This is a genomic window from Achromobacter sp. T5-5, from assembly GCF_055397965.1.
This window is the reverse complement of sequence record NZ_AP027919.1, coordinates 906,382-963,276: the sequence shown is the minus strand read 5'-3', so window position 1 is coordinate 963,276 and position 56,895 is coordinate 906,382. Positions and strand designations below refer to the sequence as shown.

Annotated in this window: 49 protein-coding genes (2 of these 49 cut by a window edge); 30 read left to right on the top strand and 19 right to left on the bottom strand. The window is 68.2% G+C overall.

Going from position 1 to position 56,895, the window contains the following annotated elements; all coding sequences use genetic code 11:
• The 3 genes in view from ACZ50Q_RS04360 to apbC are tightly spaced (at most 3 nt apart) and all read right to left on the bottom strand, a layout consistent with a single transcriptional unit that may run on beyond the window.
• Positions 1-2,230, bottom strand: the 5' portion of a protein-coding gene (locus ACZ50Q_RS04360) for a translocation/assembly module TamB domain-containing protein (RefSeq protein ID WP_464080694.1). 1,415 nt of this gene lie to the left of the window's left edge; the window shows 2,230 of its 3,645 coding nt (coding positions 1-2,230); the start codon lies at positions 2,228-2,230; the stop codon falls past the left edge of the window.
• The gene (locus ACZ50Q_RS04355; protein ID WP_464080693.1) at positions 2,227-4,119 is read right to left on the bottom strand and encodes an autotransporter assembly complex protein TamA; all 1,893 of its coding nucleotides are present in this window, start codon (positions 4,117-4,119) and stop codon (positions 2,227-2,229) included. Before ACZ50Q_RS04355 ends, ACZ50Q_RS04360 begins: the two co-directional genes overlap by 4 nt.
• 3 nt (positions 4,120-4,122) lie before the next feature.
• The gene (apbC, locus tag ACZ50Q_RS04350) at positions 4,123-5,211 is read right to left on the bottom strand and encodes an iron-sulfur cluster carrier protein ApbC (RefSeq protein ID WP_464080692.1); all 1,089 of its coding nucleotides are present in this window, start codon (positions 5,209-5,211) and stop codon (positions 4,123-4,125) included.
• 101 nt (positions 5,212-5,312) lie between these two features.
• Between apbC and ACZ50Q_RS04345 the strand changes: the two genes are divergently transcribed.
• Positions 5,313-5,588, top strand: coding sequence for a hypothetical protein (locus ACZ50Q_RS04345; protein WP_076521804.1), 276 nt, complete (start codon positions 5,313-5,315; stop codon positions 5,586-5,588).
• A gap of 226 nt (positions 5,589-5,814) precedes the next feature.
• Positions 5,815-7,881 carry a methionine--tRNA ligase gene (gene metG / locus ACZ50Q_RS04340; protein ID WP_076516851.1) on the top strand — a complete coding sequence of 689 codons (2,067 nt, stop codon included), beginning with the start codon at positions 5,815-5,817 and terminating at the stop codon, positions 7,879-7,881.
• A gap of 92 nt (positions 7,882-7,973) precedes the next feature.
• Here the strand turns inward: metG and ACZ50Q_RS04335 are convergent, their stop codons facing one another.
• From ACZ50Q_RS04335 to ACZ50Q_RS04325, 3 genes are all read right to left on the bottom strand, one after another.
• Complete coding sequence (locus ACZ50Q_RS04335; protein ID WP_092581032.1) at positions 7,974-8,711, bottom strand: sulfurtransferase; 738 nt, start codon at positions 8,709-8,711, stop codon at positions 7,974-7,976.
• Positions 8,712-8,786: 75 nt separating this feature from the next.
• Positions 8,787-9,584 carry a DUF4377 domain-containing protein gene (locus ACZ50Q_RS04330; protein WP_464080691.1) on the bottom strand — a complete coding sequence of 266 codons (798 nt, stop codon included), beginning with the start codon at positions 9,582-9,584 and terminating at the stop codon, positions 8,787-8,789.
• Positions 9,585-9,618: 34 nt separating this feature from the next.
• Complete coding sequence (locus ACZ50Q_RS04325; protein WP_092581028.1) at positions 9,619-10,149, bottom strand: META domain-containing protein; 531 nt, start codon at positions 10,147-10,149, stop codon at positions 9,619-9,621.
• A gap of 304 nt (positions 10,150-10,453) precedes the next feature.
• Between ACZ50Q_RS04325 and ACZ50Q_RS04320 the strand changes: the two genes are divergently transcribed.
• Entirely contained in the window at positions 10,454-11,605 is a 1,152-nt protein-coding gene (locus ACZ50Q_RS04320; protein WP_464080690.1) for an acyltransferase family protein, read from the top strand.
• Here ACZ50Q_RS04320 and ACZ50Q_RS04315 read toward each other — a convergent pair.
• Positions 11,586-11,942: a helix-turn-helix domain-containing protein gene (locus ACZ50Q_RS04315; RefSeq protein ID WP_464080689.1), complete on the bottom strand. Its 357-nt coding sequence runs from the start codon at positions 11,940-11,942 to the stop codon at positions 11,586-11,588. The genes ACZ50Q_RS04320 and ACZ50Q_RS04315 overlap by 20 nt on opposite strands.
• A 623-nt stretch (positions 11,943-12,565) precedes the next feature.
• Between ACZ50Q_RS04315 and ACZ50Q_RS04310 the strand changes: the two genes are divergently transcribed.
• Positions 12,566-13,378: a response regulator transcription factor gene (locus tag ACZ50Q_RS04310; protein ID WP_464080688.1), complete on the top strand. Its 813-nt coding sequence runs from the start codon at positions 12,566-12,568 to the stop codon at positions 13,376-13,378.
• 393 nt (positions 13,379-13,771) lie between these two features.
• Positions 13,772-14,983 carry a voltage-gated potassium channel protein gene (gene kch, locus ACZ50Q_RS04305; protein WP_464080687.1) on the top strand — a complete coding sequence of 404 codons (1,212 nt, stop codon included), beginning with the start codon at positions 13,772-13,774 and terminating at the stop codon, positions 14,981-14,983.
• Here kch and ACZ50Q_RS04300 read toward each other — a convergent pair.
• Both ACZ50Q_RS04300 and ACZ50Q_RS04295 read right to left on the bottom strand, forming a co-directional pair.
• Positions 14,960-16,570, bottom strand: coding sequence for an EAL domain-containing protein (locus ACZ50Q_RS04300; protein ID WP_464080686.1), 1,611 nt, complete (start codon positions 16,568-16,570; stop codon positions 14,960-14,962). The two genes, kch and ACZ50Q_RS04300, sit on opposite strands and share 24 nt — an antisense overlap.
• Before the next feature lie 74 nt (positions 16,571-16,644).
• The gene (locus tag ACZ50Q_RS04295; RefSeq protein ID WP_464080685.1) at positions 16,645-17,286 is read right to left on the bottom strand and encodes a TetR/AcrR family transcriptional regulator; all 642 of its coding nucleotides are present in this window, start codon (positions 17,284-17,286) and stop codon (positions 16,645-16,647) included.
• 194 nt (positions 17,287-17,480) lie between these two features.
• Here ACZ50Q_RS04295 and ACZ50Q_RS04290 point away from each other — a divergent pair, with 194 nt between their 5' ends.
• The 11 genes from ACZ50Q_RS04290 to ACZ50Q_RS04240 all read left to right on the top strand — a co-directional run bounded on the left by ACZ50Q_RS04290 (position 17,481) and on the right by ACZ50Q_RS04240 (position 30,067).
• The gene (locus ACZ50Q_RS04290) at positions 17,481-19,028 is read left to right on the top strand and encodes an efflux transporter outer membrane subunit (protein WP_464080684.1); all 1,548 of its coding nucleotides are present in this window, start codon (positions 17,481-17,483) and stop codon (positions 19,026-19,028) included.
• A gap of 29 nt (positions 19,029-19,057) precedes the next feature.
• Positions 19,058-20,125, top strand: coding sequence for an HlyD family secretion protein (locus tag ACZ50Q_RS04285; RefSeq protein ID WP_464080683.1), 1,068 nt, complete (start codon positions 19,058-19,060; stop codon positions 20,123-20,125).
• Positions 20,125-22,866 (top strand): ribosome-associated ATPase/putative transporter RbbA, encoded by a 2,742-nt coding sequence (gene rbbA, locus ACZ50Q_RS04280; protein ID WP_464080682.1) that lies wholly within the window; start codon positions 20,125-20,127, stop codon positions 22,864-22,866. The genes ACZ50Q_RS04285 and rbbA overlap by 1 nt, the downstream gene beginning before the upstream one ends.
• 1 nt (position 22,867) lies before the next feature.
• Positions 22,868-23,992, top strand: a complete 1,125-nt coding sequence (locus ACZ50Q_RS04275; RefSeq protein ID WP_092581010.1) for an ABC transporter permease — start codon at positions 22,868-22,870, stop codon at positions 23,990-23,992.
• Between the two features lie 49 nt (positions 23,993-24,041).
• Positions 24,042-24,503 (top strand): hypothetical protein, encoded by a 462-nt coding sequence (locus ACZ50Q_RS04270; RefSeq protein WP_464080681.1) that lies wholly within the window; start codon positions 24,042-24,044, stop codon positions 24,501-24,503.
• Positions 24,493-25,239 carry an acetoacetyl-CoA reductase gene (gene phbB / locus ACZ50Q_RS04265; RefSeq protein ID WP_464080680.1) on the top strand — a complete coding sequence of 249 codons (747 nt, stop codon included), beginning with the start codon at positions 24,493-24,495 and terminating at the stop codon, positions 25,237-25,239. Before ACZ50Q_RS04270 ends, phbB begins: the two co-directional genes overlap by 11 nt.
• A gap of 290 nt (positions 25,240-25,529) precedes the next feature.
• Entirely contained in the window at positions 25,530-26,645 is a 1,116-nt protein-coding gene (locus ACZ50Q_RS04260; RefSeq protein ID WP_092581004.1) for an ABC transporter substrate-binding protein, read from the top strand.
• A gap of 102 nt (positions 26,646-26,747) precedes the next feature.
• On the top strand, positions 26,748-27,641 hold the full coding sequence (locus tag ACZ50Q_RS04255; protein WP_464080679.1) for a branched-chain amino acid ABC transporter permease: 894 nt from the start codon (positions 26,748-26,750) through the stop codon (positions 27,639-27,641).
• Complete coding sequence (locus ACZ50Q_RS04250; protein ID WP_464080678.1) at positions 27,634-28,521, top strand: branched-chain amino acid ABC transporter permease; 888 nt, start codon at positions 27,634-27,636, stop codon at positions 28,519-28,521. Before ACZ50Q_RS04255 ends, ACZ50Q_RS04250 begins: the two co-directional genes overlap by 8 nt.
• Positions 28,518-29,336, top strand: coding sequence for an ABC transporter ATP-binding protein (locus tag ACZ50Q_RS04245; RefSeq protein WP_464080677.1), 819 nt, complete (start codon positions 28,518-28,520; stop codon positions 29,334-29,336). The genes ACZ50Q_RS04250 and ACZ50Q_RS04245 overlap by 4 nt, the downstream gene beginning before the upstream one ends.
• An 11-nt stretch (positions 29,337-29,347) precedes the next feature.
• A complete protein-coding gene (locus ACZ50Q_RS04240; protein WP_464080676.1) occupies positions 29,348-30,067 on the top strand; it encodes an ABC transporter ATP-binding protein in 720 nt (239 codons plus the stop codon).
• 42 nt (positions 30,068-30,109) lie between these two features.
• Here ACZ50Q_RS04240 and ACZ50Q_RS04235 read toward each other — a convergent pair whose 3' ends face one another.
• Positions 30,110-30,784, bottom strand: coding sequence for a GntR family transcriptional regulator (locus ACZ50Q_RS04235; RefSeq protein ID WP_092580996.1), 675 nt, complete (start codon positions 30,782-30,784; stop codon positions 30,110-30,112).
• A gap of 430 nt (positions 30,785-31,214) precedes the next feature.
• Between ACZ50Q_RS04235 and ACZ50Q_RS04230 the strand changes: the two genes are divergently transcribed.
• Genes ACZ50Q_RS04230 through ACZ50Q_RS04215 form a run of 4 tightly spaced genes read left to right on the top strand, consistent with a single transcriptional unit; the run spans position 31,215 to position 35,240 of the window.
• Complete coding sequence (locus tag ACZ50Q_RS04230) at positions 31,215-32,651, top strand: cytochrome ubiquinol oxidase subunit I (protein ID WP_464080675.1); 1,437 nt, start codon at positions 31,215-31,217, stop codon at positions 32,649-32,651.
• 4 nt (positions 32,652-32,655) lie between these two features.
• Positions 32,656-33,663 (top strand): cytochrome d ubiquinol oxidase subunit II, encoded by a 1,008-nt coding sequence (gene cydB, locus ACZ50Q_RS04225; protein ID WP_464080674.1) that lies wholly within the window; start codon positions 32,656-32,658, stop codon positions 33,661-33,663.
• Entirely contained in the window at positions 33,663-33,800 is a 138-nt protein-coding gene (locus ACZ50Q_RS04220; protein WP_092580990.1) for a DUF2474 family protein, read from the top strand. The genes cydB and ACZ50Q_RS04220 overlap by 1 nt, the downstream gene beginning before the upstream one ends.
• A gap of 27 nt (positions 33,801-33,827) precedes the next feature.
• Complete coding sequence (locus ACZ50Q_RS04215) at positions 33,828-35,240, top strand: aminotransferase-like domain-containing protein (RefSeq protein ID WP_092580988.1); 1,413 nt, start codon at positions 33,828-33,830, stop codon at positions 35,238-35,240.
• Between the two features lie 15 nt (positions 35,241-35,255).
• Here ACZ50Q_RS04215 and ACZ50Q_RS04210 read toward each other — a convergent pair whose 3' ends face one another.
• The 6 genes from ACZ50Q_RS04210 to ACZ50Q_RS04185 form a co-directional block, all read right to left on the bottom strand.
• Positions 35,256-36,233, bottom strand: a complete 978-nt coding sequence (locus ACZ50Q_RS04210; RefSeq protein ID WP_464080673.1) for a Bug family tripartite tricarboxylate transporter substrate binding protein — start codon at positions 36,231-36,233, stop codon at positions 35,256-35,258.
• 74 nt (positions 36,234-36,307) lie between these two features.
• A complete protein-coding gene (tcuB, locus tag ACZ50Q_RS04205) occupies positions 36,308-37,537 on the bottom strand; it encodes a tricarballylate utilization 4Fe-4S protein TcuB (RefSeq protein ID WP_464080672.1) in 1,230 nt (409 codons plus the stop codon).
• Positions 37,524-38,939 (bottom strand): FAD-dependent tricarballylate dehydrogenase TcuA, encoded by a 1,416-nt coding sequence (tcuA, locus tag ACZ50Q_RS04200; RefSeq protein ID WP_464080671.1) that lies wholly within the window; start codon positions 38,937-38,939, stop codon positions 37,524-37,526. The genes tcuB and tcuA overlap by 14 nt, the downstream gene beginning before the upstream one ends.
• 77 nt (positions 38,940-39,016) lie before the next feature.
• The gene (locus tag ACZ50Q_RS04195; protein WP_076516883.1) at positions 39,017-39,952 is read right to left on the bottom strand and encodes a LysR family transcriptional regulator; all 936 of its coding nucleotides are present in this window, start codon (positions 39,950-39,952) and stop codon (positions 39,017-39,019) included.
• Between the two features lie 3 nt (positions 39,953-39,955).
• Positions 39,956-40,654: a glutathione binding-like protein gene (locus ACZ50Q_RS04190; RefSeq protein ID WP_092580981.1), complete on the bottom strand. Its 699-nt coding sequence runs from the start codon at positions 40,652-40,654 to the stop codon at positions 39,956-39,958.
• 42 nt (positions 40,655-40,696) lie between these two features.
• Positions 40,697-41,128: a hypothetical protein gene (locus ACZ50Q_RS04185; protein ID WP_464080670.1), complete on the bottom strand. Its 432-nt coding sequence runs from the start codon at positions 41,126-41,128 to the stop codon at positions 40,697-40,699.
• Between the two features lie 245 nt (positions 41,129-41,373).
• Here ACZ50Q_RS04185 and ACZ50Q_RS04180 point away from each other — a divergent pair, with 245 nt between their 5' ends.
• On the top strand, positions 41,374-42,816 hold the full coding sequence (locus ACZ50Q_RS04180; RefSeq protein ID WP_464080669.1) for a tetratricopeptide repeat protein: 1,443 nt from the start codon (positions 41,374-41,376) through the stop codon (positions 42,814-42,816).
• Between the two features lie 184 nt (positions 42,817-43,000).
• On the opposite strand, the gene ACZ50Q_RS04175 is transcribed toward ACZ50Q_RS04180, so the two are convergent.
• Together ACZ50Q_RS04175 and ACZ50Q_RS04170 are read right to left on the bottom strand one after the other, a co-directional pair.
• Entirely contained in the window at positions 43,001-43,921 is a 921-nt protein-coding gene (locus ACZ50Q_RS04175) for a CAAX protease (RefSeq protein ID WP_464080668.1), read from the bottom strand.
• A 402-nt stretch (positions 43,922-44,323) separates the two neighbouring features.
• Positions 44,324-45,070, bottom strand: coding sequence for a hypothetical protein (locus ACZ50Q_RS04170; protein ID WP_464080667.1), 747 nt, complete (start codon positions 45,068-45,070; stop codon positions 44,324-44,326).
• A 1,132-nt stretch (positions 45,071-46,202) separates the two neighbouring features.
• On the opposite strand from ACZ50Q_RS04170, the gene ACZ50Q_RS04165 reads away from it, so the two are divergent.
• The 9 genes from ACZ50Q_RS04165 (at position 46,203) to ACZ50Q_RS04125 (ending at position 56,498) form a co-directional block, all read left to right on the top strand.
• Positions 46,203-47,399: a hypothetical protein gene (locus ACZ50Q_RS04165; RefSeq protein WP_464080666.1), complete on the top strand. Its 1,197-nt coding sequence runs from the start codon at positions 46,203-46,205 to the stop codon at positions 47,397-47,399.
• A 19-nt stretch (positions 47,400-47,418) separates the two neighbouring features.
• The gene (locus tag ACZ50Q_RS04160; protein WP_464080665.1) at positions 47,419-48,396 is read left to right on the top strand and encodes a hypothetical protein; all 978 of its coding nucleotides are present in this window, start codon (positions 47,419-47,421) and stop codon (positions 48,394-48,396) included.
• 130 nt (positions 48,397-48,526) lie between these two features.
• Complete coding sequence (locus ACZ50Q_RS04155; RefSeq protein ID WP_464080664.1) at positions 48,527-48,691, top strand: hypothetical protein; 165 nt, start codon at positions 48,527-48,529, stop codon at positions 48,689-48,691.
• Between the two features lie 129 nt (positions 48,692-48,820).
• Entirely contained in the window at positions 48,821-50,041 is a 1,221-nt protein-coding gene (locus ACZ50Q_RS04150) for a CaiB/BaiF CoA transferase family protein (protein ID WP_464080663.1), read from the top strand.
• Between the two features lie 17 nt (positions 50,042-50,058).
• Positions 50,059-50,856 carry an enoyl-CoA hydratase/isomerase family protein gene (locus tag ACZ50Q_RS04145; RefSeq protein ID WP_369825600.1) on the top strand — a complete coding sequence of 266 codons (798 nt, stop codon included), beginning with the start codon at positions 50,059-50,061 and terminating at the stop codon, positions 50,854-50,856.
• A 12-nt stretch (positions 50,857-50,868) separates the two neighbouring features.
• On the top strand, positions 50,869-52,092 hold the full coding sequence (locus tag ACZ50Q_RS04140; RefSeq protein ID WP_464080662.1) for a CaiB/BaiF CoA transferase family protein: 1,224 nt from the start codon (positions 50,869-50,871) through the stop codon (positions 52,090-52,092).
• Positions 52,089-54,437, top strand: a complete 2,349-nt coding sequence (locus ACZ50Q_RS04135; RefSeq protein WP_464080661.1) for an acyl-CoA dehydrogenase — start codon at positions 52,089-52,091, stop codon at positions 54,435-54,437. The genes ACZ50Q_RS04140 and ACZ50Q_RS04135 overlap by 4 nt, the downstream gene beginning before the upstream one ends.
• Positions 54,438-54,494: 57 nt before the next feature.
• A complete protein-coding gene (locus tag ACZ50Q_RS04130) occupies positions 54,495-55,466 on the top strand; it encodes a Bug family tripartite tricarboxylate transporter substrate binding protein (RefSeq protein WP_464080660.1) in 972 nt (323 codons plus the stop codon).
• A 69-nt stretch (positions 55,467-55,535) separates the two neighbouring features.
• Positions 55,536-56,498: a LysR family transcriptional regulator gene (locus ACZ50Q_RS04125; protein WP_464080659.1), complete on the top strand. Its 963-nt coding sequence runs from the start codon at positions 55,536-55,538 to the stop codon at positions 56,496-56,498.
• Between the two features lie 33 nt (positions 56,499-56,531).
• On the opposite strand, the gene ACZ50Q_RS04120 is transcribed toward ACZ50Q_RS04125, so the two are convergent.
• Positions 56,532-56,895 carry the end of an amidohydrolase family protein gene (locus ACZ50Q_RS04120; protein WP_464080658.1) on the bottom strand. The gene runs 554 nt beyond the window's last position, so only the last 364 of its 918 coding nucleotides appear in the window; its start codon lies beyond the right edge, outside the window; the stop codon is at positions 56,532-56,534.

Here is a 56,895-nt window from a genome sequence, read left to right as displayed (position 1 = left end):
GCAGCACCGCCGTGCCGGTGCCGTTGATCGAACCCATCTTGTTCGTGGACAGGTCGAGCCGCGCATCCAGCCGGCTGGCGTTGGCCGAGGTGGGCGTGGCCGTCAGATCGAGCACCAGCGCCTTCACGCCCAGCGGGATGGGCGGATCGCCCGGAATCAGCAGATCGCCCGAACGGCGCGCGATGCGCGCCTTGCCCGCCAGCCGGCCGTCAAATTTCAGGTCCCACAGCAGGTCGAGCGCGATGCGGCGCTGGCCGTCGGGCACCATCGCATTCACGCGGCCGGCATTGCGGCCCAGCTTGGCCGCCGCTTCGGGGTCGAACGCCCCGATCACCTGGCGCGCCATGGCGGCGGTGATGACCAGGTTGTCCGACTGCCCGGCGGTTTCCCAACGCTTGCCGCCGCCGCGCGAGCCCTGATGCGCCACGGTCAGGCGCTCCTTGCCGGGCAGCGCCAGGCTTATCGCGGTCTGGCCGACCTGCCATTGCCACTGCGGCGCCACGGCCGAAGGAAGGAAAGACAGCGTGACCGGCCGGTCCAGCGACACCGAGAATCCGGCCGTATCGGCGGCCAGCCGGGAGAACGTGCCGCGCCAGCCCACCAGCGCCGCGTCGGGCTGGCCCGCCGCGCCCCTGCCCCAGCCGCCCGCGAAGGCGAGACTGGCCTGCGCGCGCGACCGCCCGACGATGCCCGGGCGGGGGTTGGGCGGGGTGTAACTGGCGGTGATCTCGCCGCGATGGGCCGCCATCGCGCCGTCGAGGCGGGCTTTGACGTCCGCCCCGCCAGGCAGGCCGGGCCAGAAGGCATCCAGTTGCGGCGCCTGGGCGTCCAGGGTGATCGCGCCGTCCGACGCGCCCAGTTCGCCCGTCGCCCGGACCCGGTTGCGGCCCAGCCGCAGGTCCACGTCCAGGCCATGGATACGCAGACCGGCCAGCGGCGCCACGGCCGGGTCCGGCGCCGCCGTGCCGGCGGGCGGGGCCGCGGCCACGTCCACCTGGGCCTTCAGGTCCCCGCTCAGGGGCTGCCGGTTCCAGCGGCTGCCCTCTTCAAAGCGCAGGTTGAAGGCGGCATGGCGCAGCGCGCTCAGGTTTTCGATCTCGGCCTGCACGTCGGCGCGCACGGTCAGCAGCGCGGGCGGCAGCGCGTCGCCCGCCCAGGGCGCCAGATCCAGCCGCTGGGCGTCGAGCGATCCGACGATGCGGTCACGGCCCGGCGCATCGCCTGCCTGCAGGTCGAACTGCGCGGCCAGCGTCGATTTGTCCGGCATCTGCGCGCGCGCCCGGGCGCTGCGCAGCACCAGCGCCGTGCGCGGCGCCAGGTCGGCGACCACGTCGAGCATCAGGTTGGAGCCCGTGCCGTCGACCTTGGCCTGGATGCCGTCGAGCGATCCCGCCGCGTCGGCCCGCAAAACCACCAGGCAGGCGGGCGCGGGCGGCCCCATCGGCGCGGCGGCGGCGGGGCCGGGTTTCTGGCCGGATGGCGGCTTGGCGCCCGCGGTGGCATCGCCCGGCCCCTTGGCCGGGCCGAACACGCCGCTCAGCCGGTCGGCCTGGCACAGCGGCGACTCGGGTCCCGCGCCGCGCGCCGTCACGTCCAGGCGCGCGGCAAAGGGCCAGGGGTCGGCCAGGGCCTGCAGGTCGGCCTGGCCGGTCACGTCGGCCTCTCCCACCTCGTGTCCGACGCGCAGGCTGGCGATGCGCAACTGGGCGCCCTGCCTGCCGGCGGCCAAGGTGGCGCTCAGGTCGTTCAGCGTCACCGGCAGCGGCTGGCCGTCCTGGATGAACTGGAAGTCGCCCAGCGCCAGCCGGTCCACGGCGATGGTCACCGGCAGTTCCGGCATGGTGAAGGGTTCGTCGCCATCTTCGGTGGGCGGCGCCTGCGGCGGCGAGGTCATGGTCACGCGGACCGATCCGGCCGACAGGTTGCGCACGTGCAGCAGGCGGTCTCCCAGCGCGCGCCAGCGCACCACCAGGTTCAGGTCGGCGATGTCGACATGCGCGCCGCCGGCCACCAGTTCCAGCCGGCCCACGGTCACACCGCGCAGGATGGAGCCGTTCACGTCCAGCGCCTGACCATCGAGCTGCTGCGCGGCGGTGGTCAGCAGCAGGCGCGTGCCGTTCTGCGACGCGACCAGCCAGAAAATGAATCCGGCCGCCAACGCCGCCAGCATGGCCAGGCCGGGCAACCACCAGACCAGCACCTGACGCAGGAATTTACGCAAGAACGTCAAAATGCGATCCCCAGCGAGAAATGCAGGCGCAGGTCGCGCTGGCGCTGACCGTAGGCCAGGTCCAGAAACAGCGGCCCGGCGGGCGTGCGCACGCGGGCGCCGACGCCATAGCCCACGTTCATCGACATGTCGCCGAAGGATTCGGCCGCATCGCCGGCGTCCACGAAGACGCCCATGCCCCAGCGTTCATCGAAGTAGTGGTCGTATTCGATGCTGCCCACGAGCAGCGTGGGCGCGCCCACGACGGCGTTGTCGCGATGCACGCCGATGCTCTGGTAACGGTAGCCGCGGATGGAACGCGCGCCGCCCGTCCGAAAGCCGAAGTCGTCGGGAACCTGCACATCGCCGTTGGACCACACGCGGCCCGCTTCGGCGCGGATCGTCAGCACGTCCAGCTTGCCGATCGGCCACCATTTCTGGCCACGCAGCCGCAGGCGCGTGTAGGGCTCGCCCGTGTCCAGCGTGACGCCAACGCCGCCGCCCACCGAAATCAGGTTGCCTTCGCGCGGATCGTATTTGTTGTCCACATCGCGCCGCAGCCATTCCGCCGTGGTGGTCACGGTGGGCAGCGTGTAGCTGTCGCCGCCATCGATCTTGACGTGGTCCTGCGCCAGCAGCACGCCGTAGCGCGTTTCGTATTCGACGCGGCTGTTGCCCGCCCCCTTGCGCTCCTGGGTGCGCGTGGCGCCCAGCGCGTAGCGGGTGACTTCCAGGCCCTGGATGTCGGAACGGTCCGCCAGAATCCCGAAGGAATCGCGGTAGCCGCGCTCGCTCGGGGGCAGCAGGATGTCCATGAAGGCGCGCTGGCGCAGCCGGTCCACGCCGAACCCGGTTTCCAGCGTGACGGGCTGGCCGAACACCACGTTCTGCCGGTACAGGGATTCCACCCGCACGCCGGCCTCGTCATCCACGCCGATGGACGCGGAAAAGCGCTTGGGCGGCGCTTCGACCACGCGCACCTGCACGGGCAAGGTGACCTCGCCGTCGGAATCGAACTGGGCCGGCGGCGGGGGCAGGCCGCCCGACACCGTGGGGTCGCCCGCCGGCGCGGCCGCGGCGGCGTCTTCGGCTCCCGGTCCGCGGGCGCGGTCCGAAATGGGATCGGTAGGCTGGGCGGTCTGGTCAGGCTCTTGCAGCGACACGAACGCGCCGCGGAAAAACGCCGTCGACTGCAGGTCCTGCTGCCACTGGTCCAGCCGGTTCTGGTCGAACGCCGCGCCCACGTTGTAGCGGACGTAACGGTCGATCAGCGTCTCCGGCACGCGTTTGAGGCCCTGCGTGTTCAATTCGCCCATGCGGACCTGCGGCCCGCTGTCGATGGCGACGTGCAGATGCGCCAGCGCGTTGTCGGCGTCGATGTCCGCGCGCGACGACGTCATGCGCGCCAGGAGGAAATCGCGCGTGGTGACGTCATCGAGCAGCGTGGCTTTGGCGCGGTTCCACTCGCTGTTGATGAACGGCTGCCCCTTCTTCAGCCGCCAGTCGTCGCGCAGCTTCTGTATGCGCTGCGCATATTCGGGGCGCGTGATGCGGCCGGAGAATTCCAGGCTGACGGAGTCGACGATCGTGCGCTTGCCCGGCACGATGGCGATGTCCCAGGTCTCCCCGCCGATGTCGGTCCCGGCCTCAAGCGTGACCTTGGGCGAAAAATAGCCTTGCGTGGCCAGCGCCGCCAGCGTCGCGTCGCGCGCGCGCCGACGCAGGCGGTTGATTTCACCGCCGTCCTGGTCTTCGGCCAGCCGCGCGATCGCATCGACCGCCTGCGTGATCGCCTGCAGCGCGGCCGGGGGCACGCCCCCGGGGTCGACGATGACTTCCGGGCGCTTGGCCAACGCCTCGCCCGCCATCATGCACAGTCCTGCCAATACGGCTCGGGCAGCCCACCGCATGTGTCAGGTCGGTTGCTGTACGACGATGGAGGGGAACTTTCCGGCCATGTCGCGCGGAAGCGCCGCAACGCCCGTGGCCAGCTTTCTTGCGATCGCGCGATACAGCGACGCGGCTTCGCTGCCCGCGTCCGACACGACCGTCGGCGTGCCGGCGTCGGTCTGTTCGCGGATCGCCAGCGTCAGGGGCAGGCTGCCGAGCCACGGCGTCTGGTATTGCTCGGCCATGCGCTGGCCGCCGCCTTCGCCGAAGATGTGTTCGGCGTGGCCGCACTGCGAGCAGATGTGGATGGCCATGTTCTCGACCACGCCCAGGATCGGCACGTCGACCTTCTGGAACATGCGCAGGCCCTTGCGCGCATCCAGCAGCGCGACGTCCTGCGGCGTGGTGACGATGACCGCGCCCACGACCGGCACCTTCTGCGCCAGCGTCAGGGCCACGTCGCCCGTGCCCGGCGGCATGTCGACGATCAGGTAATCCAGGTCGCGCCAGTTGGTCTGGCGCAGCAACTGTTCCAGCGCCTGCGTGACCATCGGGCCGCGCCAGATCGCCGGCGAATCGGCGTCGATCAGAAAGCCGATGGAGTTGGCCTGCAGGCCGTGGCCCGTCAGGGGCTCCATGCTTTTGTTGTCCAGGCTTTCGGGACGGCCCGAAATGCCCAGCATCGTCGGCACGCTGGGTCCGTAGATGTCGGCGTCCAGCAGGCCGACCTTTGCACCCTCGGCCGCCAGGGCCAGCGCAATATTCACGGCCGTGGTGCTTTTGCCCACGCCGCCCTTGCCGGACGCGACCGCAATAATGTTGCGCACATTGGGCAGCGGCTTCAGGCCCTTCTGCACGGCATGCGCGGCCACTTTCCAGGTGACGGTGACCTGCGCGTCCGGCGCGCCGGACTGCGCCAGCGCGCGCGCGGCGATGTCGCGGATCTGCTCGCGTACGGCGTCGGCGGGATAGCCCAGCTCCAGGGTCACCGCCACGCGCCCGCCAGCCATTTGAATGTCACGATCTTTTACAGAAACGCCTAAATCCAAACCAGTATTCGGGTCGTGCGCGGCGCGCAGTGCGGCGCGGATGTTTTCTATCGTTATACTCATGTCACTATGGTTCCGTAGGCAGCGCGGCGTCTGCGGGCCGCCATCCCCTAAAGGATAGCGGATACACGGGAACCTTTCGCTGCGTTTTGCATCCGACATTCATGACCAACACACTTATCCGCTTCTTTCGTGCCGTCCTATTCGCCGCCCTGGCCTTGATCGGCATGGCGATGGCGCTGGTGTTCATGCTTTCCACGGCAGTCGCCGTGGCGATCCTGTACGTGGTCGCCAAGGTGCGCGGCAAGCCCTTTGGCGTTCGCGCCTATTGGAGCCAGCGCCAGGGCGCCCGCCCTGGACCCTTCCAGTCCGCCACCGCGCCGTTCGCCACGCAACCGCGCGGCGACGTGATCGACGTCGAGGCCCGCGAAATCCGCTGACGGCGTTTTTCCACTGGCTTGCGCCCCGATCCGGCGCAAGCAGGCCGTTGCGTGTTGCGCCAAGCCGCACCCCGCGCACCGGCCCATTCCCCCCTCAACCCGCCTGATTCGCCTTGCCGCGAGGGGCGGGTTGTGTGCTTTCCGGGGCCGCGTCGCGGGCAGGTGCGCGCGCTTGCCCTAAAATGGCCGGCCAAATCCCTTTTCCCCTCAACCTCAGTCGACAACCATGTCTCGCACCCTTTTTGTCACCACTGCGCTGCCCTACGCCAACGGATCCTTCCACATCGGCCACATCATGGAATACATCCAGGCCGACATCTGGGTTCGTTCGATGCGAATGGCGGGCCACACGGTGCACTTCGTGGGTGCGGATGACGCGCACGGCGCGCCGATCATGCTGAAGGCCGAAAAGGAAGGCATCACGCCGCAGGCGCTGGTGGCGCGATATGCCGCCGAGCGTCCGCAGTACCTGAACGGTTTCCACATCCGCTTCGATCACTGGCACTCCACGGACTCGGCCGAGAACGTCGCGCTGTCGCACGACATCTACCGCGCGCTGAAAGCCCAGGACCTGATCGAAACGCGCTCCATCGAGCAGTTCTACGATCCGGTCAAGGGCATGTTCCTGGCCGACCGCTACATCAAGGGCGAATGCCCCAAGTGCCACGCCAAGGACCAGTACGGCGATTCCTGCGAGGTCTGCGGCGCGGTCTACGCGCCCACCGAGCTGATCAATCCGTACTCGGCGCTGACCGGCGCCACGCCCGTCCTGAAGTCCTCCGACCACTTCTTCTTCAAGCTGTCCGATCCGCGCTGCGTGGAATTCCTGCAGCAGTGGACCACCGGCGCGAACAAGCACGGCGGCAAGCACCTGCAGCCTGAAATGCTCGCCAAGACGCGCGAATGGCTGGGCGCCGAAGACGGCGAGGCCAAGCTGGGCGACTGGGACATTTCCCGCGACGCCCCCTATTTCGGCATCGAGATCCCGGACGCGCCGGGCAAGTACTTCTACGTGTGGCTGGACGCGCCGGTCGGCTACCTGGCCTCGCTCAAGTCGTACTGCGAGGTCAAGGGCATGGACTTCGACGCCCTGCTCGACCCCAATGGCGACACCGAACAGGTGCACTTCATCGGCAAGGACATCGTGTACTTCCACGCCCTGTTCTGGCCCGCCATGCTGAAGTTCGCCGGCCGCAAGACGCCGGACGCGGTCAATGTGCACGGCTTCATCACGGTCAGCGGCGAAAAGATGTCCAAGAGCCGCGGCACCGGCATTTCGCCGCTGCGCTATCTGGAACTCGGCATGAACGCCGAATGGATGCGCTACTACATCGCCGCCAAGCTGAACGCGCGCGTCGAAGACGTGGACTTCAATCCCGAGGACTTCATCGCGCGCGTGAACAGCGACCTGGTCGGCAAGTACGTCAACATCGCCAGCCGCGCCGCCAGCTTCATCACCAAGCACTTCGACGGCGTGCTGGGCTACTCGGGCGACACCGACGCGCTGTCCGCCGAATACGCCGAACAGGCCGAGTCCATCCGCGCCGCCTTCGAAGCCCGCGAATACAACCGCGCCATCCGCGAAATCATGGCCTACGCCGACCGCATCAACCAGGCGTTCGACACCGCGCAGCCCTGGGTGCTGGCCAAGGGCCTGGCCACCGCCGATGACGCGCAGAAGGCCGCGCTGCAGGACATCTGCTCGCGCTCGCTGGCTGGCTTCAAGGCCCTGTCGGTGATGCTGGCGCCGGTGCTGCCGGCGCTGGCCGAACGCGTGGCGCTGGAGCTCTTTGGCGCGCAGGCGCCCTTCACCTGGGCCGACGCCTCGGTGCTGCCGCAGCGCGTTGCGCCGTTCAAGCACCTGATGCAGCGCGTCGAGCCGCAGATGCTGGAAGACCTGTTCGAGCCGCCCGCCGCGCCCGTGGTGGTGCCCGGCGGCGAGCCGCTGGCCGAGACCATCTCCATCGACGACTTCGCGCGCGTCGACCTGCGCATCGCGCAGATCGTCAACTGCGAACACGTCGAGGGCTCCACCAAGCTGCTGCGCCTGACGCTGGACGTGGGCGAAGGCCGCCACCGCAACGTGTTCTCGGGCATCAAGTCGGCCTACCAGCCGGAAGACCTGATCGGCAAGCTGACCGTGATGGTGGCCAACCTGGCCCCGCGCAAGATGAAGTTTGGCGTGTCCGAAGGCATGGTGCTGGCCGCCAGCCACGCGGACGAAGCGGTCGACGCCGGCATCTACGTGCTGGAACCGTTCCCCGGCGCCAAGCCCGGCATGCGCGTGCGCTGATCGGCGCGGCAGACCAGAAAAGACCGAGCCCGCGTGAAGCGGGCTCTTTTCTTTGCGGCGCGGGATCGCCAGACCGCCGGATCGCCGGCCGCTCAGGCGTTGCTGGGCGCCAGCGCCGGGTCCAGCGAGACCCGTTCATCGAACACGAAGCACTTGCCCTCGTAGCCCGGACCGCCGGTTTCCTCGAAGTATTTGAGGATGCCGCCATCGAGCTGATAGACGTTGTCGATGCCGGCCTCGTTCATGTAGATGGCCGCCTTTTCGCAGCGGATGCCGCCCGTGCAGAAGCTGACCACCGTCTTGCCTTCGAGCTGCGCGCGGTTCGCCTGCACCGCGGCGGGGAATTGCGTGAAGCGCTCGATGCGCCAGTCGATGGCGTTCTTGAACGTGCCCTCGTCCACCTCGAAGGCGTTGCGCGTGTCCAGCATGACGACCGGACGTCCCGCGTCGTCCACGCCCTGCGCCAGCCAACGCGCCAGCGTATGCGCATCGACGCCGGGCGCACGCCCTGCGGCGGGCCGGATGGCGGGGTGATCCATGCGGATGATCTCGCGCTTGATCTTGACGAGCAGTTTTCGGAACGGCACGTCGTTGCTGTGGCTGAACTTGACCTCCAGGTCCGCGAAGCGCGCGTCGGCGCGCAGGCCCTGCAGAAAGGCGTCGATGCCGTCCGCCGCGCCCGCGAGGAACAGGTTGATGCCTTCTTCGGCCAGCAGGATGGTTCCCTTGAGCGCGGCGGCGCCGGCCTCGGCGAGCAGGCGGGCGCGCAACTCGGGCAAGGCATCCAGGGATACGAATTTGTAGGCGGCGATATTGACGACGGCAGTCATGGCAAAGCAGTGAGTACGGGCAGCAAAGCCCGTAATGATAATCGCAGGACGGATTGCCCCGCCCTGCGCCCGCGCTCAGCGGCCGACGACGTGCTGCTCGATGACGGCGTCCAGCACCCAGCGCAGCGACGACGCGCCCTGAGGCGGGTCCGGGTCGTTGACCTCGACCACGCGCAGGCGATATTGCACGCCGGGCTGGAAGTCGAAGCCCGTGATTTCACCGTGCCACGGCTGCCAGGGCTGGGCGGCGCTGTCCCGCACCCGATAGCACATGGCGCGGCCCGCGCCCGTGTCGCACGGCACGCGCTCGGCATCCACGTAGACGAGCTTGGTGGGCCCGCGCTGGCCGCCAGCGATCGGGTCGGCGCGCCGCCCGAAATCCAGCGTGTCGCCCGTGCTGAGCTTCCACGTCATGCGCTGCGGATTGTTGGCGTTGTCGAACGACGAGGCCGTGATGCGGGTGAGCGCCGCCAGGAAGTCCTGTTCGAGCGCCATGGCCTGCGGTGCGCAGGCCTTGCGCGTGGCGACGGGACTGGCACGCACGATCAGCAGTCCGTTGGCAAGGGTGTACGGCGCGCTGTACGAATTGCAGCCGGCAAAGCCCATCATCCGGGGCGTCCCCTGCTCGTGGATGAATTCCGCGGTGATGGGGCGCGTGGTCGACGACGGATGCGGCACGGGACGCAAGGCGCCGCCCGGCCGCGACCAGCGCGCCAGATCCCAGCGCGTCTGCACCAGGATGTCGGAGGCCGAGGTCGGCTGGAAACGGGGATCCTGCCCATCGGCCGCGCGCATCGGCGGCGAAGCGCAGGCGGCGAGGGCCGCACACAGCAGGCAGGACGCCAGGCGGCGCAGGAGGACGGAAACGCGCATGCAAGTCTTCCGGTACGTGGTGCGGCGCCGCAGCTCAGGGCGTCGGCGGATCCTGGCGGCGCTCGAATTCCAGCACATCGCCGCCGCGCAGATTGAACGTCAGATGCCGGGGCGCCCCCCCGCTATCCAGCGTGAAGGTATCGATGGCGCGCAGGCCCCGCAGATAATCGGCTTCGAGCTTGGCGCGGTCGGGCGGCACGCAGGCCATGCGCGTGGTGGCCGGCGCGTCGATGAAGAGCTTGTTGCGTTCCAGCTTGTACGTGCCGGTATAGCGGTTGCAGCCGGAAAAGCCGTTGACGTGGTATTGCTTGCCTTGCGCCAGGAACGTGAGCCGGATGGGTTCGCCGTTGTCGCCGTGCGGGATGTCGCGCAACGCGCCGCCGGCCTGCGTCCAACGGACCAGTTCCCAGCTTGTCTGCGCCAGCGAATCCGCGCTGCTGGCTGCACTGGCGGCCGCGGCGCCTTCGGGACGCGCGCCGCCGGTGGTGCCGGCGCAACCGGCCAGCGCCGCGGTCAACAGCCCCAGGCAGAGCAACCTGTTGGGCGTGGACAGGAGAGTAGGCATGGGCGGGACTCCAAAAGGTTCGTACCGCCGTACTGTAACCGGCCTGGGCCGCGCGGGCGATTTTTCTCCGCCCTACAGCCGTATCCAAAAGATGCACCGAAGGCCGCCGGTTCTAGCTCCGATGATCGGGCGTCTTGCATCGAATGCCGCATGGCGGGCGCTGGCGACGGCGCGCAGAATCAACGACAGTCGTGGTCTCCGGCCGAACAGAAATACAGGGAAAGAGGAGCGGAACAAGCGACCACCGCAAGCGCAGTGTCCGGCCCATCGGGCCTGAGAACAATATCGACCGGGGAGATGCGCGATGGGTTTCTTGAGAACGTTACTGGCGCTATCGGTGGTGCTGGACCACCTGGGTGGCGGCTATGCCGACCAGCTTGTCGGCGGCCGGCTGGCCGTGCAGCTTTTCTATGTGATTTCCGGCTTCCTGATTTCGTATGTGCTGACGGCGACGGACAATTACCAGGGCGCCACCGGCAAATTCTACGCGAACCGGTTCCTGCGGCTGTTTCCCATCTATCTGGCGGTGGCGGCCTTGACGCTGACGGCCCACATCGTGAGCGGCGGCTCATTCTTCCGTCTCTACGAATCGCTGCCCTTCAGCGCCGAAGTCTTCCTGTTCCTCTCCAACCTCTTCATCTTCGGCCAGGACTGGCTGATGTTCTTCGGCATCCGGGACTCCGCGCTGGCCTTCACGGGCAGCTTCGCCAACAGCGACGTCCCGCTCTACAAGGGCCTGCTCGTGCCGCAAGCCTGGACGCTGGGCGTGGAGATGAGCTTCTACCTGGTTGCGCCCTTCATCCTGCGCTCGCCGCGCCGGCTGCTGATGCTGCTGGCGGCCTCGCTGGCGCTGCGCGCCGTGCTGATCGCGACCGGCGTGGGCCGCTCCGATCCCTGGACCTACCGCTTTTTCCCCACCGAACTGGCGCTGTTCCTGATCGGCTCGCTGTCGCATCAGGTGGTGCTGCCGCGCATGAAGGCGTGGACGCAGCGCGTGAAGCGGCTGCCCGAGTTGGGCACGGGCATCCTCTTCATCTATGTCCTGGCGCATTTTTCGATCGGCATCCATCCCACCGTGCGCGATGGCCTGGCCGTCCTGCTGTTTGCCGCGCTGCTGCCGCTGGCCTTCCTGTTCCAGTCGCGGCACCGGCTGGACAAGGCGATCGGCGAATTGAGCTATCCGCTCTACATCTGCCACATGCTGGTGATCATGGCGTTCAGTTGGCTCATGCACGACGTCCAGGAACACCAGCCGATGCTATTCGCCGCGATGGCGATCACGGGCTGCATCGGCGTGTCCGCCGTGCTGAACTACCTGATTGCCGATCCCGTGGAACGCCTGCGCAGCCGGCTGCGCACCGACGCCAAGGGCGCGGGGACGTCTCCCGCGGCCGACGCCACACCGCGGCCCCCGGTCCCTGCCCAACCGATGGGGACTATTCGCCGCGTGCCTTGATGTAGGCGGACAGCACCAGTTCGATCTGCCGCCTTTCCTGCCGGCTGAGGCGGGAGTAGGCAGAGTACGAAACGGTTTCGAAGGGCCAGGCGGGCGGATCGGGAATCTCCCCGATGCCGTCCGCAATGCTGTCCGGCAGGACGTGGCCGGTCGGCGCGTCGAGCATCGGGCCTTCGCCGGTGCTGAGCCACAGGGCACTGACGCGCAGCGCACGCGTCAGCTTGATGAGCGCATCGCTGGAAGGCTGCAGGCGCTGCCCGCTTTCGTAGTTGCCGATGGCGCTTTGCGACAGGTTGCTCGCGACCGCCAAGTCTTTTTGAGTCCATCCCTGAAGCATTCTTGCGTTGCGCAGACGATGGCTAAACGTGTCCAATCGATCAACCCGAGACATTAATTTGCATGGTTTTATTTGATTAAAGCATTTCAATTCCACGGCCAAACATATGGATTAGACCCCATTTTCCGGGCTAATCCATAAATCGCCGCATGCCCCCCGCCGGCCGTGCAAGACATAGCCCGCGCGCCAGCCTTTCGCTCTGCCTCGAACCCCGCAAAGTCCATATCTATCAACCGCTTGCGAAGGATCCCCATCCCCGCCGCGGCTGCAGGACCGCTGGGCCCGCCACCCCACCGGTGTGCGAAAAAAAGCCGCGCAAGTTTATGAGCAAGTCTGCTGACAAAAGAGAAAATAATGTATCGGTAATACATAATAAATTGTTGATGCAAAACCCGAATCAAACGATGTTTCAATGGACTGACCCGGCTTTCCGGCGCAAGGACTGTTACCGACCGAAACCATAGAAACGTATCTTCACAAAAAAACACGCCCGTGTTTAAATGAAACACAGGCGTGACTCCATGAGGGAAAGCGCCCACAACGGCCGGCAACGGCATGGCTCTGCCAGGCGCCCGGCTTTCCCGGCGCCAGCGCCCTGCCGCGCCGCCTCATTGGAAGCATCAATGAACAACACGCTGGATGTCATTTTTCTTGGCAATGACAACGCCAGGCATGCCAGACTGGTCGAATCCCTATCCCACCTGGGATTCAACGTCCGCCGCTGCCACGATCTCGTGGATGTCTACGACAGGTACTCCCGCCAGCCCAGCCCCCTGGTGGTCCTGGAAGCTCCCCTCCCCGATGTGCACAACGCCGCCGTGCGGCTGCGCGCCATCGACCGCAGCCTGGGCATCGTCGCCATCGCCGAATTCGCCGACGCCGAAAGCCGTATCCGTACCCTGCTCTGCGGCGCCGACGCGTGCCTGTCGCCGGACGTTACGGGACTGGAACTGGCGGCGGTCCTGCAGGCCCTGGTGCGGCGCGCGGTAGGCCTGGACGGCCTGGATCCCGCGACGGACGTGCACGCCGAAGAGCCCGAGCAGGCGGGCTGGCGGCTGGCCAACAAGGGCTGGACCCTCATCAGCCCGAAGGGCAGGACGCTGGGACTGACGACGGGGGAACGCGATTTCCTGACGCGGCTGGTGAAGGCGCCCGACCGCAAGATCAGCCGCGATGCCTTCCTTGCCGACGGGGCGGACGAAGCCGACAGCGGCATCACGCGGCGCCGCTTCGTGGATGTGATGATCAGCCGGCTGCGCCGCAAGGCCGCGGCCAATCAGATGACGCTGCCGATACGCGCGGTCCATGGATGGGGCTACATGTTTGCCGCCGACATCACGCTGGATCTGGACTACCGGGTGACGGGCGACAGCGGTCGCGCGGATGGCCAGCAGGCCTGGCGCAGCGAAGAAGCGGACGCGAGCGCGTCCGTCTAGACGCCGGCCGGCGCAAGGCCGACAGGCGAAAAAAACGCGGCGCTGCCCCCGAAGGGTAAGACGCCGCGCTAAAACAACACGTGAGCCTGGAGTCATCGGCCGGCACCGATGCCTTCTACCTGGATCACGCGATTCCAACATTCGTGCCTCATACTACTCACGCACGGTCCGACCGTGGACCTGCGCCGGGTCTCTAGTCCCTGCGCAGGCTGCAACGTGATCAAAGCCTGGCAATGCGTCCACCCTGGCTGCTGGCGGGCGTTACTGCCATATCAGCGGCGTTCCTTCCGGATAGCCGCGTGATGAGGAAAGTTTAGGACCTTGGACGCGTTTCCAGTAATTCTTTGTTGATAGTCTTCCATACCATATTGATATAGGAAGAACGTGCCTTCGATGCCTCTGCCCAAACCCTCCCTGCGTCATCGCGTCGGCAAGATACTGGCGCTGTTCCCCCCCAACTGGTGCCTCGCCATCCTGGTGGCGCTGGACGGATATGCCTTCATGCATCCCGTGCTGCGGGAAGTCCGCGCGCGCGAATATTCATTCTGGCTCGCGCTGGACAACTGGCACGAGATCATGCGCGTGGTCGGCCTGCTGGAAATTCCACGGCTGGTGCTCGGCGTCGGCCTGCAGGTCATTGCGCTGGGGCTGATCCTGAAAGCGCGCATCGCGTGGGCGTTCTCGCTGGTGCTGCTGATCGGCGTGGGCACCTTCTCCATCCTGGGCGATGGCGGCCGCGCGGGCCTGGGCCTCTACACCCTGATTCTCGTGATCGCGCTGGTGGCCTACTGGCGGCGCTTCGATCGCGCCAGCGTGACCGCGGGCTCGCTGTTCGCGCTGGTGAGCGTGCTGTCGCTGATGATCTACGCGGTGTTCGGCACGCTGTACCTGGGCAATGAATTCAATCCCCCCATCCTGGACGCGGGCACCGCGCTTTACTTTTCGATCGTATCCATGTCCACCGTGGGCTATGGCGACATCACGCCCCACAGCGGCACGGCGCGCCTGTTCACCGCGTCGATTATCATCCTCGGCATTACCGTGTTCGCCACGTCCGTCAGCGCGATCGCCGGGCCGGTGATCGGCGGCAACCTGAAACGGCTCGTCAAAGGCAGGTTTTCCTCCGCCATGAGAAAGAACCACATCATCATCGCCGGCGCCACGCCCCTGGCGCTCAGCGTCTACCAGGGCCTGCGCCACCGCAACGAAGAAGTCACCGTCATCGTGCCGACCGGCATGGCGCACGACTACCCCGCGTCCACCGATCTGATCGAAGGCGATCCCTCCAGCGTCGAGGTGCTGCGCTTGGCCGGCGTGGGACGGGCGCGTTATGTGCTGGCGCTGCGCGACGACGATGCCGAGAACGCCTTCATCGTGCTGGCCGCCAAGGAAGCCACCGGACCGGACGGCGCCAAGACTGTCGCCCTGGTGAACACCAGCAAGCATCTGGAGAAGATCCGCCGCGTGCAGCCCGATCTGGTGTTTTCGGTGCAGTTGCTGGGCGCCGAACTGCTGATGCGCGCCATCAACGGCGAGCCCATGGACAGCCAGGCCATCACCGACCTGTTCTTCGCCAAATCCTCAGCCGACGCGAAGGCGACCTGATTCGCGCCGCGCCCCGCGGGGCAAGGGGTGGTCGGCATACCAGCGCACGAACTGCTCGGACGGCATGGGCCGCGCGAACAGATAGCCCTGGATGAACGTCACGTCGCGCCGCGCCAGGTAGTCGAACTGATAATCGGCTTCGACGCCTTCGGCCAGCACGGACAGGCCGAGCCTATGCGCCAGGGCGATGATGGCGTCCAGCACCGGCGCCTCTTGCCCGTCAGGCTCGATGGCCTGCACGAAGCCCTTGTCGATCTTCAGGTAGTCGACGGGAAATCGTTGCAGATAGGACAGCGAGCAGTGCCCCGTGCCGAAGTCGTCGATGGCCACGCGCACCCCGCGCGCGCGCAGGGCGTCGATGTTGCGCCGGGCCTGGCCGTCGTCGGCGATCAGGCTGCGTTCGGTGATTTCAAGCACCACGACGGGCTGGCGCGCCGCGATTCCCGCCGCGAAGCGCTCGACGTCGGACGCCAGGGCGGGACTGGACAAGTGCTCGGCGGCGATGTTGACGCCAATGTGAAAGCCGGGCGGCGTGGCCCAGCCGCGCATGTCGCGCTCGATCAGCGCGAACAGGTGGCGTGTCAGCGGGACGATCATGCCTTGCGCCTCGGCCGCGGCAATGAACAGGTCAGGCCGCACGTCGCCCTGCCCGGGCCGATGCCAGCGCATGAGCGCCTCGACGCCGCTGCACTGGCCCGACACATGGCTGTACACGGGCTGGTAATGCACCCGGAATTCGTCGGCCAGGATGGCGCGCCGCAACTTTTCCTTGATGGATTGGCGGTTGGTCTGCAGCCGGTGGGCGGCGACGGCCAGGCAGACGCCGATCAGCACCGCGAAGGGCAGGTAGGTCAGCATGAGCTGCTGCCAGGCCAGGACGACGGCCTCGGGCGGCGCCTTGACGCGGATGGTCACGGCGGCGCGCCCGTCGTAAAGCGTGGTCTCGCCATGCACCAGTTGGCCGTGCGCCGCGGAAGCCCCCTTGGAATCGCTGTGTATCGACGCGGCGCCCTCGCCCACGATCAGCTCGATCCGGTAATCGCGCAGCGTGGCGACGGCACCGAGCAGGTCCTGAAGATGACGCCCGTCTACCACGACCACGCCGCTGTGCCCGTCGACGCCCGGCCGTCCCAGCAGGATGGCGGGCCGTTCGGGCGCGAGGGGCGTGCCGGACACGGTCACGAGCCATTGGTCCGGCGGCGTGTCGACCGACCATCTGCGAAATTCCGACAACGGATAGTCGGTCTGGCCCACCGCCGACGAGCAGTAGACCCGGTCGCCGCGCACCAGAAAGAGCGACCGGAAGTAGGGATTGAGCATGCCCCAGCGCCGCAGGTCGGGCAGCGCCTGCTCGCATGGCAGGGCCGTCAGCGCGGCCACTCTGTCGAGCATTTCCCAGGCCTGTCCCAGGATGTGCTGGGCCTGGACCCGCACGATGCGCGCGGCCGACTCGGCTTCCTGGCGCTCGGCGTTGCGGGCGTGCCATCCGGTCCAGGCCACGCAGGCCAGCACCGGCAGCACCAGCGCCAGGGCCACAGGCAGATACCGCCACGACGATACGCGTTCCATCAAGACCGATGTCGGCAAAGGGTCTCCGCTTAGGGATCGCTGCGATTGGCGCGAGCGCACCGTTCGGATGGGACACCAAGCGCCGCGCGGCGTCAAGAACCGCGTGCGGCGCACGGGGATCTGGCGGCCGGGTCCAGCAGTTCGACCATCATGGCCACGTGCGCCTCGCGGCGGTCCTGCAGGCGGACGGGCTCGTCCGGGTCGGCCAGCGCGGCCAGGACGACGGTATGCACCACCGGCGCCAGCAGCAGCCACGGCTGGCGCAGCGCCACGCTGTCGCGGCACAGCCCCCGCTCGCGCGCCAGCGCCAGCAGGCGGCCCAGGTCGGCAAAATGCGTGGCGGCCGTTTCGTGGCGCCAGCGGGCCGCCAGGTGCGGCACCCTGCCGCTTTCGGCGAGCAAGAGGCGCAGCGTGCTGATCATGGCGGGATTGGCGAGGCGGTCGTGCAGATGATCGGCGATGCGTTCGGCCAGCGCCTGCACGGAATCCGCGTCGTTGACGATCGCGTCGACATCGAGCGGCGCAGGCGCGAGGTGGCGCTCGAGCAGCGCCTCGAAGACGGCTTCCTTGCTTGTGAAATGGGCGTACAGCCCGCCCTTGGACAGGCCTGCGCCGCGCGCGATGTCGTCCATGCGCGCCCCGGCATAGCCTGCCTGCGAAAACGCCCGCAGCGCGGCGTCGACGATCTGGTCGACCCGCACCGACGGCGGTAGACGACTGCGCTGCCTGTCCATCCCGGTGGCTCCGTGTTCGAGATGAGGCGATTACATACCGACCGGTCAGTCGTTACCTTGACCCGGATCAAGGAACGATCGAGGCTCGCTGGGCAAAATAGGCGCATGCCCTGGCGCCGGGGGCCGTCCGCGGGGCACGCCACCAGCCTGCCGCCCGCGCCACTCCCCCGGCCGTCGAGCCGGAGAACCGCCTCATGAAAGCTCCCGTGTCCGCCGCCAAGATCACCGCCCGCCTGGCTCCCGCCGCCCTGGCGCTGCTGCTGGCGACCGGCTGCGTCTCGCTCGCCCCCGATTACCAGCGCCCCGCGCTCCCCGTTCCGGAGGGGTATCCGGCGGCCGGCCTGCCGGCGGCCGGCGATCCGGGGGCCGGCCTACCGGGGGCCGGCCATCCGGAGGCAGGCCTACCGGCCCCCGCCCCCGCCGAAGCCCCCTCCCCCTCGCCACAAGATCCCGCCGCCCGCATTGCCTGGCAGCGCTACTTCACCGACCCCGCGCTGCAGCGCCTGATCGCCACCGCGCTGGACAATAGCCGCGACCTGCGCGCGGCATTGCTGCGGGTGGAGGAAGCGCGCGCGCTGTATGGCATCCAGCGCTCGGACCAGTTCCCCTCGGTGGGCGTGCAGGCGCAGGGCTCGCGGGCGCGCGTGCCGGCGGACCTGAACCTGACGGGCCAGCCGCAGATCTCCAGCCAGTACCAGGCGGGTCTCGGCATGGCGACCTGGGAACTGGACTTCTGGGGCCGGGTGCGCAGCCTGAGCGATGCGGCGCTGGAAAACTATCTCTCCACCGAGGCCGCGGCGCAGGCCGCCACCCTCAGCCTGATCGCCCAGGTCGCCGACAGCTACCTGACCCTGCGCGAACTGGACGAGCGGCTGGAACTCACGCAGGAGACCATCGCATCGCGCGCGGAGTCGCTGCGCATCTTCCGCCGGCGCTTTGAAGAAGGCGCCATCTCCAAGCTGGACCTCACGCAAGTGGACACGCTGTGGCAGCAGGCCAAGGCGCTGGGCACGGAGCTGGAACGCACGCGCGCCGCGCAGGCCCACGCCCTGGAGCTGCTGGTGGGCGCGCCGCTCGATCTGCCCGCCGGCCCGGCGCGCCTCAATGACGACGCCGTCATGCGCGAGCTGCCGCCCGGGCTGCCGTCGGACCTGCTGACCAACCGCCCCGACATTCTTGCGGCCGAGCATCGGCTCAAGGCCGCCAACGCCAACATCGGCGCCGCCCGCGCCGCATTCCTGCCCAGCATCACGCTGACCGGCGCGTTCGGCACCGCCAGCGCCGAACTGGACGGACTGTTCGCGGGCGGCAGCCGCGCCTGGAACTTCGCCCCCAGCATCAACCTGCCCATCTTCGATGCCGGCCGTCGGCAGTCGTCGCTGGATCTGACCGAAGCGCGGCGGGACCTGGCCGTGGCCAACTACGAGCAGACCATCCAAAGCGCCTTCCGCGACGTGTCCGACGCCCTGTCCTCGCGCCGCTGGCTGGCCGAACAGGTGGACGTGCTGCGCGCCACCGTGGCCGCCCAGGCCGAACGCACCCGCCTGGCGCAATTGCGCTACGACCACGGCGCCTCGCCCTACCTGGAGGTGCTGGACGCCAAGCGCGACCTGCTGGCCGCGCAGCAACAGCTCGTCGAGACGCGCCGCGCGCTCCTGTCCAGCCGCGTCGGCCTGTATGCCGCGCTGGGCGGGGGCTCGCTGGCCGCAGCAACGCCCGGCCCGGGCACCGCCCAACGCTGACTGGCAGACAAGATCAAGGACACGCCCAGATGCCGCTACCCACCCGAAAACTGATCCCCCTGATTGCCCTCGCGGTCCTCGCGGCCGCCGGCTATTACGGCTGGCGCATGCTGGCGGACACCGGTCCGGGCGCGGCCTTCATCAGCGGCAACGGCCGGATCGAAGCCACCGAGATCGACGTCGCCACCAAGCTGGCGGGCCGTGTGCAGGAGGTGCTGGTCGCGGAGGGCGACTTCGTCTCGCCGGGCCAGCCGCTGGCGCGCATGCAGATCGACACGCTGCAGGCGCAGCGCGAAGAGGCGCGCGCGCAGCATCAGCAAGCGGTCAACGGCGCGGCCAGCGCCGCGGCCCAGGTGGCGCAGCGCGAGAGCGACAAGCGCGCGGCTGAGGCGGTGGTGGTGCAGCGCGAAAGCGAACTGGACGCGGCGCGCCGACGGCTCGCCCGTTCCGAGACGCTGTCCAAGGAAGGCGCCTCGTCGATCCAGGAACTGGACGATGACCGCGCGCGCGTGCGCAGCATGCAGGCGGCGGTCAACGCCGCGCGCGCGCAGGTCACGGCCGCCGCCGCGGCCATCGACGCGGCGCGGGCCGCGCAGGTGGGCGCGCAATCGGCCATTGCCGCCGCGCAGGCCACCGTGGCGCGCATCGATGCCGACATCGCCGACGGCGAGCTGCGCGCCCCGCGCGCCGGCCGCGTCCAATACCGCGTGGCCCAGCCGGGCGAAGTGCTGGGCGCGGGCGGCAAGGTCCTGAACATGGTCGACCTGGCCGACGTCTACATGACCTTCTTCCTGCCCGAACAGGCCGCCGGCCGCGTCGCGCTGGGCCAGGACGTGCGCATCATCCTGGACGCCGCGCCCGAGTACGTCATTCCCGCCAAGGTGTCGTTCGTCGCCAGCATCGCGCAGTTCACGCCCAAGACCGTGGAAACCGCGAGCGAGCGCCAGAAACTGATGTTCCGCGTCAAAGCGCAGATCAGTCCCGAGCTGCTGCGGCGGCACCCCACGCAGGTCAAGACCGGCCTGCCCGGTGTGGCGTGGCTCAAGCTGGATCCGGACGCCCGCTGGCCCGCCAGCCTTGAAGTAAGGGTGCCCTGATGGCCGCAAGCGCCCCGCCCGTCGTCACGCTGACCGATGTCGGCCTGCGCTACGGCAAGACGCGCGCGCTGGACGGCATCACGCTCGACATCCCCGCCGGGCGCATGGTGGGACTGATCGGTCCGGACGGCGTGGGCAAGTCCAGCCTGCTCGCGCTGGTGGCGGGCGCCCGCGCGGTGCAGCAGGGCAAGGTCGAGGTCCTGGGCGGCGACATGGCCAGCCGCCGCCATCGCGAAGCCGTCTGCCCGCGCATCGCCTATATGCCGCAGGGGCTGGGCAAGAATCTCTATCCCACCCTGTCGGTGGAAGAAAACCTGCAGTTCTTCGGCCGCCTGTTCGGCCACGACGAGGCCGAACGGCGGCGGCGCATCGACAGCCTGACCCGCAGCACCGGCCTGTCCGCCTTTCTGTCCCGCCCCGCGGGCAAGTTGTCGGGCGGAATGAAGCAGAAGCTCGGCCTGTGCTGCGCGCTGATCCACGACCCCGACCTGCTCATCCTGGACGAGCCCACCACCGGCGTCGACCCGCTGGCGCGGGCGCAGTTCTGGGACCTCATCGGCGAGATCCGGCGCGAACGCAGCGGCATGAGCGTCATCGTGGCGACGGCCTACATGGACGAGGCCCAGCGCTTTGACTGGCTGATCGCCATGGACGAAGGCCGCGTGCTGGCGACCGGCACGCCCGGCGCGCTCCAGGACCGCACCGGCGCGCAGACGCTGGAGGCCGCCTTCATCGCGCTGCTGCCCGAGGAAAAGCGGCGCGGCCACAAGCCGGTCGAGATCGTGCCGCTGGCCCTGGACGAGCACGCCGGGATCGCCATCGAGGCGCGCGACCTGACCATGCGCTTCGGCGACTTCGTCGCCGTGGACCACGTCAATTTCCGGATCCGGCGCGGGGAGATATTCGGGTTCCTGGGCTCCAACGGCTGCGGCAAGTCGACCACCATGAAAATGCTGACCGGACTGCTGCCCGCCAGCGACGGCCAGGCCTGGCTGTTCGGGCAGCAGGTCGATCCGCGCAACCTCGATACCCGCCGCCGCGTGGGCTACATGTCGCAGTCCTTTTCGCTGTACGGCGAACTGACCGTGCGGCAGAACCTGGTGCTGCACGCCCGGCTGTTCCACGTGCCCGAGGCCGACATCCCGGCGCGCGTGGACGAAATGGTCGAACGCTTCAGCCTGGGCGACGTGCTGGACGCGCTGCCGCAGAACCTGCCCATGGGCGTGCGCCAGCGGCTGTCGCTCGCGGTGGCCATGGTGCACAAGCCCGAACTGCTGATCCTGGACGAACCGACCTCCGGCGTGGACCCGGTGGCGCGCGACGGTTTCTGGCGCCTGTTGATCGAGCTGGCCCGCAAGGACCACGTCACGATCTTCATATCCACGCACTTCATGAACGAGGCGCAGCGCTGCGACCGCATTTCGCTGATGCATGCGGGCAAGGTCCTGGTGAGCGCCTCGCCCGATGAGATCACGCGGCTGCGCGGCGCCCGGACGCTGGAAGACGCGTTCATCGCCTACCTGATCGACGCCGGCGCCGGAACCGCCGCCGGCGAGGCCGAGGGCGCGGCGCTCCCGCCGGAAAATGCGCCCCCGCCCGCCGAGCCGCCGCGTCGGCGCTTCAGCCTGCATCGCGCGTTCAGCTACATGTGGCGCGAGTCGCTGGAGCTGCGGCGCGACCCCGTGCGCGCCACGCTGGCGCTGATGGGCTCGCTGCTGCTGATGTTCGTGATGGGCTACGGCATCAGCCTGGACGTCGAAGACCTGCGCTACGCGGTCATGGACCGCGACCAGACCGGGCTGAGCCAGAACTACAGCCTGAACCTGTCCGGGTCGCGTTACTTCATCGAACGCCCCCCCATCGCCGACTACGCGGAACTGGACGCGCGCATGCGCAGCGGCGAGCTGTCGCTGGCGATCGAAATTCCGCAGGGCTTCGCCCGCGACGTGGCGCGCGGCAAGGATGTCCAGATCGGCGTGTGGATCGACGGCGCCATGCCGCAGCGCGCCGAAACCATCCGCGGCTACGTGCTGGGCATGCACCAGGGCTGGCTGGCGCAGCAGGCGCGCGAGCGGCTGGGCGCCCGCGCGCAGCCTGCCGTCAGCGTGGAGACCCGTTTCCGCTACAACCCCGACGTGCGCAGCCTGCCCGCCATGGTGCCCGCCGTGATTCCCCTGCTGCTGCTGATGATGCCGGCCATGCTGACCGCGCTGGCGGTGGTGCGCGAAAAGGAGCTGGGCTCGATCATCAATCTCTACGTCACGCCGGTGACGCGGCTGGAATTCCTGCTGGGCAAGCAGGCGCCGTATGTGGCGCTGGCCATGCTGAACTTTCTGCTGATGGCGCTGCTGGCCGTCACGCTGTTCGGCGTGCCGATCACCGGCAGCTTCGCCACCTTGCTGCTGGCGGCGCTGATCTACAACGTGGTGGCCACCGCCATCGGCCTGCTGGCCTCGACTTTCACGCGCAGCCAGATCGCGGCGCTCTTCTTCACGATGATCGGCACGCTGGTGCCGGCGGTGCAGTTCGCCGGCCTGCTCAACCCGGTGACCTCGCTGGAGGGCGGCGGCCGGCTGATCGGGCAGGTCTATCCCGCCACCCACATGCTCACCATCAGCCGCGGCGTGTTCAGCAAGGCGCTGGGCTGGCACGACCTGCAGGCCTCGTTCTGGCCCCTCTTGATCGCCATTCCGGTCATTCTGGGCGCCTCGGCGCTGTTGCTGAAAAAGCAGGAGACCTGACATGCGGCGCCTCGCCAACATCTACCGCCTGGGAATCAAGGAGCTGTGGAGCCTGGCGCGCGACCCGATGATGCTGATCCTGATCGCCGTGTCGTTCACGCTGATGATCTATACCGCGGCCACGGCGGTCCCGGAAACGCTGCACAACGCGCCCATCGCGGTGGTGGACGAGGACCACTCGCCGCTGTCCGCCCGCATCGTCTCGGCCTTCTATCCGCCGCACTTCACGCCGCCGCAGCAGGTCACCCCGGCGCAGGCCGACGCGGGGATGGACGCGGGCCGCTACACGTTCTCGCTCGACATCCCGCCCAATTTCCAGCGCGACGTGCTGGCGGGCAGGCCGGCGCAGATCCAGCTCAACGTGGACGCGACCCGGATGAGCCAGGCCTTTACCGGCAGCAGCTACATCCAGCAGATCGTCACGGACGAGATCAACGAGTTCGCACGGCGCTATCGCGCGTCGTCGGCGCTGCCGGTAGAGCTGGCCGTGCGCATGCGGTTCAACCCGAACCTGACCCAATCCTGGTTTGGCGCGCTGATGGAGATCATCAACAACGTCACGATGCTGTCCATCATCCTGACCGGCGCGGCCCTGATCCGCGAGCGGGAGCACGGCACCATCGAGCACCTGCTGGTCATGCCGGTGACGCCCACCGAGATCATGGTCGCCAAGGTCTGGTCGATGGGGCTGGTCGTACTGGCCTGCGCTGGGCTATCGTTGACGTTCGTGGTGCGAGGCCTGCTGCACGTGCCCATCGAGGGTTCGGTGGCGCTGTTCTTGGCCGGCGTGGCGCTGCACCTGTTCGCCACGACCTCGATGGGCATTTTCATGGCCACGCTCGCACGCAGCATGCCGCAGTTCGGCATGTTGCTCGTACTGGTGCTGCTGCCCCTGCAGATGCTGTCCGGGGGCACCACGCCACGCGAGAGCATGCCCCAGTTCGTGCAGCACATCATGCTGGCCGCGCCGACGACGCACTTCGTCGAACTCGGCCAGGCCATTCTCTATCGCGGCGCGGGCATAAGCGTCGTATGGCAGCCCTTCCTGGCGCTGGCGCTGATCGGCACAGTCCTGTTTGCGTTATCCCTGGCGCGTTTTCGCAAGACCCTCAGCCAGATGGCATGAGGCCCGTGTGTATTCGTTTCCCCTTACCACGCTTATAAAAGGACGGATGATGAAGAAAACAACTGCCTCCCTGCCTCAAGGACTCGCCGGCGCCAATGTGGCCTACTGCCAGCGCCTGACCCAGCTTGCCCAGGACAGCCAGCAGCGCTGGCTCGAACTGGGCCAGCGGCTCGCGGGCGACGGCACCGGCCAGTACCTCGCCGCCTTCGCTCCGCTGACGCCCACCGACAACTGGCAGGACCTCGCCCCCGCGCTGGGCGAACTCACGCGCAAGCGCTGGCAGAGCCAGCTCGAAGCCAGCCAGGCCATCACTCACGTGATGCTGCAGGAACAGACCGCCCTGGCCGCGGGCCTGGGCGAGGCAATGCGCGAGTGGTTCAAGCATGCCAACAGCGCGGCCATCGACAAATCGCCGCTGACCCAGATGTGGTCGGTCATGTCCAACCAGATGGAGGCCGCCTGCGCCGCCATGCAGGACGCCAACCAGCCGGGGGCCCGCCATGACGGCTAAACGCACGGCCCTCATCACGGGCGGGGCCGGGTGCCTGGGCCGCGCCATCGCCGTGGCCCTGCACGATGCCGGCCATGACGTCATCGTCACCTACCATTCCAGCGAGAGCGCCACGCGCGAGTGGATCCAGGAGGAAGCCGCCCGCGGCCGCACTTTCGCCATGTACAAGGTCGACGTGGCGGACTTCGATTCCTGCCAGGCGCTGGCCCGCCGGCTCGAGGAAGACGGACGCCAGATCGACATCCTGGTGAACAACGCTGGCATCACGCGCGATGCCAGCCTGCGCAAGATGACCGCGCAGGACTGGGCCGAGGTCATGCACAGCAACCTGGACTCCATGTTCAACATGACGCAGCCGCTGTGCGGCCCCATGGCGGACCGGGGCTGGGGCCGCATCGTGAACATCTCGTCGGTCAACGGCAGCAAGGGCGCGTTCGGGCAGACCAATTACGCCGCGTCCAAGGCGGGCATCCACGGCTTCACCAAATCGCTGGCGCTGGAAGTGGCCAAAAAGGGCGTGACGGTGAACACGGTGTCACCGGGCTACCTGGCCACGCGCATGGTGCAGGCCGTGCCGGCGGAGGTCCTGGAGGAAAAGATCCTGCCGCAGATTCCGCTGGGACGGCTGGGCCAGCCCGAGGAGATCGGCGCGCTGGTGGCCTTCATCTGCAGCGACGTCGCGGGCTTCATGACGGGCAGCAACGTCGCCATGAACGGCGGGCAGCACATGTATTGACGGCGGCGGCCGCCACCTCGGGGCACGCAGGTTGCACCTTGCAGATGAAGGTGCAACCTGCCACTTAAAACACTGTTTGACACAACCGGTAACGGGTTAACCCCATATTGTTGCCGGGGCCTGGCGCTCGTATATTTGCATCCACTCGACCAGGATTGGATGCAATTTTGTATCTTGGTATCCATTCAGGGTCCCGATACGCGCCAGCGGCACCCCCGCTGGTTTTCAACGCATGCCGGCTCCATCTCGCGCAGACGCGACATCCGGCAGCCCTCCGAGGGGAAAAAACCATGCAAGTGAACGTACGTCCGCTAGTTGCCGCCGCCTGCCTCGCCCTGTCGTTCGCCGGGACCGGCGCGCAGGCCCAGGAAACCGTGAAGATGGGCGCCGTCCTGTCGCTGACCGGCGCCAACGCCACCGTGGGTGAAGACGTGCGCCGCGCCGTGGACCTGGCGGTCGAAAAGGTCAACGCCGACGGCGGCGTCATGGGCAAGAAGTTCGCCGTGGTGATCGAGGACTCGGGCGGCAACCCCACCACCGCGCTGAACGCGGCGCGCAAACTGGTCAGCGTGGACAAGGTGCCGGTCGTCATCGGCGAATACTCGTCCGGCATCTCCATTCCGCTGGGCCAGTACCTCGTCAAGGAAGGCGTCACCCACATCAACATCGCCAGCACCAGCGTGAAGATCCGCGATCTGGGCGCCACGTCCTTCAACCTGATCGGCCTGGAAGACAAGGGCAACAAATTCTCGGCCAAGGACACCTGGGACCAGGGCTACCGCAACGTCGCGATCATTGCGCCCAACAACGCCTACGGCCAAGGCGTGGCGCACGGCTACAAGGAAGAATTCGAAAAGCTGGGCGGCAAGATCGTGACCGAGGTCCTGTACACCGCGGGCCAGTCCACCTACCGCCGCGAACTGCAGCAGATGTCGCGCAGCAACCCCGACGCCTACATCTACACCGCCTACGGCCAGGAATCCGCCGTCATCAACCGCGAAGCCTTCGAACTGGGCCTGCGCAAGACGCCGTGGTACGGCATCCTCCTGAGCATGTGCCTGAGCGACACGCCCGCCAACATCGCGCAAGGCCAGATCGGCATGGAAGTCGGCTCGGTGCTCGGCCCCAAGGGCCGCGAGTACGCGGAGGCCTTCAAGGCCCGCTACAAGGAAGGCTTCAAGACGTCCTACACCGGCTACGCGTATGACGCCGTGCTGCTGACAGCCGCCGCGATGAACCAGGCCAAGTCCACCGCGCCCGCCGACATCCAGGCCGCGCTGACGCAACTGGGCCAGAAGGGCTACGAAGGCGTCACCGGCTTCATCAAGTTCGACGCCGACCGCCAGCGCATCGACCCGCCTTACGCCAAGCTCAAGTCCGACCAGGGCAAGATCGTGGTCCGCTGATAAGGCCTTGGCCGGACTCGCAGGGGTGCGGGTCCGGCTTTTTTTTCCGTGGACGGCGCCGCGCGCCGCCGCGGGGCTTCCGCTGTCTTACGAGCAAACAAGATGATCCAGATTCTGGTCGACACGCTGCTGCGCTGCTCGGACCTGGCGTTGATCGCGCTGGGCCTGAGCATGGTGTATGGGCTGGTCAAGTTTCCCAACATCGCCCACGTGCAATACGCCATGGTGGGCGCGTATCTCACTTATGCGCTGCACGCGCTGGGGCTGCCGCTGGCGCTGGCGCTCCTTGCCGCCTGCGCGCTCACCGGCGCCATGGCGCTGGCCTTCCATCTGCTGGTGTTCCGCCGCCTCCTGCGCGCCGGGCCGGCCATCACGATGATCGGCTCGCTGGCGCTGTCCATGCTGCTGATCGCGCTCTGCCAGGGCTTTGCGGGGTCCTTCCCGCGGATGTTCACCTTGCCGCTGGCCACGCCGATCCGCCTGGGCGACGCGAGCGTCACCCTGACGCAGATCGCGGCGGTATCCACCACCGCGCTGCTCCTGGCCGGCTTTGCGCTGCTGCTCTTTTGCACGCGCGCGGGCCGCGCGATGCGCGCCCTGGCCTGCAATCCCGCGCTGGCCGATGCCAGCGGCCTGAACGCCTCGCGCATCACCTGCCAGGTGGCCTTCTGCAGCGGTGCGCTGGCCGGGCTGGGCGGCGGCCTGCTCGCGCTGTCCACCGGCGCGCACATCAACCTGGGAACCGACCTGCTGCTGCCGGTGTTTGCCGCGGCGATCCTGGGCGGCCTGGGCAACCCGCTGGGCGCGGTGGCCGGCGCGTTCCTCATCGCGCTGACCGAAACCCTGGTGACCAACCTGAACTTCGGCTGGCTCTACGCCAAGCCGGTGGCCTTCCTGCCCGTGGCCTACATCAGCGCGGCCTCGTTCCTCATCCTGTTGCTGGCGCTGCTGTTCAAGCCCTACGGCCTGTTCGACCGGGAGGTCCGCCGTGTTTGATTTTCTGGTTTCCTCGCTGACCTTCGGCGCCATCTTCGCCCTGATGGCGCTGGGACTGAACCTGCAGGCCGGCCTGGCTGGCCTGCTGAACTTCGGCCACATCGCCTTCGCCGGCATCGGCGCCTACGGCACCGGCATCGCGGTGCAGGCGGGCTGGCATCCGGCGCTGGGCGCAGCCGCCGGCGTCGCCGTCGCCATGACGCTGGGCTGGTGCATCGCGCGCCTGGGCAGGCAGCTTGCCGCCGACTACTGGGGCATCGCCACGCTGGCCATCGCGGAAATCATCCGCACGGTCGCCACCAACGAGCTCTGGCTGACCAACGGGGCCCAGGGCATCAGCGGCATCCCCGCGCTGTTCGACGACCTGCCCGGCAAGAGCGGCGCGCTGGCCTTCCTGGCCCTGGTCGTGGCGCTGGCGGCCGCCGCCGCCGTGCTGTTGCGCCGCGTGGCGTATGGGCGCTTCGGCCGCGCGCTGCGCGTCATGCGCGAAGAGCCCAAGCTTGCCGCCTGCATGGGCTACGACCTGATGTCGCTGAAGTCGCGCGCCGTGATGGCGGGCGCCGGCGTGACGGCGGTCGCCGGGTCCCTGTACGCGCATTACATGAGTTTCGTCGGCCCCGACTACCTGCTGGCCTCCGAGACGTTCCTGCTCTGGACCATGCTGATGATCGGCGGCATCGGCAACTTCTCGGGCGTGGTGCTGGGGGTGGTGCTGGTGCAGACCGCCTACACGCTGGTGCCGTTCGCCAAGGACGCGTTCGGGTTCGGATCGGACATCGCGGGCGCGCTGCGCCTGGGACTGATCGGATGCATCCTGCTGGGATGCCTGTTGTGGCGCAGCGAAGGGCTGCTGCCTGAAAAGATGAGGAAGATGCCATGACGGCCCCCCATGCGTTGCAGGTCGATTCCGTGGCCAAGGCCTTTGGCGGCAATCGTGTCCTGGAGAAAGTCGGATTCAACGTCCGGCCCGGCGAGATCGTGGGCCTGCTCGGCCCCAACGGTTCCGGCAAGAGCACGCTGCTCAACACCATTACCGGCTTCGAGGCCATCGACGCCGGCAGCGTCACCTTCGAAGGCCGGCGCATCGACACGCTGAGCGCGCACCGCATCGTGCAGGCAGGCATCGCGCGCACCTTCCAGCTGCCGTCCATGCCGGCCAAGATGTCCGTGGCGGAAGTCGCGATGGCCGCGTCGGTCGCGCACCACGGCATCTGGGAGAACCTGTTTGGCCTGCGCGCCGCGCGCGAAGCCGAGGCCCGGGCGCGCGAACAGGCCAACGCCCTGCTGTACCAGCTGCTGCTGGCGCCGGTGCGCGACCAGCCCGCCGCGGCGATCTCGGGCGGCCAGAAAAAGCTGCTGGGCATCGTCTGCGCCCTGATGGCGCGTCCGCGCATGCTGATGCTGGACGAGCCCACCGCCGGCGTGCATCCCAACCTGCGCAGCGACATCGTGGGCGCGTTGCAGCGCCTGAACCAGGCGGGCATGACCATCGTGATCGTCGAGCACGACATGCACTTCATCCGCGAGGTCTGCCACCGCTGCATCGTGCTGGACCGCGGACACATCGTGGCCGATTGCCGGCCCGACGAACTGGCGTCCAACGAGCGCGTGCTGGAAGCCTATCTGGGCGGCGCGGCCCGCAAGCCTGCCGCCGGCGCCACCGCGGGCCCCGTGCTGCGCATGGGAGCCGCGTGATGAGGGAAAAGATGATCGAAGTGGAAAACGTGGTCGCGGGCTACACCCGCGACGTGGACATCCTGCGCGGCATTTCGCTGCACGCGGACAAGGCCGAGATCGTGACCCTGCTTGGGCCCAACGGCTGCGGCAAGTCGACCCTGCTCAAGACCATCGCCGGCTACCTCAAGCCGCGCGCGGGCCGCGTGATGCTGGGCGACAAGGACATTTCACGGTTTGCCGTGCACGAGAAGATCCTGCGCCACGGCCTGGGCTTCGTGCCGCAGACCGAGAACGTCTTTACCGCGCTGTCGGTCCGCGAGAACCTGCAGGTCGGCGGCAACGCGCTGGACAAGCCGGTCTGCGAAGACCGCATCCGCACCCTGTGCGAGCACTATCCGGTGCTGGGGCGCAAGCTGCAGGCCCCGGCCGCCTCGCTGTCCGGCGGCGAACGCCAGATCCTGGCGCTGGCGCGCGCGCTGATGCCGTCGCCGGGCCTGCTGCTGCTGGACGAGCCGTCCGCGGGCCTGTCGCCCAAGACGCTGGGCGAAGTGTTCGAAGCCATCCAGCGCATCCGCGAAAAGGAAGACGTGACCATCCTGATGGTGGAGCAGAACGCGATGGAGGCGCTGCGGATCTCGGATCGCGCGTATGTGCTGTCGATGGGAACGGTCGCCATCACGGGCGACGCGCAATCGCTGATGAACGACGAGCAGGTGCGCGAGCTGTACCTGGGCGGCCGGGCCGCCTAGCGCCGTCCCCGGCGCGTTGAAGGCCCGCCCCCGCGCGGGCCTTCAGCCATCCCGGCGCATGCGGTGCATGGCGACCAGGTTCTTCTTGGTCTCATTGATGTGCTCTTCCACCAGGCGGGCGGCCAGCGCGCCGTCCTGCTTCCTACAGGCCTCCAGGATGCGGTAGTGGTCCGACTGCGGACCGTCCTTGCCGGTCGCCATGGACATCATCTCGTGCGTGTAGCGGTCGGTGTTCAGGCCGTATTCCTCGATCAGCCTGCGCAGCCGCGTGTTGTTCGAGGGCGCGCACAGCGCCAGGTGGAAGCGGCGATTCAACTCGGCCCAGCGCGGCACCGAGTCCGCCTCGTCGTATTCCCGCAGGATGGCTTCCAGCGCGTCCAGGTCGGCTCGACCCATGTTGGGCACGGCCGCGCGCACCGCGTAGCCTTCCAGCGCGATGCGGATGTCCAGCAATTCGCAGATCTGGTCCACGTCCATGCGGATGACGACCGCGCCACGATTCAGGTGGTAGGCCACCAGGCCCTCGGTTTCGAGCTGGCGCAGCGCCTCGCGCACGGGAATGCGGCTGGCCTGGAAGCGCGTCGCCAGCGCGTCCTGCTTGAGCGGGGTGCCGGCCGGCAGGGCCCCGGTGAGGATTTCGTAGCGGAGCTGGTCGCGGATCCGGTGCGGCAGGGCCTGGGCTTTGCTGGACGGGGCCTTCGTTTTGGTAATGCTCATGACTATCGGTATCTCTGGGGGCGAAGGTCGGCGGCCTGCGGCAAATGTCGGGTCGGGCGGTTCCGGCGGGCCCCCATCGTAGCCGAATGGACACTTGCGGGGAACCGCGCCGGACGCGCGGCCGCCGTCTGCCGGCGCCCAGTGCGGCACCCCGTCCGCCGCCCGGGCCAGGCACGGAGAGGCCGCGGACTGTGCTGTCTTTTTTGTAACTTCGCGCGCCGCGAATGAATCGGAGCACAGCGCTTTTCCCTATGAAATGCGCTGTTCGCGCCCCGGCCCGCGCCAATCTGATCCGCTTTTTTCCGCTTTCTCTGAATCTGTACTGATAACCGGACTGGGCCTAACGTCTGGGTGCAGGTCAAACACCCGTCAGCGCCCCCCGCCTCGTGGCGATCCGTCCGCGCTGCCGATGAAAGCCAGGAATACCGCCATGGACAGCGACGCGCTACTGCTCGCCCGAATACAGTTCGGCTTCACCATCTCGTTTCACATCGTCTTTCCCGCCATCACCATCGGACTGGCCAGCTATCTGGCCGTGCTGGAGGGCTTTTGGCTGCGCACCGGCAAGACGGTCTACCGGGACCTCTATCACTTCTGGACCAAGATCTTCGCCGTGAATTTCGGCATGGGCGTCGTGTCGGGCCTGGTCATGGCCTATCAGTTCGGCACCAACTGGAGCTTCTTTTCCGATTTCGCGGGCAGCGTGACCGGGCCGTTGCTGGCCTACGAAGTGCTCACCGCCTTTTTCCTGGAGGCGGGCTTCCTGGGCGTGATGCTGTTCGGCTGGTCGCGCGTGGGGCCGGGGCTGCATTTCTTTTCGACCGTCATGGTGGCGCTGGGCACGCTGGTGTCCGCCACCTGGATCCTGGCGTCCAACAGCTGGATGCAGACCCCCGCGGGCTACGAGATCCTGGACGGACGCGTCGTGCCGACGGACTGGCTGGCCGTGATCTTCAACCCGTCCTTCCCCTATCGCCTGGCGCACATGGGCATTGCCGCGTTCCTGGCCACCGCGCTGATGGTGGGCGCGTCGGGCGCGTGGCACCTGCTGCGCGGGGACCGCAGCCCGGCCGTCAGGAAGATGTTCGCGATGGCGATGGGCATGCTGCTGCTCGTGGCGCCGCTGCAGGCGGTGGTGGGCGATTTCCATGGCCTGAACACACTTGAGCATCAGCCTGCCAAGATCGCGGCCATGGAAGGGCATTGGGACAACGAGCCGGGCGCGGGCGTGCCGCTGACGCTGTTCGGCATTCCGGACATGGAACGCGAGGAAACGCGCTACGCGGTCAACATCCCGCGCCTGGGCAGCCTGATCCTCACGCATAGCTGGGACGGCCAGTTTCCCGGCCTGAAGGCCTATCCGCCCGAAGACCGCCCGAACGCCACGGTGGTGTTCTGGTCTTTCCGCATCATGGTGGGACTGGGGCTGCTGATGATCGCGCTGGCGATCTGGGCGCAGTGGTCGCGCTGGCGCGGCCGTCTGTACGCGTCGCGCTGGCTGCACCGCTGCGCGCTGTGGATGGGACCCTCCGGCCTCATCGCCATGCTGGCGGGCTGGTACGTGACCGAGATCGGGCGCCAGCCCTGGATCGTGTACGGCGTCATGCGCACCGCCGACGCCGCCACGCTGCATGGCCTGGGCGAGCTGACGCTGACGCTGGCGCTTTTCGTGGCCGTCTATCTGCTGGTGTTCGGCGCGGGCATCTCGTACATGCTGCGCCTCATCCGCATGGGCCCCAGCCCCGCGCCCGGCCATGCGCCGCTGTCCGGCGGCCCGGGCGAGCCGCGCCAACCCTCGCGGCCGCTCTCCGCCGCGTCCACCCAAGCGGTCGAGGCGACCGCGCATCCCCAACATTCCGGAGCCTGAAGCCATGGGCGTGGATCTTGCATTGATATGGGCCGTCGTCATCCTGTTCGGCGTGATGATGTATGTCGTGATGGACGGCTTCGACCTGGGCATCGGCATTCTCTTTCCGCTGGTGACCGACCCCCAGGAGCGCGACGTCATGGTCAATACCGTGGCGCCCGTCTGGGACGGCAATGAGACCTGGCTGGTGCTGGGCGGCGCGGGATTGCTGGCGGCGTTTCCGCTGGCTTATTCGGTGATCCTGAGCGCGCTGCACCTGCCGCTGGTGTTCATGCTGCTGGGCCTGATCTTTCGCGGCGTGGCGTTCGAGTTCCGCTTCAAGGCCGACGCGCATCACCGCCCGCTGTGGGACCGGGCGTTCGTCTTCGGATCGGTGATCGCCACGTTCTTCCAGGGCGTCACGCTGGGCGCCTACATCGAGGGCATCCCGGTGGTGGACCGCGCCTACCACGGCGGACCGTGGGACTGGATCAGCCCCTTTTCGATGTTCACGGGAATCGGCCTGGTGGCCGCGTACGCGCTGCTGGGCTGCGCCTGGCTCATCATGAAGACCGAAGGCCGGCTGCACCGCCATATGTGCCGCCTGGCGCGGCCGCTGACGCTGGCGCTGCTGGCCGTCATCGCCATCCTGAGCGCCTGGACGCCGCTGGCCCAGCCCATCATCGCGCAGCGCTGGTTCAGCCTGCCCAACATGTTCTGGTTCTTCCCGGTGCCGGTGCTGGTAGCCGCCGCGGGCTTCGAACTGATCCGCCGCGTGCGGGGCCAGCCGGCGGCCGGGCCCTTCGTGCTGTCGCTGGCGCTGATCTTCCTGGGATACAGCGGGCTGGGCATCAGCATCTGGCCCGCGATCATCCCGCCGGGCGTGTCGATCTGGGCGGCCGCCGCGCCGCCGCAGAGCCAGGGTTTCGCGCTGGTGGGCGCCCTGGCGATCATTCCGATTATCCTCATGTACACCGCGTGGTCGTACTACGTGTTTCGCGGCAAGGTGCGCACCGGCGAGGCATTCCACTGATGAACCCGATCCCCTCCTCCTCGTGGCGCAGCCGCCTGCTCTGGCTGGCGGCGATCTGGGCCTGCAGCGTGGGCGCGCTGGGCGCGGCGGCCGGCCTGCTGCGCCTGGTCATGCGGTCCATCGGCATGTCGGCCTGACGCCCGCTTTGCGTACAGGGAGTTCCCATGAAGCGCTATGAACGCCTGACCGAAGACATCACCGCCTCGATCCTGTCCGGCCTGTTGCAGGTGGGAGACCGCCTGCCCTCGGTGCGGCAGACCAGCGCCAGCCGCGGCGTCAGCCCGTCGACCGTGTTCAAGGCCTATTACCTGCTGGAGGCGCGCGGCCTGATCCGCGCGCGCGACCGGTCCGGCTACTACGTGCAGCGCGCCCCGCGCGCCGCGCTGCCGGAGCTGGACGGGATGTCCAGCGCCAGCGCGGGACGCCATCCGGTGGACGTCAGCGACAACGTGCTGCGCGTGCTCAACGCCACGCTGCGCCGCGACATGCTGCCCTTCGGCTCGGCGTTTCCCAGCCCGTCCCTGCTGCCGTATGGCCGCCTGGCCCGGTTCATGGCGTCGACGGTGCAGAAGCTGGACCCGTGGGGTTCCATCGACGACCTGAGCCCCGGAGATGCGGCCCTGCGCCGCGCCATCGCGCTGCGCTACCTGGCTGACGGCCTGACCGTGCCGGTCGACGACATCGTCATCACCAACGGCGCGCTGGACGCGCTGAACCTCAGCCTGGCCGCGGTCACCCAGCCGGGCGACGCGGTGATCGTCGAATCCCCCACCTTCTACGCCGCGCTGCAGTCGCTCGAACGCAATGGCCTGCACGCCATCGAGGTGGCGACGCATCCGCGCGTGGGCATCGATCTGGACGCGCTGGAAGCGGCCATCCTGCGGCACCGTCCGCGCGCGTGCTGGCTGATGACGACGTTCCAGAACCCGCTTGGCAGCCTGATGCCCGACGAGAAAAAGGAGGCGCTGGTCAAGCTGCTGACGCGCCACGAGGTGGCCTTGATCGAGGACGACGTGTACGGCGAACTCTATTTCGGCGAAACCCGGCCGCGGCCCGCCAAGGCGTTCGATACCGAGGGCATCGTGATGCACTGCTCGTCGTTTTCCAAGACGCTTGCGCCGGGTTACCGCGTGGGCTGGGTGGCCGGCGGGCGCCACACGCGGCGCATCATGCGCAACAAGCTGACCACCAGCCTCGCCACGCCCGCCCCCACCCAGGCCGCCATCGCGGCCTACCTGGAAAAAGGCGGCTTCGACCGCCACCTGCGGCAATTCCGGCAGGCGCTGGCGCTGCAGCAGGGCGAAATGCTGCAGGCCATCGCGCGCTACTTTCCGAAGGGCACGCGCGCCACGCGCCCGGCCGGCGGGTACTTCGTCTGGGTCGAGCTGCCGGCGCACATCGACACCATGAAGGTGCACCGCGCCGCGCTGGACCACGGCATCAGCATCGCGCCGGGACCGCTGTTCTCGGCGTCAGGCGCGTTCGGCAATTTCCTGCGCCTGAACCACGGCCATCCGTGGCATGACGGCATGGAGCAAGGGATGGCGACGTTGGGCAAGCTGCTGGCGGGCAGATGACGCGCGATTGCCGCGTCAGTTCGCGGTGGCGCCGGAGTCCTTGACCGCTTTCGCCCACGCGGTGATCTCCGTCTGGATGAACTTGCCGTAGGCGGCGGTGTTCACCCCGGACGCGCGCGCGCCCTCTTCCAGCAGGCGCTGCTTGACTTCGGGCGCGGCCAGCGCGCTGCTCAGCGCCTGGTTGAGCTGGGCCACCACGGCATCCGGCGTGCCGGCGGGCGCGACGATGCCGTGCCACGACACCGCCTGGAACCCCGGCAGGCCCGATTCGGCCATGGTCGGCACGTCGGGCATGGCCGACGAGCGTTCGGGCGAGGTGACGGCCAGCGCGCGCAGCGTGCCCGCCTTCACGTGCGGCAGCACGCCCGGAATGGTGGTGAACATGAAGTCGATCTGCCCGCCGATCAGGTCCGTGATCGCGGGGCTGCCGCCCTTGTAGGGCACGTGCGTGAATTCCAGCTTGGCCTCGCTCTTGAACATCTCGCCGGCCAGGTGCCCCGGCGTGCCGGCGCCGGCCGAGCCCATGTTGGTCTTGTCGCCCTGCGAACGGATGTAGGCGATCAGCTCCTGGACGTTGCCGGCCTTGACGTTGGGGCCTACGACCAGCACGTTGGGCACGGTGGCCAGCAGCGTGACCGGCGTGAAGTCCTTCACGGCGTCGTACGAAATGCGCGAGTACAGCGACGGGTTGATGCCGTGCGTGCTGGCGGTCGCCAGCAGCAGCGTGTAGCCGTCCGGCGCGCTCGAAGCCACCTGCTTGGCGGCGATGGTGCCGTTGGCGCCGCCCTTGTTGTCGATGACGATGGTCTGGCCGAGCGTCTTGGCGGCTTCCGCAGCCACCGTGCGCGCGAGGATGTCGGACGTGCCGCCAGCCGAGTGGGGAACGACCAGCGTGATGGGCTTGGCGGGGAAGGATTGCGCATGCGCCGCCGGCAGCGCCGGCGTCATACAGGCGGCCAGCGCAACGCGCGCCAGCAGTCGTGAGCGGAACATTGAAGTCTCCTCGGTTGTTATCGATTGCGGCGCCTTCCTGGGGCGCCGTCATATCGGCGATAAAGCCGGTCCGGTCAGTCCGAACCGAGCTGCAGCTTGTTGGGTTGACGCTTTTCGATGGACCACTTCAAGAGCGCGGCCGACCGGTAGATGCCATGCGCGAACTTGCCGTAGGGCAAGGTCAGGAACAGCGCCATCACCACGCCCAGGTGGATCGCCAGCAGCAGCGCCATCGCGCCGCCGTCGCGGCCGGCCAGGAGCGCCAGGCCGGTCGCGCTGGTCAGGAACAGCAGGACGATGAAGCCCCGGTCCATCGGCTTTTGCGCGGCGTCGCCCTGCAGCGGATGGCGCTTGAGGTTCAGCCACAGCAATCCGGCCGGACCGATCAAGAGGCCGATGCCGCCCGCGGTGCCCAGCAGCACCGGCGCGCTCAGGATCGGGTATGGGGCCTGCAGGTCCAGCAGATAGTGGTACAGCGTCGCGACGCAGGTGGCCGCGAAGCACAGCATGAAGCCGTAGAACGTGAAGTGGTGAAAGCGCCTGCGCCACAGCGTGAACGCGTCGTCGGCGTTGTTGCAGCCCTTGCCGTGGCCGCCGTCCAGGTAGCGCAGGCGCAGCGCATCGTGCGCGGCCTCGGCCACCGCCGCGCCCGAGGCCGCCCCCGGGCTGACGTTGCGCCAGAAGCGCGTCACGCCCACCGCCAGCGCCAGCATCGAAAAGCCGAACACCACGCCGAACATCAGCGCCAGCGTGTTGTGCGGGAATACGGCGTAGAAATTGCCGGCCATCGGCTCGTGGAACAGGCCGCCGGCCATCACCACCGCCAGGACCAGGAACAGCGCCAGGCCCGCGGCCGTGGCGAGCGACAGCGCGAGGCCGTTGCGCTTGTACAGCGTGCCCAGCGCGGCCGGCCAGGCGTAGTCGGTATAGGTCTGCATGCGCACCTTGGCCATGGCCTGCGGCACATTGACGGCGAACTCATGCGGCGGTGCGTACTGGCACGCGTGCAGACAGGCGCCGCAGTTGTGGCACAGGTTGGCCAGGTAGTTCAGGTCGGCCTTGCCGAATTCCAGGCGGCGCGTCATGGCGGGAAACACCGCGCAGAACCCTTCGCAATAGCGGCAGGCGTTGCAGATCTGCATGACGCGCGCCACTTCGGTTTCATCGTCGGTCAGCGTTTCCGTCAGCGGCTTGGCGCCGCGGGTGTGGAAATGCACCGGCTGCTCGGCCATCGCCGGCGCCGGGCCGGACTGGCTGCTGGAAAAGGACTGCGCCTCGCGGGCCAGGGCTTCAAGCTGCTTCACGTTGTGCTCCCGCAGGTTTCTGGCTGCGCGCCGCCGCGGCGGCGCGGGTGCCGGCAATGCGGCCGAAGGCCGTGCCGATGGACATGCCCACGCCCGCCGTATAGCCCTTGCCCAGCACGTTGCCGGCCATCATTTCGCCCGCGACGAAGAGGTTGTCGCTGGGCGTGTCGTTGAAACGGACCGCGGCGGTGTCGTCCACCTTCAGGCCCAGGTAGGTAAAGGTGATGCCGGGCCGCAGGGCGTAGCCGTAGAACGGCGCGGTATCGATGGGACGGGCCCAGTGCGTCTTGGCGGGCGTCAGGCCTTCGGTGTGGCAGTCGTCCAGCGCGGTGTGGTCGAACTTGCCCACGCGGCAAGCCGCGTTGTAGTCGCCGATCGTCTTCTCGAAGGTGGCCGGGTCCAGGCCCAGCTTGACGGCCAGTTCGGCCAGGGTGTCGGCCTTCACGCCCGGAAACACGGGCGGCATGAAGCGGCCGACGGCCTTGGCGTCGATGATGGAATAGGCGATCTGGCCCGGCTGCATGGCCGTCAGGCGGCCCCAGATGGCGTAGCGCTTGGGCCAGAAGTCCTCGCCCTCGTCGTAGAAGCGCTCGGCATCGCGATTGACCACCACGCCCAGCGATACGCAGTCGATGCGGGTGCAGATGCCGCCGTCGTAAAGCGGCGCGCGGGCGTCGATGGCCACGCAATGCGATTGGGACGGGTCGCCGATGCCGTCGGCGCCGGCATCCAGCATGAATTTGAGCAGCACGCCCATGTTGAAGCGCGTGCCGCGGATCAGGAAGTTGTCGGCCGGCCATTCGCCGCGCTCGTTCTGGCCCCAGGCTTCGCGCAGCCATTCGCGGTTGGACTCGAAGCCGCCCGCGGCCAGCACACAGGCGCGGGCCTCGATGCGTTCGGCGCCAATGCGCGCGGCCACGAAGCGGCCCTTGTCCAGTTCCAGCGCATCGACCGGCGCGTTGTAGCGGATCTGCACGCCCAGGGCCTCGGCGCTGCGGTAATAGGCATTGACCAGCGCCTTGCCGCCGCCCATGAAGAAGGCATTGGTGCGCGCCACGTGCAGCGCGCCCGACAGCGGCGGCTGGAAGTTCACGCCGTGGCGGCGCATCCAGTCGCGACAGGTGGACGATTCGCGGATGACCAGCCGCGCCAGGTGTTCATTGGTCAGCCCGCCCGTCACCTTGAGCAGGTCCTGCCAGTATTCTTCTTCGGGATACGCGTCGACCAGCACATCCTGCGGCGCATCGTGCATGCAGCGCAGATTGCGCGTGTGCTGCGAATTGCCGCCCCGCCATTCCTTCGGCGCCGCTTCCAGCAGCAGGACGCTGGCGCCGGCTTCCCGCGCCATCAGGGCCGCGCACAGCGCCGCGTTGCCCCCTCCAATCACCAAGACGTCAACCATGCCATCTTCCCCAGTTCAAGGGGCAGACTGTACGCAGCGGAGCGCCGCCGCGATATCAGGCAGGCGTCAACGGGTGTTCACGATTCGTGAAGAGTCACCACGGCCCATTTGCCCTCGCGGGCCAGGGTGCGGGACACGTCGGCCATGACCAGCCGGGCGGCCAGCGCCGCGGGGGACAGTTCCTCGTCCGACAGGCTGGCCAGCAGGTTGGAGCGGAACAGATGGGCATCGTCGATGCGCGCCATCTGCAACTGGCCGGGCGCGATGCGCGCGGTCGCGGAACTGGGCTGGATGGTGGCGGCGGCGCCCTGCTGCACCACGTCCATCAGCAGCGACAGGCCATCGACCTCGGCCACCACACGCGGCGTGCGCCCCAATTGCAGGAAGGCGTTGTTCACCAGGGCGCGCAGCCCATGGCGGCCGCTGGGCAGCACCAGCGGCAGGTCGGCGATGGCTTCCAGCCGCGTCGTACCGCCGGCCGGCATGGCGGGCACGCCCGGCATGTCCGGCCGGGCGAACAGGAACAGCGGCTCGTCCAGCAGCGGCATCACGCTCCAGCGGCGCGCGGACTCGGCGTGGAACACGATGGCCAGGTCCAGCAGGCGGCCGTTGAGCATGTCCGTCAGGTGCCCCGACAGCGCCTCGACCAGATGCAGCCGGATGTCGGGATAGCGCTCGTTCATGGCCTTCAGGAAGGGCGCCCCCAGCACCGCCGCCGTCGTGGACGGCAGGCCGACGCTGACGTGGCCGGCCAGCCGCGCCTGCTGCGCGGCCTGCACCGCGTCGTCGGCGTGGCGCAGGGCAAGCTGCGCCTGCCGGAAGAAGGCCAGCCCCGCGTCCGTGGGCACCACGCCGCTGGCGCTGCGCTGCAAGAGGCGGGTGGACAGTTCGCCTTCGAGGCGGCTGATCTGCTGGCTGAGCGCCGAGGTGACCATACCGATCGACATGGCCGCCCGGCCGATGCTGCCCGCCTCGACCACGCGCACGAAGTAACGGAGCTGGCGCAGTTCCATGGGTCAGCCCGGGATGGTCAGTCCCTTGGCGACCGCCGGGCGCGCGACAAACGCCTCCAGCACGCGCGCGACGTTCTTGAACTGCGGAAAGCCGACCAGTTCGCCGGCCTCGTAGAAGCCCACCAGGTTGCGCACCCACGGGAAAATCGCGATGTCGGCGATGGTGTACTGGTCGCCCATCACCCAGTCGCGCCCTTGCAGGCGCTGGTCCAGCACCGCCAACAGGCGCTTGGACTCTTCCACGTAGCGATCGCGCGGGCGCTTGTCCTCGTACTCCTTGCCCGCGAAGCGGTGAAAGAATCCCAATTGGCCGAACATCGGACCGATGCCGCCCATCTGGAACATCACCCATTGCAGCGTCTCGAATCGCCCCGCCGTGTCGGCCGGGATGAACTGGCCGGCCTTGCTGGCCAGATACACCAGAATCGCGCCGGACTCGAACAGGCCCAGCGGCTTGCCGTCCGGCCCGTTCGGGTCGAGGATGGCCGGGATCTTGTTGTTCGGGCTGAGCGACAGGAATTCCGGCGAGAACTGATCCCTGGATTCAAAGCCGACCCGGTGCGGCTCATAGGGCAGCCCCGTTTCTTCCAGCATGATCGACGCCTTCACTCCGTTGGGCGTGGGCAGCGAATAAAGCTGGATGCGGTCGGGATGCCGGGCAGGCCACTTCTTGGTGATGGCGAAGGCGTCTAGGGAGGACATGCGGGGATTCTCCAAGGCAGGCGGGGTTGGGTGACGACAATCCTAGCGCAAAACCCGCTGCAACCCCCACCGCAGCGCGGTGACAGCCAGCGCGATGGGCAGCACCATGTGCAGTTGCGCGAGGAACAGCTCGCGCGTCGCCTCGCCGGGCGCCCAGGTGTTGCCGAAGAGCTGCGGCGACGGCGGCGCCAGGTACAGGGCGAGGAGCGCGGCGGCAAAGGTCGCCACGGCGCGCCCAGGCGGCGATTGCCGCAGCCTGGCCGAACGCTCGGCCAGCGTCAGCGCCATCATGCCTGCCAGGCCCGCCAGGATGGCCTGTGCATAGAAGTCGCGGGGTTCGTACACGTAGGGCGCATCGGGGACCATCCAGCCGTAGGCGCCGGTGGACACCAGGGAGGTCAGGCAGGCGCCGAAAAGCGCGGCGGCGAAGGACAGCAGGACAAGGTCCAGGACACGCGAGAGGAGCTTGGGCATGCGGGATTTGGGCGAAGGCCACCGGGAGGGAAGTGGCGGGAGCATGCCACAGCTTGGACGCGGCGGGGCCGGGCCTTCAGCCCCGCACCGGGCGCGGCGCGGCGCGGCCCGCGCGGATTCGCCCGGATCCCATGGCTGATGCGACAATCCGCGTCGCACTGGCGCGCGGGGCCTGATACCTGCGCGTCCCCAACCACCCCGCCCGTCGCGGCACTGTGCAGCGGCCCGGCATCATCGGCAGTTCCATGAAGCATCCGCAGCATCGCCCCGGACCGGTTCCCGCACGACACGCCGCGCAAGCCGCGCCGACGCGCCCCCGAGGGCCCCGCACCCTGCCCGCGCTTTGGCTGGCCGTCGCGCTGGCGGGATTCGTGCCCGCCACGCAGGCCGCGCCCATCGCCGCCTCGGCCGATCCGCACACGCCGGACGCGGCCGAGCAGGCCCCGTCCACCGAGCACGTCCTGACGCTGATGCTGCCGACCCGCGATGGCGTAACCCCGGCGCCCGACACGCCCTACCGCGTCTTCCTCACGGGCAAGGACGACGCCATCCTCGACACGCCTCGCACCGATGGCATCCTGCACGGCGTGACCGACGCCCAGGGCCGCACGGCGCGCATCCGCACCGCGTTGCCCCATCGCGCCGACGACTTCACTCTGCTGCGCCGCATCGGCGACGGGCCGTGGGGCCATTTCTTCCAGCTGCTGCGCAGCGGCGACGACGAGCCGCTGCCCGGCTGGCCCTACATCATGACCATGCACCTGCGCTGGGGCGAACAGTGGGTGGACCTGGGCTACACCACCCGTCAGGGCGCCACGGCGTACTTCAGCCATGACGTGCCGGCCGGATCGATCTCGCTGTCCATCGAAGGACGGGTCACCGCCGACGGGTCGTGCTTTAACGAGCTCGACGCCATCAACCGCAAGTTTGCGCAAAACGACGCTGACGGCGCACGCGAACGGATCGCCGCGATGCGTTGTGCAAAGACCCCGACGCAGCAGCTGGACCTGGCCCGCCTGCTGCTGTTGGCCGGCCAGCCCGACCTGGCCCGCCACTGGCTGATGCAGGCGCGGCAACGGCCGTTTCCCCAATGGCTCAAGCCCGTCAAGACGGATCTCCTGCGCGAACGCCTGGCCGTGCAACAGCTGCTGGGCATGCCGGAACTGGTCCTGGCCGATTCGAACGCATTGCAGGCCCGGCAATCCCGCCGCGACGGCGCGCGCGCGCCGACGGGCGACGACCTGGCCAACAACACGGCCTATTACCTGGCGGACTTCCCGGACTACCTGGCGCAAGCCGAGGAACAGGCCCGCCGCTCGCTGGACCGCTACGGCCCGCGTCCTTACAACCAGGGCACGCTGGGCTGGATCCTGGCACTGCGCGGCCAGACCGAAGAAGGGCTGCGCCTGATGCGCGACGCCTATCGCGATCTGCCACGAGACGAGGAAATGGTGGCCGACTACGGACTGGCGCTGTGGCGCAGCGGCCAGCGCGAGCAAGCCACGCGGCTGTGGGACGAGGCGCAGCGGCAGTGCGTCTGGGGCCTGCGCCTGCACAGCGCGTTGCGGGAAGCCGCCTATCCGCATCCGTATTTTCAGCCGTCGGGTTCTAGCGCGGTGCAGGCATACCGGGACCGCTGCGACGGGCCGCGGATCAAGGCCAAGACCCGGTCAAGCGAACAGACTTGAAAAATGTCCGCTATCGGAACCAGGACATATCAAGGTCGTGATGCGCGCCGCTTGTTCCTGTCTTGCGCAATGCGCGCCTGACGGCACTGCGCTGCGCATGCGGCCAAGCCACGGCGGGCGGTGCCATTCCCGTACGAGCGTAATGCCGCGCCGCCGGCCGTAAACCATGCCGTCCAAGGTAGGTTCATGGCGGCAGAATCAGGAAGCGTAGTTGCGATTCCGGATGTAGCCGGGCGGTCAAAACGCTGTTCTCCTGCGTGTATCGCGTCACCAATTCGGCCAGCACGTCCAGCGAGCCGATCTGATGCACTTGTGCCAGATGCTGAAAGCGCCGAATCTCGGCCGACGTGCAGGCCCGGTGCGCGTTCCGCAACAGCCCATTGGCCTGCAAGAGCCGCAGGCTTTCCGGATGTATCAGTGCCAGCAGGTTTTCGACCTTGGCGATCTTCTCTTGCAAGTGCTGCAAGGCGTCCGCCTCGGTCAAGACGCCATATCGTTTCCATGCTGGTTCATGGTGAAACAGCCGGTTGCGGAAGTCGCGCGACGTGGCAACCAGATCATTCACATGGGCCAACATCGCACCAGCCTGACGCACCGGCCACGACCCGCGAAACACGCCGGACAGGTGCTTGGGCCAGATCAGCCCGCGTCCCATGAACTCGGCATCCAGCACGAACTCCCACGTAGAAAATTCCGTCTTGGCAATCACGCCGTGATGGTGCGGTGTGAGCTTGCCGCGCACCGCATGGCGGCGGCGCTGCTCGGCGGTATGGTTTCGGGTCGCCTTGGCGAAGTTGTCACGCACGGCCTGCACCGGATGCGGCGCATCCACGCCGGGCGCGAAGGAACGATAGTGCAGCTTGCCGCCCGCCCACCAGAAGCGCCCCAAATCGGCGACAAGCGCCTGGTCGATGGCGTTGCGCAACGTGATTTCCACCGCGCCAATCAGAGGGAACAGAGCGCCGCAGACGTGCGCGTTCCAGAGGTACACGCCCATCAGTTCCACGTCGTTGGCCGGGTGGAATACGCTCTGGTAGCTGTTGATACGCTCGTTGCTGATGAGCGAGTCGATCAGCACGGGCCGATATTGCAAAGTCTGGGGCATACGGTCGAGGAACCTCCAGTGTGGCGGCCCGCCAGCGGTCGGGGTTGACGCTGGCGGGCGCAAGTGCGGTACCATAGCGACAAGGTTGGTGATGGCTTCCAATGGGCGCAAGCCTACGACCCATCATGTAAGACCTGATACCCACCCCGGCCTAGAGCCGGGGCTTTTGTTTTCAAGGCCCGAATAAGCTCACGCCAAGCCCGTTCCTCTCGGGCCTGCTGGCCGGGCTGTCTGCCCGCCACGGTTCTCCACCATGTCCGCCGACTTGCGTGCCTGGCCATACTCGGCAGCCTTCCTGCCTTAGTCCCGCGAAATGCTGCACTGGATTCATCGGGCAATGAAAAAGCCGGCTGCTCGCGCAGCCGGCCTGGAAAGTGCGGGCGGCCTTTGCCGCCGGCGAACTTACTTCTCGTCCTTCATCTTCACGTCGCTGGACGTGTCGGCCTTCAAGCCGCTGGTGTTGATCTTGCCGGGCGGCGGCGCATCGATCTCATCCAGGTTGGCCGCAGCGGCCGGCGCCGCCACGTCGTCCAGGTTCACGGCATCGGCCACGGGGGGCTTGGGCGGCGCGGCCTTCGGCGCCGCTTTCGGGCGCGGCCTGGCCGGCACGCGGGGCTTGGCGGCTTCAAGCGGACGGGTGTAGAGATTGCCGTCCTGGTAGACCAGCATGTAGGGTTTGCCGACGGCGGGCTTTACGGTCTGGCGGGCGGTCCATTGGCCGTTGGCCACCTTGAAGGACAGCGGACCTTCGCAACTGCGATATCCGGTCCCCCACTTCGAGGACTGCGTGCCCGACACCCGGTACACGTGATAGACGTGGCTGCAACCGGGTTGCGGCACGTCCAGGGTGATCAGCGTGGCGCCCGGCACCTCGGCGACGTTGGCCACCAGCATCGTGTTGCCGGTGACGTCGAGTTCCATGACTTTCTTCTGACCATAGAGCTTGATGTCGTAGGAGTCGTTGTAGTAGCGGCGCAGCGCGGCGCGCTCGCCGTTGACCATGAACACCTGCTGTTCCTGGGCCAGGACTTCGCCGAAATCCAGCCCCATCTTGCCGGAGCCGGTGCTGACGCAGCCCGACAGCGCCGCCACGCCGGAAATCAGGACTATTGCACCGACCGAACGGCTAGTGCCGGGCTTGCTTGCCATCTTTGCCAAAACGTCACCAACGCTCGCCGCCATCATTCAATAACCTCTTGATTAAAAATAAGAATTTACTTGTAACCGGTGACTCTTACAGTCGTATCATTTATGACGAAATGATACGCAATGTTATACTGTAAACCAAAGCGTACAGGGCGAGGCTTAAAGGATGAAGAAGGTTTGCGTGGCTGCGGCAATTGCCGCCAGCGTCGGCAGTGCGCCGGCGCACGCCGAGGCGTATCGCCTGGCATATTCCAAGGCGGAAAACATCGAGATTTTCATTGACCACGCCAATGGCGCGGCCTGGTGCGGTCCGCAACTGAACCTGCGCGCCGTCTACGGCGGCACGCCCGACGCGGCAGCGCTGGGTCGGCTGCTGCCCAAGATCGGGGTGCTGCTCAACAAGCAATGCCCGCAGGCGTCCGACCTGCGCTGGACCAGCGTCAACAGTGCCGGCGCCCGCGTCGCCGAAGGCACCAGCGCCAAGGCCTCCGGCTGGACGATGCAGATGGCCGCAGCGCCGGCTGCGGTGGCACCGGCTGCGGTGGCACCGGCTGCGGTGGCAACGGCTGCGACTGCCCCGGCTGCTGCTGCCCCGGCTGCTGCTGCCCCGGCTCCGGCTGCCCCGGCTGTCGCAGCACCGGCTGTCGCTTCACCGGCTGCCGCGGTAACTGCCGCCGCATCGCCAACTGCCGCCGCACCAACTGCCGCAGCGCCGGCTGTTCCCACGCCTGCCGTGGTCGCGACAGCCGCCACGCCTGCCGCCGAGCAAGCTGCGCCGCAAGCACCCATCCCGCCGGCCCCGGCCGCCCCTGCAACGCCACCGGCTGCCGCAACGGCGCCGGCCCCGATCTTCGCCACGCCGGCCGCAGCGGCCGCGCCCGCAGCACCGGCGCCCGCGATTGCCGCTCCAGCCGCTTCCGCGATGACTGCGGTCCCAGCCGCGCCGGCGCCTGCACCCGAGCCGGCGCCTGCCCCCGTGCCGGCCGCAGCGGTCGCCGACGCCCAGCCTGCGGCGCCCGCTGCCGTTCCCCCGGCCCCGGCCCCGGCTCCAGCCCCTGCTTCGGCTCCAGCCCCTGCTCCGCAGCAAGCCGCGTTCGCGGTCAACGGTTGGGCGCCCCCGCAGGCGGCCGCCGCGATGGCCGGAACCAAGCAACTCAAGGTCATGCAGGACCAGAACGGCTGCAAGGTGATCTCGACCTTCCAACTGGGCGACGGCGCGCAGTACATCACGCTGAAGTCAGACGGCCTGGCTTGCGGCCCCGACGGCTACGCGACGGGCAAGGGCCGCTTGCGGCTGGAACGCTCGGACGGCGCCCGCATCGCGCATACGGATGACGTCTGGCTGGTGTCGGGCATTCCCTTTGCGGCGCCCGTAAACGCGGCGCGCCTGGCCCACGTCGGCGAAAACGGCACGCTGTGGTTCCACATGGACAGCGACCCGGTAAGCCGCTCGCACTATCTGCTGCGCGCTGAACACGCGTCGTACAACGACGCGCTGCAGTCCTGGCGCTACAACCGGATCGATGTGGTCACGGAAAGCGCGGACGCGTTCCGCAACGCCGCCGACATCCGAGTGGCTGTGGACGCCGCCTTGCGCGTGCTGGAGCGCACGTCGGTCCCCGACGCCGCCAACGCGCAAATCGTGTTCTCGGACAGCTTCGAGGAAGGGGCCATCGGCGGGCAGACCGAGCATCTGCTCTACGCCATCAACGCCAACCGCGCCACCGACTGGCGCACCGGCAAGCCCAAGAGCGAATGGCGCTACAACCTGCAGTATGCGCAGAACTACCTGTTCAAGCGCGACGAGATCCTGGCCCGCAAAAAGCGCGAAGCCCAGATGCGCCTGGCCAACAAGGAACGCGACAACCTGCGCCAGTACCAGAACCTGGTCGAGCAGGCCAAGAACGATCCCCAGGGCATCCTGGGCCGCATGGTGCGCGACGTGCGCTACCAGCCGCTGACCGGCGGCAGCTACGGCGGCCTGATGGCCGGCCGCAAGGCCACGGTAAGCATGGTGGTCCACGTGGACGACCACGAAGACAACGACGCCGTCGCCGACTGGCCTTACGAAATGCGCCTGCCCGGCCAGAAGTCGCTGAAGGAAGGCTGGTACCTGGTCCCCGGAGACATCACGCTGGACCCGAAGCGCGTCGATGGCCGCGGCCTGCCCCTGACCCTGCTGACGCTGGGCCAGGGCGCGCCCCACGCGTGCAAGAAAGAAGGCTGCGCCGACCTGAACGATCCGCTGGTGGGCGCGCGCATGATGCTCGGCCTACCCGACTGGACGCCAGAACAGGCCCAGGCCGTGATCGACCAAGCCACCCAACCCTGATAGCCGGACGAGCAACGCAATGATCAAACAAAAGAAATCCCTGATCGCGGGCGGCGTCGTGGCGGCGCTCGCCTGCGCCTGGTGGGGGCTGGGCGTCTATGCGTCCGGCAAGGCCGAAGATGAACTGCTGGCGCTGCTGGACAAGACCGGCCAGCGCGACATGGTGCATTGGAAGAGCATTTCGGCGTCGCCGTTCGGCTCCGCCAAGTTGAAGGAAGTCACGATCGGCTCGGCGGCGTCGCCCATCGCCCGCATCGAGACCGTCAAGGTCAGCGGCCTGCGCAACTCGTACGACCGCCAGAGCGGCGACGTGACGATCGAAGGCGCCGCGCTGCCCAACGGCAACAGCGTGCTCAGCCAGACGGACCTTATCCGCCAGGCGGGCAAATCCGACCTGCCCCCCGCCAACCTGCGCGTGCGCTGGGACTACCAGCGGGACGACGACAACGCGTCGATCCACCTCAACCTCGAGCAACCCGACGCGCTGGACGCCGAGCTGATGCTGGGCCTGGAGCGCGTCAACGGTGCCGCCGCCCTGGCCGAGGACGGCGCGGCGCTTGGCGCGCTGGGCATGATGGGCATCATGGGCCTGGGCCGGATCGACCGCGCTTTGGCGCCCCTGGCGCAAGTCCGCATCACGGAGGGCAGCCTGTCGCTCAAGGACGACGGCTACGTCAAGCGCAGCATCGAACTCTACAAGCGGTACAACATCGCCGCCGTCCCGGGCGAAGGCAACCCGGACAAGCAGCGCGCCAAGCTGTTCGACAAGTTCATCGACGACGCCCGCAAGCAGTGCATCCAGCGCCAGGCGATGGCGGGCTTCGAGGACAACGACGACGCCTGCTCGGCGGCGGCCAATTTCGCCAGCGGCGAAGACCGCGAGATCCATCTGACCTTGAATCCGCGCAACGGCGTGTCCGTGGCTGAAATGCTGTCGGGCGGCGGCCGGGACTACAGCAAGGTCCTGGCGCTGTTCTCGCCCACGCTGAAGAACTGAGCGCCAAGCGCCGGAACCCGCCGGGCGGCATCCTGCATGGGATGCCGCCCGGTTTGCTTTTGCGCGCCGCCCTATAATCGCTTCATTCGCTGCAAGCGCGCCTGCTGAGGGGCAGACGCAGGAGACCCACATGAAAGCCCCGCTGAAGCACCTGATTTCCCTCTTTGCCGTTGCCCTGCTGCTTGCCGGTTGCACCTCCGGCCCGGGCGGACCGCCCCATCCCGGCGCGGTCAATCCCTACAGCAGCGGCGGATTCCGCGACGCCGGCCCCAATTACCCGGACACCGGAAGGTAAGCGCGGCCCCCTCCCCGCGCCCCCCGGGCGCAGCCCGAACCGCATAACAGCTTTGCGCCCCCGGGCTCCTCCTCCGGAGCCCGGCGAATCCTAGACTGCCTTCACATCACCGCAGTCAAGGAGAAGGCTTTGCAGCCGCTGTTATCCAACCTCAAAGTCCTAGACCTGAGCCGCATCCTGGCCGGTCCGTGGGCGAGCCAGATCCTGGCCGACCTGGGCGCTGACGTCATCAAAGTCGAGCGGCCGGGCCAGGGCGACGACGCCCGGTCCTGGGGACCGCCCTTCCTGAAGGACGAGCAAGGCCAGGACACGAAAGACGGCGCCTACTTCATCGCCACCAATCGCGGCAAGCGTTCCATCACCCTGGACCTGCAGACGCCCGAAGGCCAGGCGCTGGTCAAGGAGCTCTGCCGCGACGCGGACGTCGTGCTCGAGAACTACAAGGTCGGCACCCTGGCGCGCATGGGGCTGGACTACGAATCGCTGTCCAAGATCAATCCGCGCCTGGTGTACTGCTCGGTCACGGGCTTTGGCCAGACCGGACCGCGCGCCGCCGAACCGGCGTACGACTTCCTGATCCAGGCCATGGGCGGCCTGATGAGCGTCACCGGCGAACGCGACGACAAGCCCGGCGGCGGTCCCCAGAAGGTGGGCGTGCCGATCGTGGACCTGACCACCGGCGTCTACGCCGCGCTGGGCATCGTGGCGGCGCTGCTGCGCCGTGCGCAGACCGGCCAGGGCGAATACATCGACGTCGCGATGCTGGACGTGCAGGTCGGCCTGCTGGCCAACCAGGCCATGAACTTCCTCTTGGGCAACAAGGTGCCGCGCCGCACCGGCACCGCGCATCCCAACATCCAGCCGCAGCGCACCTTTGCCTGCGCCGACGGCGACATTGTGATCGTGGTCGGCAACGACGCGCAGTTCGCCACGCTGTGCGGCGTGCTGGGCACGCCCGAGCTGGCGCAGGATCCCCGCTACCTCACCAACAGCCAGCGCGTGAAGAACCAGGATTCGCTGGACCCGATCCTGGACGCGATCTTCGCCGCGCAGCCGCGCGCGCACTGGCTGGCGGCCCTGAAGCAGGCCGGCGTTCCGGCAGGCTCCATCAATACCGTGCCCGAAGTGTTCGAGGACCCGCAGGTCGTGCACCGCGCCATGCTGCGGCGCCTGCCGCATCCCGTCGCCGGTTCGGTGCCGCAGGTGATGAACCCGCTGCGATTTGGCAACGCCGCGCTGCGCGCCGATGCCGCGCCGCCGCTGCTGGGCCAGCACACCGCCGACGTGTTGACGGAACTGGGCCTGTCCGCTGAACAGATCCAGGACTATCGCGACCGCAAGATCATCTGAACAACAAGGAGAGAGACATGAACATGCCGGAAAACCTGGCAGGCCCCTACACCGCGCTGCAGGTATCGATTGCCGACGGCGTCGCGACGATCTTGCTGGCCAATCCGCCCGTGAATGCGCTCAGCACCGAGATGATGAATGAGTTGTCCTGGGTGCTGGACCGCATTTCGGAGACGCCCGAGGTGCGCGCCGTGGTGCTGTCGGGCCAGGGCAAGACCTTCTGCGCCGGCGCCGACCTGAAGAACCGCGCCGCCACCATCAAGGGGCCGGGCGACCTGCCGCAGCACTCGCGCCGCACGCGCGAGTGTTTTCATGCGATCCGCGAGTGCGCCAAGCCCGTGGTGGGCGCGATCAACGGCGCGGCCCTGGGCGCCGGCCTGGCGATTGTGGCCTCGTGCGACATCCTGCTGGCCGCCTCCGATGCGGTCGTGGGCCTGCCCGAGATCAACGTGGGGCTCTTGGGCGGCGGTCGGCACGGCATGCGCCTCTTCGGCCATTCGCGCCTGCGCCGGATGATGCTGACCGGCTTGCGCGTCGATGGCGACGAGCTCTACCGGCTGGGCATCGTCGAAGCCGCCGTGCCCGCCGAGGCGCTGATGGACCGCGCGATGGAACTGGCCCGCGAACTGGCGTCCAAGAGTCCGCTGGCCACGGTGCTGGCCAAGCAGACGCTCAACGCCATCGAGGACATGAGCCTGCGCGACGGCTATCGCTACGAACAGGACATGACGGCGGCCATCGGCAAGACCGAGGACGCGCAGGAAGCGCGCCGCGCGTTCCTGGAAAAGCGCGCCCCCGTGTTCCAGGGCCGATAAGGAGAGGCCGCCATGAGCAGTGCATTGGAAGGCGTGAAGGTCCTCGACCTGAGCCGCGTGTTCTCCGGGCCGTGGGCCGCGCAGATGCTGGCCGATTTTGGCGCCGAGGTCATCAAGGTGGAGCGCCCCGGCCGTGGCGACGACGTGCGGCACCAGGGCTATCCCATGCCGGACCGCGACGGGCAGCCCAGCCGCGAGACGTCCTCGTTCGTCGCGATGAACCGCGGCAAGAAGTCCCTGACCCTGGACATCTCGCGGCCGGAGGGCCAGGAACTGGTGCGCCAGCTCGCGCAAAAGGCTGACATTCTCATCGAGAACTTCAAGGCCGGCGACCTGCGGCGCTACGGGCTGGATTACGCCGCGCTGTCGGCCCTGAATCCGCGCCTGGTGTATTGCTCCATTACCGGCTTCGGCCAGACCGGCCCCTACAGCCACCTGCCGGGCTACGACCCCATCTTCCAGTCCATGAGCGGCCTGATGAGCGTGACGGGCGTGCCGGACGGGGAACCCGGCGCGGGGCCGGTCAAGGCCGGCTACTCGGTGTCGGACCTGACCGCCGGCTTTTACGCCGTGTCGGCCATCCTGGCCGCGCTGCGGCACCGCGACCAGATCTCGGGCGTGGGCCAGCACATCGACCTGGCGCTGCTGGATGCGCAGATCGCGGCCATTTCGCACATCGGCATGAATTACCTGGCCAGCGGCAAGCTGCCCGCCCGCATGGGCTCGGCCTCGCAGATCACCGCGCCGTTTCGCGCCTTCGAGTGCGCGGATGGACACCTGATGGTGGCGGTCGGCAACGACTCGCAGTTTGGCAGCTTCTGCCGCGTCATCGGCCTGCCCGCGCTGGCGCAGGATCCGCGCTTTGACACCAATCCCAAGCGGGCGGCCGCGCAGGCGGACCTGTCCCGGCTGATCGAACCGGCGATGCGGGCGCGCACGGTGGCCGACTGGAACCAGGCCCTGGCCGGCGCCAATGTTCCCTGCGGCCCCATCTACACCATGGACCAGGTATTCGAGGATCCGCAGGTGCGGCACCGCGAGGTGCTGGGCAGCGTCCAGCATCCCGCCCTGGGCGCCATGCCCGTCATCCGGAATCCCATCCATTTCTCCGGCACGCCCATCGCCGTCGGCCTGCCGCCCCCCATGCTGGGCGAACACACCGCCGACATCCTGCGCGCGGAACTGGGCCTGTCCGCCGACGCGATCGGACGCCTGCAAGCCGAGGGCATCGTATGAACGCCATCGACCACGAGTTTATCGAAGAAATCCGCGACAGCGCGCGCGACTTTCTGCAGCGCCGCGACCAGCGTCAACGCAAGCGCAAGGCGGCGGCGGGCGACCGCGAATACTGGAAGGAGATCGCCTCGGTCGGCTGGCTGGGCATGAGCGTGCCCGAAGCGCTGGGCGGGCTTGGCCTGGGCTGGCATGCGATGGCCGCCGTGCTGGAAGAGGCCGGCCGTGCGCAACTGCCCGAGCCGCTCGTGGGCGCGGGCGTGCTGGCCACGACGCTGTTGGCCCGCATCGCGCCGGCGGGCGACGCCGGTCCGCGCGACCGGCTCCTGGACGCGATTTGCCGGGGCGAGCGCGTCGTGGGCCTGGCGTGGCAGGAGACCGAGGGCCAGCTCGAAGCCGGCGAGGCCGCCGGGGCCTTCGGCGTGACATTCACCGCGCGCGAAGGCGCCTATGTGCTGAACGGCGAAAAGCGCCACGTCATCCCCGGCGCGGCCGTGGATGGCTGGCTGGTCACGGCCGACGGCGAAGCGGGCTCTGCGCTCTTCTACCTGCCGGCCGGCACGCCGGGCGTTACGGTGCACGCCCACGAGCGCGCCGACGGCTCGCCCGCCTGCCACCTGGCGATCGAATCGGCCGTCCTCGCGCCGGACGCGCTGCTGGCGCGCGCAGGCGTGCTGGACGCCGTGGACGAAGCCATCGACTACGGCCGGCTGATGCAATCGGCGGAACTGGTGGGCATCGCGCGCCAGGTGCTGGCCGATTCGGTGGCCTACCTGAACACGCGCACGCAGTTCGGCCGGCCGTTGTCGTCATTCCAGGCGCTGCAGCACCGGCTGGTGGACGCGGCGATGCAGGTGGAACTGGCCGCCAACAGCCTGCTGGACGCGTTGAACGCCATCGCGGCCGCGCCCGGCGACGCCAAGACGCGCAAGGCCGCCGCCAGCCGGGTCAAGGCCCGCGCGGCGCGTGCCGGCATCGAGGCGTCGCGGCTGGCCATCCAGCTTCACGGCGCCATCGGCTACACCGACGAATGCGACGTCAGCCTGTATTTCCGCAGCGCCCTGCACCTGGGCGCCTGGCTGGGCAACGCCACGGCGCATCGCCAACGCTACGGCGCGCTGGCGCCCGATCCCGCCCCGCCGCCGGCCGACGACGGCGAGGTCGACGCCAGCGACGCGCAATTCCCGCGCGAAGCCGACTGGAACGCCATGCCCGAAGCGCAGTTCCGCGCGCTGCTGCGCCGGTTCTTCCGCGCCCATTACCCCGACGCCCTGCGCCACGTGCCATGGCGGCTGCATTGGGACGAGATCAAGGACTGGTATTTCACGCTGTCGCGCCAGGGCTGGATCGCGCCGGCCTGGCCGCGCGAGCATGGCGGCATGGCGCTGTCCCCGGCCCGGCAGATCGCCTTCATCGAAGAGGCCGAGCGCTACGGCGTGGCGCGCGCGCCGGACCAGGGCCTGGTCATGCTGGGCCCCATCCTGATCCGCTACGGCACCGAGGCGCAGCGCGCGCGCTTTCTGCCCGGCATCCTGTCCGGCGAGGCGGTGTGGGCGCAGGGCTACTCCGAACCCAACGCAGGCTCCGACCTGGCCTCGCTGCGTTGCGAGGCGGTGATCGACGGCGACGAACTGGTGGTGACGGGCCAGAAGACCTGGTCCACGCTGGCGCAGGACGCGACGCACATGTTCATGCTGGTGCGCACCGACAAGACCGTCAAGAAACAGGCGGGCATCAGCTTCCTGCTGGTGGACCTGGCCAGCCCGGGCGTCAGCCGCCGGCCGATCCGCACGCTGTCGGGCCACGAAGAGTTCTGCGAGGTGTTCTTCGACCAGGTCCGCGTGCCGCGCGACAACGTGGTCGGCGAGCTGAACGCCGGATGGGACATCGCCAAGGCGCTGCTGGGCTTCGAGCGCCTGTTCAGCGGCAGCCCCAAGCACGCCAGCCATGCCTTGCAGCAGATCTTCAGCATCGCGCGCCAGCGCGGCCTGCTGGCCGATCCCGCCTTCACGGACCGGCTGGCCGAGCTGCGGCTGGACAGCGCCGACCTGACCGCCATGTACCGCGTCTTCGCGGACCTGGCCAGGGCAGGCCGTCCGCTGCCGCCCGAGCTGTCGCTGCTGAAGATCTGGGCGACCGAAACGCACGAGCGCCTGGGCGCGCTGCTGATCCAGATCGCCGAGGAATACGGCGGCGCGGCGATGCGGCTGGGCTACGGCAACGGCAACGGCAACGTCCATGCGCTGGCGCCCTACGTCAACGCGCTGGCGGCAACCATCTTCAGCGGCACCAACGAGATCCAGCGCAACATCTACGCCAAGCAGGTCCTCGGCCTGCAAGGCGCCTAGCAGAAAAAAATCAACGACAACGCGCCGGCCCAAGCCGGCGCATCCGGAGAGAGACACATGAAAAAAGCAACCGCACTGACGGTGGCGGCCATGATTCTGGGCGCCGTCGCCGCGCCCGCCTCGCACGCCGCGCAGCCCTGGCCCAGCCAGCCGATCCGCCTGATCGTGCCCTACCCGCCCGGCGGCTCGGTCGACAACCTGGCCCGCCTGCTCGCGCCGTCCCTGGGCCAGCGCCTCGGACAGACCATCGTGATCGAGAACAAGGCCGGCGCCAGCGGCACCATCGGGGTGGACGCGACCGTGCGCGCCACGCCCGACGGCAGCACCTTCGGCTTCGGCGTGCCGGGCGCGATTACCGGCCTGCCGCACGTCATGAAAGTGCCGTACGAGGTGTCGAAGATCCAGTACGTGTCGCTGGTGGCGCGCATTCCGCAGGTCATCATGGTCAACCCCTCGCTGCCGGACGCCACGCTGGCGGACTTTGTCGCCAGCGCCAAGAAGCAGCCCGGCAAGTACAACTACGGCTCCGCCGGCAACGTCACGACCCCGCATCTGGGCGGCGAGCTGCTCAAGCAGCAGACCGGCATCGACATCATGCACGTGCCTTACAAGGGCGCTGCGCCCGCAGTGACGGCGCTGCTGTCCAACGAAGTGCAGATGTTCCCCGGCGACGCATCGGCCGCCCTGGGCTTCATCAAGTCCGGCAAGCTGCGCGCGCTGGCGGTGGCCAGCCCCCAACGCTTCGAAGGCCTGCCCGACGTGCCCACCACCCAGGAGGCGGGTTTTCCCGGCATCATCGTCGAGTCCAACTACGGCATCATCGCGCCCACCGGCACGCCGCAAGACATCGTGGAAAAGATGGCCGACGCGATCGCCAAGTCGCTCGCGGACCCCGTCCTGCGCCAGAAAATGATCGACCAGGGCGCCATCCCCATGGCCACCACGCCCGACGCATACCGCGCGCTGATGGAGGCGGAATCGAAAAAATGGGGCGAGGTGATCCGGCGCGGCAAGCTGGGACTGCAATAACGCCATGCCCCTGCGCTTTTGCCGTACGCTTATGCCGATTCCCACGACCGCCCATTGCCGCCATCGACCATGCCAACCGCAAAAGCCACGGGCCTGAGCCTGGACCTGACCGCCGACCTGCACAAATGGCGGGCCTTCCTGGCCATCGCGGAACTGGGCAGCATCACGCGCGCCGCGCTGTACCTGGACCAGGACCAGTCGGTGCTGAGCCGCCGCATCAATGCGCTGGAACGCGAGTGCAATGCGCGGCTTTTCAACCGCACGGGCCGCGGCGTCAACCTGTCGGAAGTGGGCGAACGCCTCTTCCCGCTGGTGCAGACGCTGCTGCACGACGCCGAACGGCTGGAACTGGAGCTCAACGGCGAGGCCCGCGAGCCCGCCGGCGAGGTCACGCTGGGCCTGTTGCCGTCGACGGCGCATCCGCTGATCCGCCGTCTGTTCTCGCGGCTGCGCCAGCAGTTTCCCAAGGTACACCTCAAGATCCTGGAGGGGTCCAGCGGCCAGATCGAGGAATGGCTCACGGACAGCCGCGTGGACATCGCCATCCTGTACCGCTATGGCGACAAATGCCCGCCCGGCGAACAGGCGCTGGCCTACGTCGACTCCTATCTTGTCGGTGCGGCGGGCGATGCGCGCACGCAGGCAGGCGAAATCCCGTTCGACCAGCTCGATGGCCTGCCCTTCATCCTGCCCGGCGCGCCCAACGGCCTGCGCAACGCGCTGGACGGCCTGGCGCGGGCGCGCAAGATCACCATCGCGCCCCTGATCGAGGCCGATTCCCTGCCGCTGATGAAGTCCATCGTCGAACACGAAAAGATGTACACCGTGCTGCCGCTGCACGCGGTCTGGCAGGAAGTGCAGGAAGGGCGGCTGAGCATCGCGGCCCTGCGCGATCCGACCATGAGCCGCATCATCTCGATGGCGTTCTCGCGCTCGAAGGGGCCGGGCCGCACCGTCATGGAAGTGGCGGCGCAGATCGAGGCCCTGGTGCGCGAGATCGGCGGCGAAGGCGTCTGGCACGCCAGCCCGTAGCGGGCCGGCGCGCCGCCGTTCACTTGACCCCGTTTACCTGAAACCGTAGAGGCGCGCGGGGTTATCCACCCAGACCTTCTTGCGCAGCGTGTCGCTGCCCAGCCAGCCGTGCGCCAGGTCGACCAGCGCGTCGGCCGACGGCGCGGCGGCGCCCATCCGCACGAAGGGCCAGTCCGAGCCCCACAGCACCTGGTCCGGGTTGGCGGCGGTGTAGGCATCGTGGATGAAGCGGGCGTTCTCGTAGTCCGGGGCGGTGCCGACGCGGCACACCGTCAGCTTCATCCAGATCCGTCCTTCGGCCAGCAGTCCGCGCAGCAGTTGGAACACCGGATCCGATTCGCCGCGCGCCGGCACCAGGCTGCCCAGGTGATCGATGACGATTGGCAGGTCCAGCCCC

Coding starts and splice junctions, on each gene's coding strand:
- ACZ50Q_RS04355 (WP_464080693.1), bottom strand. CDS start 4,119: ATGCGGTGGGCTGCCCGAGCCGTATTGGCAGGACTGTGCATGATGGCG.
- apbC (WP_464080692.1), bottom strand. CDS start 5,211: ATGAGTATAACGATAGAAAACATCCGCGCCGCACTGCGCGCCGCGCAC.
- ACZ50Q_RS04345 (WP_076521804.1), top strand. CDS start 5,313: ATGACCAACACACTTATCCGCTTCTTTCGTGCCGTCCTATTCGCCGCC.
- metG (WP_076516851.1), top strand. CDS start 5,815: ATGTCTCGCACCCTTTTTGTCACCACTGCGCTGCCCTACGCCAACGGA.
- ACZ50Q_RS04335 (WP_092581032.1), bottom strand. CDS start 8,711: ATGACTGCCGTCGTCAATATCGCCGCCTACAAATTCGTATCCCTGGAT.
- ACZ50Q_RS04330 (WP_464080691.1), bottom strand. CDS start 9,584: ATGCGCGTTTCCGTCCTCCTGCGCCGCCTGGCGTCCTGCCTGCTGTGT.
- ACZ50Q_RS04325 (WP_092581028.1), bottom strand. CDS start 10,149: ATGCCTACTCTCCTGTCCACGCCCAACAGGTTGCTCTGCCTGGGGCTG.
- ACZ50Q_RS04320 (WP_464080690.1), top strand. CDS start 10,454: ATGGGTTTCTTGAGAACGTTACTGGCGCTATCGGTGGTGCTGGACCAC.
- ACZ50Q_RS04315 (WP_464080689.1), bottom strand. CDS start 11,942: ATGCTTCAGGGATGGACTCAAAAAGACTTGGCGGTCGCGAGCAACCTG.
- ACZ50Q_RS04310 (WP_464080688.1), top strand. CDS start 12,566: ATGAACAACACGCTGGATGTCATTTTTCTTGGCAATGACAACGCCAGG.
- kch (WP_464080687.1), top strand. CDS start 13,772: ATGCCTCTGCCCAAACCCTCCCTGCGTCATCGCGTCGGCAAGATACTG.
- ACZ50Q_RS04295 (WP_464080685.1), bottom strand. CDS start 17,286: ATGGACAGGCAGCGCAGTCGTCTACCGCCGTCGGTGCGGGTCGACCAG.
- ACZ50Q_RS04290 (WP_464080684.1), top strand. CDS start 17,481: ATGAAAGCTCCCGTGTCCGCCGCCAAGATCACCGCCCGCCTGGCTCCC.
- ACZ50Q_RS04285 (WP_464080683.1), top strand. CDS start 19,058: ATGCCGCTACCCACCCGAAAACTGATCCCCCTGATTGCCCTCGCGGTC.
- rbbA (WP_464080682.1), top strand. CDS start 20,125: ATGGCCGCAAGCGCCCCGCCCGTCGTCACGCTGACCGATGTCGGCCTG.
- ACZ50Q_RS04275 (WP_092581010.1), top strand. CDS start 22,868: ATGCGGCGCCTCGCCAACATCTACCGCCTGGGAATCAAGGAGCTGTGG.
- ACZ50Q_RS04270 (WP_464080681.1), top strand. CDS start 24,042: ATGAAGAAAACAACTGCCTCCCTGCCTCAAGGACTCGCCGGCGCCAAT.
- phbB (WP_464080680.1), top strand. CDS start 24,493: ATGACGGCTAAACGCACGGCCCTCATCACGGGCGGGGCCGGGTGCCTG.
- ACZ50Q_RS04260 (WP_092581004.1), top strand. CDS start 25,530: ATGCAAGTGAACGTACGTCCGCTAGTTGCCGCCGCCTGCCTCGCCCTG.
- ACZ50Q_RS04255 (WP_464080679.1), top strand. CDS start 26,748: ATGATCCAGATTCTGGTCGACACGCTGCTGCGCTGCTCGGACCTGGCG.
- ACZ50Q_RS04245 (WP_464080677.1), top strand. CDS start 28,518: ATGACGGCCCCCCATGCGTTGCAGGTCGATTCCGTGGCCAAGGCCTTT.
- ACZ50Q_RS04240 (WP_464080676.1), top strand. CDS start 29,348: ATGATCGAAGTGGAAAACGTGGTCGCGGGCTACACCCGCGACGTGGAC.
- ACZ50Q_RS04235 (WP_092580996.1), bottom strand. CDS start 30,784: ATGAGCATTACCAAAACGAAGGCCCCGTCCAGCAAAGCCCAGGCCCTG.
- ACZ50Q_RS04230 (WP_464080675.1), top strand. CDS start 31,215: ATGGACAGCGACGCGCTACTGCTCGCCCGAATACAGTTCGGCTTCACC.
- cydB (WP_464080674.1), top strand. CDS start 32,656: ATGGGCGTGGATCTTGCATTGATATGGGCCGTCGTCATCCTGTTCGGC.
- ACZ50Q_RS04220 (WP_092580990.1), top strand. CDS start 33,663: ATGAACCCGATCCCCTCCTCCTCGTGGCGCAGCCGCCTGCTCTGGCTG.
- ACZ50Q_RS04215 (WP_092580988.1), top strand. CDS start 33,828: ATGAAGCGCTATGAACGCCTGACCGAAGACATCACCGCCTCGATCCTG.
- ACZ50Q_RS04210 (WP_464080673.1), bottom strand. CDS start 36,233: ATGTTCCGCTCACGACTGCTGGCGCGCGTTGCGCTGGCCGCCTGTATG.
- tcuA (WP_464080671.1), bottom strand. CDS start 38,939: ATGGTTGACGTCTTGGTGATTGGAGGGGGCAACGCGGCGCTGTGCGCG.
- ACZ50Q_RS04195 (WP_076516883.1), bottom strand. CDS start 39,952: ATGGAACTGCGCCAGCTCCGTTACTTCGTGCGCGTGGTCGAGGCGGGC.
- ACZ50Q_RS04190 (WP_092580981.1), bottom strand. CDS start 40,654: ATGTCCTCCCTAGACGCCTTCGCCATCACCAAGAAGTGGCCTGCCCGG.
- ACZ50Q_RS04185 (WP_464080670.1), bottom strand. CDS start 41,128: ATGCCCAAGCTCCTCTCGCGTGTCCTGGACCTTGTCCTGCTGTCCTTC.
- ACZ50Q_RS04180 (WP_464080669.1), top strand. CDS start 41,374: ATGAAGCATCCGCAGCATCGCCCCGGACCGGTTCCCGCACGACACGCC.
- ACZ50Q_RS04175 (WP_464080668.1), bottom strand. CDS start 43,921: ATGCCCCAGACTTTGCAATATCGGCCCGTGCTGATCGACTCGCTCATC.
- ACZ50Q_RS04170 (WP_464080667.1), bottom strand. CDS start 45,070: ATGGCAAGCAAGCCCGGCACTAGCCGTTCGGTCGGTGCAATAGTCCTG.
- ACZ50Q_RS04165 (WP_464080666.1), top strand. CDS start 46,203: ATGGCCGGAACCAAGCAACTCAAGGTCATGCAGGACCAGAACGGCTGC.
- ACZ50Q_RS04160 (WP_464080665.1), top strand. CDS start 47,419: ATGATCAAACAAAAGAAATCCCTGATCGCGGGCGGCGTCGTGGCGGCG.
- ACZ50Q_RS04155 (WP_464080664.1), top strand. CDS start 48,527: ATGAAAGCCCCGCTGAAGCACCTGATTTCCCTCTTTGCCGTTGCCCTG.
- ACZ50Q_RS04145 (WP_369825600.1), top strand. CDS start 50,059: ATGAACATGCCGGAAAACCTGGCAGGCCCCTACACCGCGCTGCAGGTA.
- ACZ50Q_RS04140 (WP_464080662.1), top strand. CDS start 50,869: ATGAGCAGTGCATTGGAAGGCGTGAAGGTCCTCGACCTGAGCCGCGTG.
- ACZ50Q_RS04135 (WP_464080661.1), top strand. CDS start 52,089: ATGAACGCCATCGACCACGAGTTTATCGAAGAAATCCGCGACAGCGCG.
- ACZ50Q_RS04130 (WP_464080660.1), top strand. CDS start 54,495: ATGAAAAAAGCAACCGCACTGACGGTGGCGGCCATGATTCTGGGCGCC.
- ACZ50Q_RS04125 (WP_464080659.1), top strand. CDS start 55,536: ATGCCAACCGCAAAAGCCACGGGCCTGAGCCTGGACCTGACCGCCGAC.